This window comes from Nostoc sp. DedQUE05, assembly GCF_034530955.1.
Classification (GTDB): domain Bacteria; phylum Cyanobacteriota; class Cyanobacteriia; order Cyanobacteriales; family Nostocaceae; genus Nostoc.
Genome location: NZ_JAVRCB010000007.1, coordinates 57,672 through 115,342, shown reverse-complemented (window position 1 = coordinate 115,342; position 57,671 = coordinate 57,672). Strand labels below are relative to the sequence as shown.

The 57,671-nt window shown below is 41.4% G+C and carries 53 protein-coding genes (2 of these 53 cut by a window edge); 27 read left to right on the top strand and 26 right to left on the bottom strand.

Annotated elements, in window-relative coordinates; all coding sequences use genetic code 11:
- Positions 1-194: the 3' portion of a Uma2 family endonuclease gene (locus tag RMZ42_RS07270; RefSeq protein ID WP_322670778.1), read on the top strand. It extends 391 nt beyond the left edge of the window; the window shows 194 of its 585 coding nt (coding positions 392-585); the start codon falls outside the window, past its left edge; it ends in the stop codon at positions 192-194.
- 29 nt (positions 195-223) lie between these two features.
- On the opposite strand, the gene RMZ42_RS07265 is transcribed toward RMZ42_RS07270, so the two are convergent.
- Positions 224-922 carry a DUF305 domain-containing protein gene (locus tag RMZ42_RS07265; RefSeq protein ID WP_322670777.1) on the bottom strand — a complete coding sequence of 233 codons (699 nt, stop codon included), beginning with the start codon at positions 920-922 and terminating at the stop codon, positions 224-226.
- Positions 923-1,373: 451 nt separating this feature from the next.
- Here RMZ42_RS07265 and RMZ42_RS07260 point away from each other — a divergent pair, with 451 nt between their 5' ends.
- Positions 1,374-2,063 (top strand): hypothetical protein, encoded by a 690-nt coding sequence (locus tag RMZ42_RS07260; protein WP_322670776.1) that lies wholly within the window; start codon positions 1,374-1,376, stop codon positions 2,061-2,063.
- A 67-nt stretch (positions 2,064-2,130) separates the two neighbouring features.
- The gene (locus RMZ42_RS07255; RefSeq protein WP_322670775.1) at positions 2,131-2,553 is read left to right on the top strand and encodes a hypothetical protein; all 423 of its coding nucleotides are present in this window, start codon (positions 2,131-2,133) and stop codon (positions 2,551-2,553) included.
- A 451-nt stretch (positions 2,554-3,004) separates the two neighbouring features.
- Here RMZ42_RS07255 and RMZ42_RS07250 read toward each other — a convergent pair whose 3' ends face one another.
- On the bottom strand, positions 3,005-3,256 hold the full coding sequence (locus tag RMZ42_RS07250; protein WP_322670774.1) for a hypothetical protein: 252 nt from the start codon (positions 3,254-3,256) through the stop codon (positions 3,005-3,007).
- 44 nt (positions 3,257-3,300) lie between these two features.
- Here RMZ42_RS07250 and RMZ42_RS07245 point away from each other — a divergent pair, with 44 nt between their 5' ends.
- The 5 genes from RMZ42_RS07245 (at position 3,301) to RMZ42_RS07225 (ending at position 7,405) form a co-directional block, all read left to right on the top strand.
- Complete coding sequence (locus RMZ42_RS07245) at positions 3,301-4,224, top strand: CHAT domain-containing protein (protein ID WP_322670773.1); 924 nt, start codon at positions 3,301-3,303, stop codon at positions 4,222-4,224.
- A gap of 4 nt (positions 4,225-4,228) precedes the next feature.
- Positions 4,229-5,032, top strand: a complete 804-nt coding sequence (locus RMZ42_RS07240) for a hypothetical protein (RefSeq protein WP_322670772.1) — start codon at positions 4,229-4,231, stop codon at positions 5,030-5,032.
- Positions 5,033-5,064: 32 nt separating this feature from the next.
- Positions 5,065-5,427: a zinc-ribbon domain-containing protein gene (locus RMZ42_RS07235; protein ID WP_322670771.1), complete on the top strand. Its 363-nt coding sequence runs from the start codon at positions 5,065-5,067 to the stop codon at positions 5,425-5,427.
- Positions 5,418-6,386 (top strand): M48 family metallopeptidase, encoded by a 969-nt coding sequence (locus RMZ42_RS07230; RefSeq protein ID WP_322670770.1) that lies wholly within the window; start codon positions 5,418-5,420, stop codon positions 6,384-6,386. Before RMZ42_RS07235 ends, RMZ42_RS07230 begins: the two co-directional genes overlap by 10 nt.
- A gap of 296 nt (positions 6,387-6,682) precedes the next feature.
- Positions 6,683-7,405 carry a TerC family protein gene (locus RMZ42_RS07225; protein WP_322670769.1) on the top strand — a complete coding sequence of 241 codons (723 nt, stop codon included), beginning with the start codon at positions 6,683-6,685 and terminating at the stop codon, positions 7,403-7,405.
- Between the two features lie 161 nt (positions 7,406-7,566).
- Here RMZ42_RS07225 and ndk read toward each other — a convergent pair whose 3' ends face one another.
- Positions 7,567-8,016: a nucleoside-diphosphate kinase gene (gene ndk / locus RMZ42_RS07220; protein ID WP_322670768.1), complete on the bottom strand. Its 450-nt coding sequence runs from the start codon at positions 8,014-8,016 to the stop codon at positions 7,567-7,569.
- A 269-nt stretch (positions 8,017-8,285) separates the two neighbouring features.
- Here ndk and speA point away from each other — a divergent pair, with 269 nt between their 5' ends.
- Complete coding sequence (speA, locus tag RMZ42_RS07215) at positions 8,286-10,307, top strand: biosynthetic arginine decarboxylase (RefSeq protein WP_322670767.1); 2,022 nt, start codon at positions 8,286-8,288, stop codon at positions 10,305-10,307.
- 194 nt (positions 10,308-10,501) lie between these two features.
- On the opposite strand, the gene RMZ42_RS07210 is transcribed toward speA, so the two are convergent.
- The 3 genes from RMZ42_RS07210 to RMZ42_RS07200 all read right to left on the bottom strand — a co-directional run bounded on the left by RMZ42_RS07210 (position 10,502) and on the right by RMZ42_RS07200 (position 14,468).
- Positions 10,502-11,671: an NDP-sugar synthase gene (locus RMZ42_RS07210; RefSeq protein ID WP_322670766.1), complete on the bottom strand. Its 1,170-nt coding sequence runs from the start codon at positions 11,669-11,671 to the stop codon at positions 10,502-10,504.
- 536 nt (positions 11,672-12,207) lie between these two features.
- Positions 12,208-13,038 carry a ScpA family protein gene (locus tag RMZ42_RS07205; RefSeq protein WP_322670765.1) on the bottom strand — a complete coding sequence of 277 codons (831 nt, stop codon included), beginning with the start codon at positions 13,036-13,038 and terminating at the stop codon, positions 12,208-12,210.
- A gap of 344 nt (positions 13,039-13,382) precedes the next feature.
- The gene (locus RMZ42_RS07200) at positions 13,383-14,468 is read right to left on the bottom strand and encodes an AI-2E family transporter (protein WP_322670764.1); all 1,086 of its coding nucleotides are present in this window, start codon (positions 14,466-14,468) and stop codon (positions 13,383-13,385) included.
- Positions 14,469-14,595: 127 nt separating this feature from the next.
- Between RMZ42_RS07200 and pdxH the strand changes: the two genes are divergently transcribed.
- Positions 14,596-15,240: a pyridoxamine 5'-phosphate oxidase gene (pdxH, locus tag RMZ42_RS07195; RefSeq protein WP_322670763.1), complete on the top strand. Its 645-nt coding sequence runs from the start codon at positions 14,596-14,598 to the stop codon at positions 15,238-15,240.
- 220 nt (positions 15,241-15,460) lie between these two features.
- On the opposite strand, the gene RMZ42_RS07190 is transcribed toward pdxH, so the two are convergent.
- Positions 15,461-16,078: an FMN-dependent NADH-azoreductase gene (locus tag RMZ42_RS07190; RefSeq protein ID WP_322670762.1), complete on the bottom strand. Its 618-nt coding sequence runs from the start codon at positions 16,076-16,078 to the stop codon at positions 15,461-15,463.
- 148 nt (positions 16,079-16,226) lie between these two features.
- On the opposite strand from RMZ42_RS07190, the gene RMZ42_RS07185 reads away from it, so the two are divergent.
- Positions 16,227-16,580 carry a helix-turn-helix domain-containing protein gene (locus RMZ42_RS07185; protein ID WP_322670761.1) on the top strand — a complete coding sequence of 118 codons (354 nt, stop codon included), beginning with the start codon at positions 16,227-16,229 and terminating at the stop codon, positions 16,578-16,580.
- Between the two features lie 75 nt (positions 16,581-16,655).
- Here RMZ42_RS07185 and pyrE read toward each other — a convergent pair whose 3' ends face one another.
- The 3 genes from pyrE to RMZ42_RS07170 all read right to left on the bottom strand — a co-directional run bounded on the left by pyrE (position 16,656) and on the right by RMZ42_RS07170 (position 18,928).
- Positions 16,656-17,189, bottom strand: coding sequence for an orotate phosphoribosyltransferase (pyrE, locus tag RMZ42_RS07180; RefSeq protein WP_322670760.1), 534 nt, complete (start codon positions 17,187-17,189; stop codon positions 16,656-16,658).
- A gap of 82 nt (positions 17,190-17,271) precedes the next feature.
- Positions 17,272-18,174: a DUF3153 domain-containing protein gene (locus RMZ42_RS07175; protein WP_322670759.1), complete on the bottom strand. Its 903-nt coding sequence runs from the start codon at positions 18,172-18,174 to the stop codon at positions 17,272-17,274.
- Between the two features lie 211 nt (positions 18,175-18,385).
- Positions 18,386-18,928, bottom strand: coding sequence for a tetratricopeptide repeat protein (locus RMZ42_RS07170; protein WP_322670758.1), 543 nt, complete (start codon positions 18,926-18,928; stop codon positions 18,386-18,388).
- A 169-nt stretch (positions 18,929-19,097) separates the two neighbouring features.
- Between RMZ42_RS07170 and RMZ42_RS07165 the strand changes: the two genes are divergently transcribed.
- Positions 19,098-19,550, top strand: coding sequence for a hypothetical protein (locus RMZ42_RS07165; RefSeq protein ID WP_322670757.1), 453 nt, complete (start codon positions 19,098-19,100; stop codon positions 19,548-19,550).
- A gap of 64 nt (positions 19,551-19,614) precedes the next feature.
- On the opposite strand, the gene argB is transcribed toward RMZ42_RS07165, so the two are convergent.
- The gene (gene argB / locus RMZ42_RS07160; RefSeq protein WP_322670756.1) at positions 19,615-20,511 is read right to left on the bottom strand and encodes an acetylglutamate kinase; all 897 of its coding nucleotides are present in this window, start codon (positions 20,509-20,511) and stop codon (positions 19,615-19,617) included.
- Between the two features lie 495 nt (positions 20,512-21,006).
- Between argB and RMZ42_RS07155 the strand changes: the two genes are divergently transcribed.
- Complete coding sequence (locus RMZ42_RS07155) at positions 21,007-21,630, top strand: Uma2 family endonuclease (protein ID WP_322670755.1); 624 nt, start codon at positions 21,007-21,009, stop codon at positions 21,628-21,630.
- 11 nt (positions 21,631-21,641) lie between these two features.
- Here the strand turns inward: RMZ42_RS07155 and RMZ42_RS07150 are convergent, their stop codons facing one another.
- Positions 21,642-22,187 (bottom strand): shikimate kinase, encoded by a 546-nt coding sequence (locus RMZ42_RS07150; protein ID WP_322670754.1) that lies wholly within the window; start codon positions 22,185-22,187, stop codon positions 21,642-21,644.
- A gap of 797 nt (positions 22,188-22,984) precedes the next feature.
- Between RMZ42_RS07150 and RMZ42_RS07145 the strand changes: the two genes are divergently transcribed.
- Positions 22,985-23,179, top strand: coding sequence for a hypothetical protein (locus RMZ42_RS07145; RefSeq protein ID WP_322670753.1), 195 nt, complete (start codon positions 22,985-22,987; stop codon positions 23,177-23,179).
- Positions 23,180-23,198: 19 nt separating this feature from the next.
- On the opposite strand, the gene RMZ42_RS07140 is transcribed toward RMZ42_RS07145, so the two are convergent.
- The 4 genes from RMZ42_RS07140 to RMZ42_RS07125 form a co-directional block, all read right to left on the bottom strand.
- On the bottom strand, positions 23,199-23,900 hold the full coding sequence (locus tag RMZ42_RS07140; RefSeq protein ID WP_322670752.1) for a LapA family protein: 702 nt from the start codon (positions 23,898-23,900) through the stop codon (positions 23,199-23,201).
- A gap of 315 nt (positions 23,901-24,215) precedes the next feature.
- Entirely contained in the window at positions 24,216-25,796 is a 1,581-nt protein-coding gene (locus tag RMZ42_RS07135; RefSeq protein ID WP_322670751.1) for a group II intron reverse transcriptase/maturase, read from the bottom strand.
- A gap of 624 nt (positions 25,797-26,420) precedes the next feature.
- Positions 26,421-27,041 (bottom strand): flavin prenyltransferase UbiX, encoded by a 621-nt coding sequence (locus RMZ42_RS07130; protein ID WP_179065018.1) that lies wholly within the window; start codon positions 27,039-27,041, stop codon positions 26,421-26,423.
- A gap of 17 nt (positions 27,042-27,058) precedes the next feature.
- A complete protein-coding gene (locus tag RMZ42_RS07125) occupies positions 27,059-29,413 on the bottom strand; it encodes a ribonuclease R family protein (protein WP_322670750.1) in 2,355 nt (784 codons plus the stop codon).
- A gap of 1,028 nt (positions 29,414-30,441) precedes the next feature.
- On the opposite strand from RMZ42_RS07125, the gene RMZ42_RS07120 reads away from it, so the two are divergent.
- Together RMZ42_RS07120 and RMZ42_RS07115 are read left to right on the top strand one after the other, a co-directional pair.
- A complete protein-coding gene (locus tag RMZ42_RS07120; RefSeq protein ID WP_322670749.1) occupies positions 30,442-31,326 on the top strand; it encodes a hypothetical protein in 885 nt (294 codons plus the stop codon).
- 101 nt (positions 31,327-31,427) lie between these two features.
- A complete protein-coding gene (locus RMZ42_RS07115; protein ID WP_322670748.1) occupies positions 31,428-32,282 on the top strand; it encodes a hypothetical protein in 855 nt (284 codons plus the stop codon).
- Between the two features lie 402 nt (positions 32,283-32,684).
- Here RMZ42_RS07115 and RMZ42_RS07110 read toward each other — a convergent pair whose 3' ends face one another.
- A complete protein-coding gene (locus tag RMZ42_RS07110; RefSeq protein ID WP_322670747.1) occupies positions 32,685-33,158 on the bottom strand; it encodes a hypothetical protein in 474 nt (157 codons plus the stop codon).
- A 646-nt stretch (positions 33,159-33,804) separates the two neighbouring features.
- The gene (gene clpP / locus RMZ42_RS07105; RefSeq protein ID WP_322670746.1) at positions 33,805-34,416 is read right to left on the bottom strand and encodes an ATP-dependent Clp endopeptidase proteolytic subunit ClpP; all 612 of its coding nucleotides are present in this window, start codon (positions 34,414-34,416) and stop codon (positions 33,805-33,807) included.
- A gap of 477 nt (positions 34,417-34,893) precedes the next feature.
- On the opposite strand from clpP, the gene RMZ42_RS07100 reads away from it, so the two are divergent.
- From RMZ42_RS07100 to RMZ42_RS07085, 4 genes are all read left to right on the top strand, one after another.
- Positions 34,894-35,049 carry a hypothetical protein gene (locus tag RMZ42_RS07100; protein WP_322670745.1) on the top strand — a complete coding sequence of 52 codons (156 nt, stop codon included), beginning with the start codon at positions 34,894-34,896 and terminating at the stop codon, positions 35,047-35,049.
- A 345-nt stretch (positions 35,050-35,394) separates the two neighbouring features.
- Entirely contained in the window at positions 35,395-37,452 is a 2,058-nt protein-coding gene (locus tag RMZ42_RS07095) for a thioredoxin domain-containing protein (protein WP_322670744.1), read from the top strand.
- A gap of 100 nt (positions 37,453-37,552) precedes the next feature.
- Positions 37,553-38,149 carry a molybdenum cofactor guanylyltransferase gene (locus tag RMZ42_RS07090; protein ID WP_322670743.1) on the top strand — a complete coding sequence of 199 codons (597 nt, stop codon included), beginning with the start codon at positions 37,553-37,555 and terminating at the stop codon, positions 38,147-38,149.
- Positions 38,150-38,467: 318 nt separating this feature from the next.
- Positions 38,468-39,094, top strand: coding sequence for a chloramphenicol phosphotransferase CPT family protein (locus tag RMZ42_RS07085; RefSeq protein ID WP_322670742.1), 627 nt, complete (start codon positions 38,468-38,470; stop codon positions 39,092-39,094).
- A 111-nt stretch (positions 39,095-39,205) separates the two neighbouring features.
- Here RMZ42_RS07085 and RMZ42_RS07080 read toward each other — a convergent pair whose 3' ends face one another.
- Together RMZ42_RS07080 and RMZ42_RS07075 are read right to left on the bottom strand one after the other, a co-directional pair.
- Positions 39,206-40,702 carry a family 10 glycosylhydrolase gene (locus RMZ42_RS07080; RefSeq protein ID WP_322670741.1) on the bottom strand — a complete coding sequence of 499 codons (1,497 nt, stop codon included), beginning with the start codon at positions 40,700-40,702 and terminating at the stop codon, positions 39,206-39,208.
- A gap of 414 nt (positions 40,703-41,116) precedes the next feature.
- Positions 41,117-41,338 carry a hypothetical protein gene (locus RMZ42_RS07075; RefSeq protein WP_322670740.1) on the bottom strand — a complete coding sequence of 74 codons (222 nt, stop codon included), beginning with the start codon at positions 41,336-41,338 and terminating at the stop codon, positions 41,117-41,119.
- A gap of 676 nt (positions 41,339-42,014) precedes the next feature.
- On the opposite strand from RMZ42_RS07075, the gene RMZ42_RS07070 reads away from it, so the two are divergent.
- On the top strand, positions 42,015-43,673 hold the full coding sequence (locus RMZ42_RS07070) for a tyrosinase family protein (RefSeq protein WP_322670739.1): 1,659 nt from the start codon (positions 42,015-42,017) through the stop codon (positions 43,671-43,673).
- Between the two features lie 218 nt (positions 43,674-43,891).
- On the top strand, positions 43,892-44,506 hold the full coding sequence (locus RMZ42_RS07065) for a hypothetical protein (RefSeq protein ID WP_322670738.1): 615 nt from the start codon (positions 43,892-43,894) through the stop codon (positions 44,504-44,506).
- Between the two features lie 176 nt (positions 44,507-44,682).
- Here RMZ42_RS07065 and psb27 read toward each other — a convergent pair whose 3' ends face one another.
- From psb27 to RMZ42_RS07045, 4 genes are all read right to left on the bottom strand, one after another.
- Positions 44,683-45,087, bottom strand: a complete 405-nt coding sequence (gene psb27 / locus RMZ42_RS07060) for a photosystem II protein Psb27 (RefSeq protein ID WP_190240755.1) — start codon at positions 45,085-45,087, stop codon at positions 44,683-44,685.
- A 267-nt stretch (positions 45,088-45,354) separates the two neighbouring features.
- Positions 45,355-46,500, bottom strand: a complete 1,146-nt coding sequence (gene cofH, locus RMZ42_RS07055; protein ID WP_322670737.1) for a 7,8-didemethyl-8-hydroxy-5-deazariboflavin synthase subunit CofH — start codon at positions 46,498-46,500, stop codon at positions 45,355-45,357.
- Between the two features lie 273 nt (positions 46,501-46,773).
- Entirely contained in the window at positions 46,774-47,943 is a 1,170-nt protein-coding gene (locus tag RMZ42_RS07050; RefSeq protein WP_322670736.1) for a hypothetical protein, read from the bottom strand.
- Positions 47,944-48,248: 305 nt separating this feature from the next.
- Entirely contained in the window at positions 48,249-48,440 is a 192-nt protein-coding gene (locus tag RMZ42_RS07045) for a CbtB domain-containing protein (protein WP_322670735.1), read from the bottom strand.
- A 702-nt stretch (positions 48,441-49,142) separates the two neighbouring features.
- On the opposite strand from RMZ42_RS07045, the gene RMZ42_RS07040 reads away from it, so the two are divergent.
- From RMZ42_RS07040 to RMZ42_RS07020, 5 genes are all read left to right on the top strand, one after another.
- Positions 49,143-50,168 carry a multicopper oxidase domain-containing protein gene (locus tag RMZ42_RS07040; protein ID WP_322670734.1) on the top strand — a complete coding sequence of 342 codons (1,026 nt, stop codon included), beginning with the start codon at positions 49,143-49,145 and terminating at the stop codon, positions 50,166-50,168.
- Between the two features lie 172 nt (positions 50,169-50,340).
- Positions 50,341-51,378: a helix-hairpin-helix domain-containing protein gene (locus RMZ42_RS07035; protein ID WP_322670733.1), complete on the top strand. Its 1,038-nt coding sequence runs from the start codon at positions 50,341-50,343 to the stop codon at positions 51,376-51,378.
- 179 nt (positions 51,379-51,557) lie between these two features.
- Complete coding sequence (locus RMZ42_RS07030) at positions 51,558-51,995, top strand: ferritin-like domain-containing protein (RefSeq protein ID WP_322670732.1); 438 nt, start codon at positions 51,558-51,560, stop codon at positions 51,993-51,995.
- Positions 51,996-52,167: 172 nt separating this feature from the next.
- Positions 52,168-53,136: an FTR1 family protein gene (locus RMZ42_RS07025; RefSeq protein ID WP_322670731.1), complete on the top strand. Its 969-nt coding sequence runs from the start codon at positions 52,168-52,170 to the stop codon at positions 53,134-53,136.
- A gap of 261 nt (positions 53,137-53,397) precedes the next feature.
- Positions 53,398-53,835: a hypothetical protein gene (locus tag RMZ42_RS07020; protein WP_322670730.1), complete on the top strand. Its 438-nt coding sequence runs from the start codon at positions 53,398-53,400 to the stop codon at positions 53,833-53,835.
- Positions 53,836-54,164: 329 nt separating this feature from the next.
- Here RMZ42_RS07020 and RMZ42_RS07015 read toward each other — a convergent pair whose 3' ends face one another.
- Entirely contained in the window at positions 54,165-55,097 is a 933-nt protein-coding gene (locus tag RMZ42_RS07015; RefSeq protein WP_322670729.1) for an ABC transporter substrate-binding protein, read from the bottom strand.
- 163 nt (positions 55,098-55,260) lie between these two features.
- Positions 55,261-57,671, bottom strand: the 3' portion of a protein-coding gene (gene polA, locus RMZ42_RS07010) for a DNA polymerase I (protein WP_322670728.1). Its footprint extends 535 nt past the window's final position; the window shows 2,411 of its 2,946 coding nt (coding positions 536-2,946); the start codon falls outside the window, past its right edge; the stop codon is at positions 55,261-55,263.

Genomic DNA, 57,671 nt, shown 5'->3' with positions numbered 1-57,671 from the left:
AGACTTTAAAGGAAAAAATGGAGGAATATATGAATGAGCCAGGAATACAGTTAGGTTGGTTGATTGACCGTAAGCAACGTCAAGTTTATATTTATCGTCCTGGATTGCCAGAAGAATGTTTAGATAATCCTGCTAGTGTAAGCGGCGAGTTGGTATTGCCTGGGTTTATTTTGAATATGAGTAAAATTTGGTGAGAAAATTTTATCGAACAGAATACATAATATTACTTGTTGTACCAAGCTTTTCGCCACTGTTGCATTTGTTTAATTTCTATATCTTGGGCTTTAACAATTTCTTGGGCTAATTTCTTGATTTCAGAACGTTTCGACTTACTTAAGGCATCTTGCGCCATTGTTACAGCCCCTTCGTGGTGAGGAATCATCGCATTGATAAAGCGCAGATCGAATTCCGCATCAGCTGCACCTAAATCTTGACTCATCATCATAGTTTTCATTTGGTCAGATGACATTTCCATCATGTGGCCCATTTGACTGTTGTAAGCCATTGGTTTATCTCCCGCTTTGGGATACCAAGTTTGTCGCCACTGCTTCATCTGAGTGATTTCTTGGTTTTGCGATTTGATGATATTGTCTGCTAGCTTTTTGATTTCAGGACGTTTTGATTTCTGTTGCGCAACATTCGCCATTTCCACAGCCCCTTGATGGTGCGGTATCATAGCGTCGATAAATCGTAAATCAAAATTAGCATCGGCTGGGCCTAAATCCATTCCCATACTGTGATTCATCATGCCACCACCGTGATTCATCATCTGCTTGTCATTAGCATTGCTGGTGGTTTCCTTTGGCGCTTGGCTTTGGTTCTGGGAAGCAGTATTGTTACAGCCTGTAATTAACCCACCAGTTGAAGCGATCGCAGCAAAAGTTAACGCTAAAAAGCCATTCCTTAAAAATAGCAGTTGCATAAATCTTACTTAACATATTTCTAATTTTAACGATCTAATAATCCAATGAAATTAAGATAAAATCTAAAGATTCCCGACAACTTATTTTTATAAAACCAGGGATTTTGTTTCTCATTGCACTGGTTGCTCATGCCTATACTCGGTACATAGGAGATTTATCGGGTTTACGAGCGATCGCTAATGTCTGAACCTGCTACTGTAAAATCGATTACTGACGGTATTTCAGAAAACTAAGTTATTTTGAACAAGAACGTTTACGTGCCGAAGAGGCAGAAGAACGCGCTAAACGAGCAGAGCAAGAAATTGCTCGACTGCGGGAGGCTTTACGTATACAGGGCATCGACCTAGAGAATATTATGATGACACGAGGAAATTAATTAAATACATTTTCAAGTTAAAATCTAGTTATCAATGTGTAAAAAAGTGTAATCTTCTGAAAGTAGGGCATCGTTTGCAAGCAACAGAAATTAAGGATCGGTTAAAGTCCCTTATCGAGCAAGCCTCCTCGATAGATCATAATCTAGCGAGAAGATTAGAAGAAATCAATCGTTGGGTAAAAGACATCAAGCCAGGTTCTCTGACTGCAAAACCCTTTGTAATTGCCTTTCTGCTAGAGGTGATTACAGATTCTACAATTTGGCTGATGATTAAATCCTTACCTTCAGAAGAAGAACAAAAAGCAAAGTTCGAGCTGATGACGCCGATTGAGAGATATTGGTATGGTTATCTCTTTCCCAGATGGTTCAATGCAAGTGACTCCAAGTTTTATATTTGGAAACAAAAATTGATGGCAGGCGAGTTTAATCAAGTCGATAATGATATCATTAGATCGATAGCTCAAGATATTGTTCAGCGAGAAGGTAGTTTTTGGCAGCGTTATATAGCCGACCTTTCTATGGCAACAGATTTAATTGTTAGTCGTAACAATCAACCACTGTGCATTCAAGTTACCAGTGTTAGTGAAGAACTCAATCATCAAAAGTACGAAGCTTGGCAAAATACACTGCGATCGTGGGAAATCGAGAGGGGGCTGTTCTTAAGTTACAATCCCAAAGATGCTAATTTTGTCAACCAGTTAGTCAACGTGGCCCTGTATAACAGTGATTACCTTTCTGGTGGCAAATATTTAAAATTTTCGTGATTTTTCAGGAATTTCATATTTCAGATTTGTGTCTAGCCTATATACTTACGTGCTAATTACAGCTTTTATGCCTAATAAAAGAGAAACTCACTGCAACAATCAAGTAGATACATTTGCTGAGGCTTTAGCGACGGCGCGACAAATGCAGCAAAACTGGCTAACTTATGGGGTTGATTTTGTGAATATTTACGTTGAAGATGTGGAGGGAGACTGGCTAGAAACGTGGGGACATGATGAAATATTAGGTAATTTTCAATTAGATACTATCAAAGAATTTCTGGTAAGTAATGATAGTGTAGCTGTGAAAGTAAGAGAGAATTTAGGAGAGCGATCGCTATTTGATTTTGCCGTAAACTTAGATGAATCTTGGAGAATTTCTGAAGTAGATGACAGGCTATCTGCTGTGATAAACTTGTTAGCTGGTGAAGAAAATAGTATTGATACAGATTTAGCAAATAGTCTGCTGGTAAAGTTGGCAGAGATTTTGTGAAATTTGGAATTAAATTGTAGTAAATTGCTTCCAGATGCTATTTACATCTGTCCTATTTAAATCCTCAATATAGATTTGGGATAAAAATCTTACGTAGAGGCGAGGTAGGATAAGCAAAGGCTGGGGCGGCTCATAATTATAAATATCGAAGCATTTGTGATAAATATTCAAATGTTTCTTATCAATGTTCACGCAATTGTGACTAACATTCAAACATTGATAAAAAACGTTTAAGCATTTGTGGTAAACATTCAAATATTGCTTATCAATGTTGAAACAATTGTGACTAACATTTAAGCATTTATTACGAACATTCAAATGTTGCTTATCAATGTTGAAACAATTGTAACTAATGTTGAAAGTTTTCCCTGACAGCATACCTTCAACTTTCACCAGAGAAACTGGATTAGCCTCTATCTATCTGGAATCTAAACATCTGTTATTGTATCCATCAGTGAAGATGTCGCCAGATAAGGTAGGATAATTTGGAACCAATTACAGCTAGTGCGATCGCAACTCTCGCTTTTACCAAAGCATGTGAGAAAACTATCGAGAAATTCACTGAAGCAGCCCTTGTTAAAATGGACGATCTGCGAATTTCCCCTTCTGCAACACTTATACTACCTACTATATGGTTTAAGTTAGTGCTATTCAGGTAAGAGGCTAGTACCAAATCGGATGTTCTTACTACTGGTAAAACCATTTGAGTGAGAATCTGCTTAACTTAATATAACTGGGGTTTAGTGAATGGTGCAAACAATCTTAATTTTGGCAGCAAATCCTCAAGGCACAAAACCGTTGCGTTTGGATGAGGAAGCGCGTGAAATTGATGCTGGATTGCAGCGAGCCAAACAGCGCAATCAGTTTGTTTTAGAACAGAAGTGGGCAGTCCGACCGAGGGATATCCAGCGAGCAATGCTGGATATCAATCCACAAATTGTTCATTTTTCTGGGCATGGAACAGGAGATGAAGGTCTGGTATTTGAAAACGAAACAGGGGGAGCAAAGCTAGTTGATGGAGAAGCTCTAGCGGGATTGTTTGAGCTATTTGCAGAGCAGATTGAATGTGTTGTTCTTAATGGCTGTTACTCAGAGGTACAGGCAAACGCGATCGCTCAACACATTAACTATGTGATTGGTATGAGCAAGGCAATCGGAGATAGAGCAGCAATTGAATTTGCTGTGGGCTTTTACGATGCTCTAGGAGTAGGAAAGCCTGTTGAATTTGCCTACAAATTTGGTTGTGCTGCAATTCGGTTGGCAGGTATTTCAGAGCAACTAACCCCAGTTCTTAAGAAGAAGTCTTTTCATGGGTCTAAAGACCAACCTCTAGTCCACAATGAACCAGCGTCTGAGTTAGATCAGGAACTAAACGACTCTGACAGAGAAGTACTTACAGAACTCTTAATACGTAGTGGACGTGCAGAATATTCGGCACGAAAAGCTCTTTGTCTAAAAATTGGAATTGAACCAAATCAACTTGGATTTTTAAGGCAATCCACCGATGCTGACTTTGCCTTAGAGCTAATTAGCTACTTGCATAGTATAGGTAACAAACAAGCACTTTGTAAAATCTGCTCCGAACTTGAAGGTGTGTTAAAAGGAGGGAAGTACTCAGCTGACTTGGACAATATTAAATCAAAAATAAATTGTCATAATTTGAAAGGTTAAAAGTATGTTTGACCAAAACCTTTTAGATGAATCTGATATAGATACATTAATAGACCTTCTGCTTCGTAGCCAACAATCAAGAGCACGAGAAGCACTATGTCTTAGCATTGGAATTGACCCCAAGCGACTTTCGTTTATTAGAGGTTCTTCTGATTCTGACTTTTTTCTACTACTTATTAGGTATTTGAATCAAATAGGCGATCAAAAAGCTCTATGTAAGGTTTGTTGTAAAGAACTAGTTCCTATTTTTCATCAAGGAATATATGGTTTTTTTTTAAATGAAATTGCCGAAAAACTCAACTGTAGTCAGGAATTTAGACAGAATTATCCAAATAATAAACAGCAAACTGTTCCATTATCTAGTTCTGCACCTCAAACAATTTCAAGTCAAACGGCTCAACAACATCTCGAAGCACAATCACTTGGTAGAAAAGATGAAATTATTATTGATCTCATCAACAAACTATTTGATGCTTTATGTAGTCCTAATGTTGAGGTAGGAATTCAGAAGTTTCAGGCTATTGCTCATAAGTCCTTATTTCCAAATGGACAGATCGATCCAGCTTTTCGTAAAAACAATTTTAGTGTGGCATTTAGAAGAGAAAACTTATATAAACGTCCTATTGAAATTATTGACAGTCGGAGTACAGAACGTACAAGACTCGGTTTAAGAGGAGCAGATAAGGAAGATGGCAAAGAAGAAATATATGCAATTGCTCGTAATGACAACTTGAAAGGGCTGTATCATGTTCGTATCTTTTTTCCTGCCGATAGTAGAGCCGCTAAAATATCAAGTTTAAGCTTGTGATATAGTCAACCTTCATTTAATAAAAATTCGTTATGAAATGTCCTCAATGTCAAACTGAAAACCGAGCTAATTCACGATTTTGTATCAATTGTGGCAGTTCTCTAAATGTTAATGTCTCTTTAGATGACGGAAGTCGTGGTCATAGACCTCCATCTACTGCTAAAAGGTATCCACAAGGTAAAGATCCAATCCTTGCTGCTATTTTGTCTTTCATACTTCCAGGAATTGCAATAGGGCAGTTCTACAATGGTGATGTGAAGAAAGGCTTAGTAATGCTAGTCGGAGCTATCATTTTAGGTTCCACAGATTTCAAAATTATGGGTATTGCTATTTGGGTATGGTCGGTTATAGATGCTTATCAAGTTGCAAAAGGTAATCGCAATTTATGGAACTAGTAAGAATAGAGGGACTTAATCCTCGTGAGTATGAGCATCCTTCAGATAGAAACGCACTTGACGTTCTAGAAAAAACACCAGGTTTGGATCTCTTAGTTAGAAAGTTTTTTGACTTGAGTATTGAAAAGTTTCTGAGACTTGAATTTATCGGTAGCAATCTCAAGGTTACTCCTGGCAGTCTCCCTGATATTTACGAAATTTTGGAGGAGGCTTGTGAGATTCTAAATTTGAAGACAACACCAGAGATATATGTAAGACCAGACGATTATTTCCGACAATTGGAAGTTTCAACCAACAATCTTCAAGGTTTAACAGTAGGGGTGGAAAAGCCGCTCGTTGTTATTAGTACTGCGTGCATAGAAAACTTTTCCAGGTCTGAATTATTGTTTGTTTTGGGTTGCGAGGTTGGTAGGCTTAAGAGCCAGCATGTTCTTTACGAAAATATCGCTTGGCTCTTCCCTCTTATAGGCAGTGTCATGGGATCAATACCTGGATTGGGAGCAATAACAAACACCTTTACTGTCACAGTGTATTTGGCACTGATACGGTGGTTGAGAATGGCAGACTATACCGCTGATCGAGCGGGGTTATTAGCATGTCAAAATATAAATTCTGCAATGACCGCACTGGCAAAAATTGCAGGACTACCTAAGAAATATTTTGATTCGTTCAATATTGATGATTTTGTGACACAAGCAAGAGAGTTTGAGGGATTTGCAGACACTAGGTACAACAAAGTTATTCAGCTATTAAGCTTATCACTTAGAGATCAAGCTTTTACAGTTGCACGAACAAATGAACTTCTAAAGTGGATTGACTCTGGGAATTACCAAGCAGTTCTAGAACGCAAAACCAAAATACAGCTAGCTCCATCACCTAGCTTCTGTCGTCATTGTGGGGCTAAACTTGAATTTTCACACACTTTTTGTCCAAGCTGTGGAGAGAAAGTTTCTTCCTAAGTGGAATGGCACTAAGTTAAACCATATAGCAAATAGTATAAATGCTTTGTAAGTATAAAATCATACTATAATATACAAATAAGAAAGGCGATCGCACTAAACTAGATGTTAAAACTTTGGGTGTATTGACTTATACGCAAATTACCCCACTCATAGGGCGATCGCACACATTCAACCCTCTTCAAAATGCACCCCAACCACGTTAAGCTGAATTAGAGTGGCAATTTATTGCGCTTTTAATATGCAAATCTCTGTTCTTGTCAAATTTTAATTTTTTTCTGCTTGAGAAACCCGGAATGCTAGACCGAATTTTTGATTACCTCGACTTTCATTTCACCATTGAAGCCCCTATAGTTCTGCTGATCCTGGTGCTTTTAGAGGCGCTGTTATCTGCTGACAATGCCATCGCTCTGGCTGCGATCGCTAGGGGGCTGGAAGACGAAGAACTTGAGCGTAAAGGACTCAACTTTGGTTTAGTCGTTGCTTATGTGCTGCGAATCACCCTGATTCTCACTGCTACTTGGGTACAACAATTCTGGCAATTTGAATTATTGGGCGCTGCTTATCTGCTGTGGTTGGTATTCCAACACTTTACCTCACAAGAAGCCAACGACGACCGCCATCACGGGCCGCGTTTTAATTCATTGTTGCAAGCCATACCCGTGATTGCATTTACAGATTTGGCATTTTCTTTGGATAGCGTGACAACTGCGATCGCAGTTTCTCAAGAAAAATGGCTAGTGCTAACGGGTGCAACAATTGGTATTATTACGCTGCGATTCATGGCGGGATTGTTTATCCGTTGGCTAGACGAATATGAAAACCTAGAAGACGCAGGCTATGTAACTGTCGCCTTGGTAGGCTTGCGCCTGTTGTTGAAAGTGGTGAACGATAGTTTAGTTCCACCAGAATGGATCATGATTGCTGCTATCTTCCTAATTTTAGGCTGGGGATTTTCCAAGCGTGTTGACACTGAACTGCCCCAAGTAGAACCGGAAAAGAGCGAAGTCTCTAAGTAAAAAGAGGGGACAAGGGGACAAGGGGAGCAGGGGAGCAGGTGAGCAGGTGAGCAGGGGAGCAGGGGAGCAGAGGAGAAGTTACAGTAAGTTTTTCCCCTCTGCCCCCCATCGCCTCTGCCTGTTTTCAATGCCCCATGCCCCATGCCCCATTCCCTACTGTCTTACTCGTGCAACCAAGGCGTTAAGTGTGGTTGCCAGCTGACTAATTCTTCATCCTTAAACCATAGGGCTATTTCCCGTTGCGCGGTTTCTTGAGCATCAGAACCGTGGATTAAGTTGCGACCAATATTCAGACCAAAATCGCCCCGAATCGTTCCCGGCTCTGCTGTTAAAGGGTTCGTCGCACCAATAATCTTTCTAGCAGATGCAACGACACCATCACCTTCCCATACCATTGCTACCACTGGGCTAGAAGTGATAAATTCGACTAGACCAGCAAAAAAGGGACGTTCCCGGTGAACATCATAGTGTTGTTCAGCCAATTCCCGACTGACTTTTAGTAACTTTAAACCAACTAGGGTAAAACCTTTAGTTTCAAAGCGACGGATAATTTCCCCCACTAGTCCCCGCTGGACGCCATCAGGCTTAATTGCTAAAAATGTGCGCTCCATTGCTATCTCCCAAAGCTTAATAAAGTTTTTATCTAGTCAACTGTCCTTTGTCCTTCGTCCTTTGTCCTTCGTCCTTTGTCGTCCTCTGTCTTGAGTACAAGGGTTTTGCACTAATGACCAATGACCAATGACTAATGACTAATGACTAATGACATACGACTCTTGACCAATCAGAGTTTATCTCAGAAATTATCCTTGGGTGCATATACGTTCCTAAATGAATGCGCTAAATTGTTAACTCATGGGTGAAAAACAGAGGTTAGGAAGAAATGGGTGTTGAGTCAACTGCTACATCTGACGAGGTGGTACAAGTACCGTCCAATGGACAAAAATCTGAAGTGAAAAATCATAAACAAAAAAAACTGTTACCACCGAGTCCTACTACCACAGGAGATTTACCTCGCTCCTGGAAAATTGAGGATAGCGAAGCTTTGTACCGCATTGAAGGATGGGGACAACCTTATTTTTCCATTAGCGCTGCTGGTCACGTTACCGTGTCACCCAAGGGCGATCGCGGGGGATCTCTTGACTTGTTTGAATTGGTCAACTCCATGAAACAGCGCAACTTGGGACTTCCCATGTTGATTCGCTTTTCCGATATTTTGGAAGACCGGATTGAGCGGTTGAATGCTTGTTTTGCCAAAGCGATCGCTCGCTACAATTACCCTGGTGTTTATCGTGGTGTATTTCCCGTTAAATGCAATCAAGAACGGCATTTGATTGAGGATTTAGTCAAATTTGGCAAACCCCATCAATTTGGTTTAGAAGCCGGTTCCAAGCCAGAATTAATGATTGCTCTAGCTGTGTTGGATACACCAGGAGCATTGTTAGTTTGCAACGGCTACAAAGACCGAGAATACATCGAAACGGCAATGTTAGCCCAAAGACTAGGGCAAACACCAATCATCGTCTTAGAACAGATTGAAGAAGTTGATTTGGTAATTGATGCCAATCGCCAGTTAGGTATTAAACCGATATTAGGTGTTCGTGCTAAACTCAGTACCCAAGGTATGGGACGTTGGGGAACCTCTAGTGGCGATCGCGCTAAATTTGGTTTGACAATGCCTGAAGTCATCGAGGCTGTTGACAAATTACGCGAAGCTAACCTGCTCGATTCTTTGCAGTTGATGCACTTCCATATCGGCTCACAAATCTCTGCCATTAATGTAATTAAAGATGCTATCCAAGAAGCCAGCCGCATTTATGTGGAATTGGCAATGCTGGGGGCGGATATGAAATACCTTGATGTTGGTGGTGGCTTGGGCGTAGATTATGATGGCTCTCAAACTAACTTCTATGCATCGAAAAATTACAACATGCAGAACTATGCCAATGACATCGTGGCAGAGTTAAAAGATACCTGTGCAGAGCGGCAGATTCCCGTACCAACACTGATTAGTGAAAGTGGACGAGCGATCGCTTCCCATCAGTCGGTGCTGATTTTTGATGTTCTTAGTACTAGTGATGTCCCTCTCGACAACCCAGAACCTCCACAAGAGGGAGAATCCCCGATTATTAATTATCTTTGGGAAACTTACCAATCCATTAACAAAGAGAATTATCAGGAGTTCTACCACGACGCTACACAATTCAAAGAAGAAGCCATCAGCCGCTTCAACTTAGGAATTTTACGCCTCAGAGAACGAGCTAAAGCCGAACGTCTCTACTGGGCTTGTTGTCAAAAAATTCTTACCATCACTAGACAGGAAGAATACGTACCCGATGAACTAGAAGACCTAGAGAAAATCATGGCTTCCATCTACTACGTGAATATGTCAGTGTTCCAATCGGCACCAGATTGCTGGGCGATCGACCAACTATTCCCGATCATGCCAATCCACCGCTTAGATGAAGAACCAACACGGCGGGGAATTTTAGCAGACCTCACCTGCGACAGTGATGGTAAAATCGACCGCTTTATTGACCTGCGCGATGTCAAGTCGGTTTTAGAATTGCACACCTACAAGCCCGGAGAACCCTATTATTTGGGAATGTTCTTGAATGGAGCTTACCAGGAAATCATGGGCAATTTGCACAACTTGTTTGGCGATACCAACGCCGTTCACATCCAATTAACGCCCAAAGGCTACCAAATTGAACACGTTGTCAAAGGTGACACGATGAGCGAAGTAGTAAGCTACGTCCAGTATGACTCCGAAGATATGGTGGAAAACATTCGCCAGCGCTGCGAGAAAGCATTAGAAGAAAAGCGCATCACCCTAGCAGAATCTCAACGACTACTGCAAACCTACGAGCAGAGTCTTAGAAGATATACGTACTTAAATAGTTAGGAGTTAGGAGTGAAGAGTTAGGAATAAAGTTAAAAGTTAGAAGTGAAGAGTTAGGAATAAAGTTAAAAGTTAGAAGTGAAGAGGGAAATATGAAATAATAACTCCAAACTCCAAACTCCTAACTCTTAACTCCAAACTCCAAACTCCAAACTCCAAACTCCTAACTCCAAACTCCTAACTCCAAACTCCTAACTTTAATTTGTATTTGTCCCCAACAATTCCTCTATCGCTTGTCGCTCAACAGGGGTATGTGATGGCGGTGTCTGACGGGCATCGGTAATCAGCCAGTCTAAAGCAGCAGCTTGAACATCGATCGCAGCGCCAGTTTTATCTACGCAATAACGTCCAAATACCAGCTTATCGACTAACCGGACTCCAGGGCCCAAGCGCGACCATTCAAAAATGACGCTGTTTTCCACTGTTGCGCCACTACATATCCAACAATTGGGGCCAATCATGGCTGGGCCGACAATTTTAGCTCCGTCTTCGATTCTTGTCATCCCACCAATGTAAACTGGGCCTGTGATATCCACTTTGTCCCAATTTACGGCGACATTTAAGCCAGTGTAAATACCAGGGGCGACTTCATGACCAGGAATTTGTACATTTTTGATTTCACCCAGCAGCACACCACGAATCGCCCGCCAATAGTCTGGAACTTTACCAATATCTACCCATTCAAAGTCCATAGGAATGGCGTAAAAGGGGGCTTTGATTTCTACCAATTTGGGAAACAATTGGCTACCAATGTCATATTCAACATCAGAGGGAATATAGTTAAAAACCTCTGGCTCAAAAATGTAAATACCTGTGTTGATGTTGGTGCTGAGGGCTTCTTCAGTTGAAGGTTTTTCTTGGAAAGCTTTGACACGACCTTCTTCGTCAGTCACAACCACACCATAGCTAGAAACTTCTTCTTTGGGGACAGATTTAGTGATAATGGTAGCGATCGACCCTTTAGCTCTATGCCATTTAACCGCCGCAGTTAAATCCAAGTCAATTAAAGCATCACCACATAAAACTACAAAGGTATCATCAAAAAAGGGTGAGAAATCTTGGATGCGTCGCATCCCTCCAGCTGAACCTATCGCTTCGCCCACCAATTTACCGTCGTCATCAATTTTTCCTTCAAAGGAATAGGCAATTTGCACTCCAAACCGCTGACCATCACGGAAATAGTTTTCTATTTCCTCAGCCAAATGACTAACATTAACTAGAATCTGGTCAAATCCATGATGGCGTAACAGTTCTAGTAAAAACTCCATCACTGGCTTTTGCAGGATGGGCATCATCGGCTTGGGCATAGTGTACGTAATCGGACGCACGCGAGTACCCTTGCCAGCCGCGAGAATCATCGCTTTCATAAAAATTTATTCCTCAACCACAAGCCAGTTTACTTTCATCGAGTGATACTTTATCATCAGTTTTTATTTCTGCTCTAAGTCATCCCCCAGAATAGGGATAACAGGAATTTAGTGGTTATTACAACCATTGATATACTTAGATGACAAGCGATCGCTTATCTTTTCAATTTACTCGGATTTTGCGGCTGAATCAAAAATCTATGACAAAGGAAGCAGCTATGCTGGAGGCAGGAGGAAAACCCATAAATAAATTCCTATTTTTCTAACCAGGAAGTCTTAAATCTTGATGCCCGCACTTTTGATTTAAATTGTTTTGTCTCTTCATGCATAAATATAGGGCGCTGTTATCCGTGACAAAGCGAAAAGTCGGATCGTCGGTTCCGGCGCTCTGTAGCAACACAAGAGCGTCACTTTTCACCAAAAAGCAACAATACAGCAGTTTACAAGTAGATGAGGTCTAAAATGCAGGACTTACGCATCACATATAAACAGTTTCTATCTCTGCCTCCTGCCTCCTGCCTCCACTTTTGACTTTCTTAGTTCATCGGGTTCTCAAAAGGTTTGCCGATATTAGCTGAATCTCTAATTAAGCGAATTTTAATTTCATGATAAAAATCCTCTTGAAATAGCTCTACCTTCGATTGAGCCGAGAGTAATAGTAGTGCCCAGAAAACGCTAACTAGGTTACTGTGTTTAGACTCGTGTCCAGACCCATTTTGGTTAAGAAGCTTTGTCTTAGTCCACAACTCTACAAGTTGTTCTAAATTCAACCAAGTTTGTTCTAAACTTAGCTCTTTTGCAGACAAATTCAACACCTGCTCCAGTTCCTTAGCGACTTCTGTCAGATTTTCTTGGTGAGCTAACTCCAGCGCCTCTCGCATACTTTGAACGCTAGGTTGACGCCTGGGACGGATAGGTTTGCTGACTTTTTCTACCAGTTTTAGTTGGTTAGCCATAATCTGCAATTGCTCGATTAACTCTTGCAGAGTTACCCGACGCTTTGGTGGTGGCATTGCCGCTGGACGACGACGCAATTGCCGTTCTAAGGGTAGACGATGACCCTGATGTAATACACCGTCCTCACCTTCCAGTAAGGCATCATCTTCTACACCATCTTGCGCATCTCCTACTGTTGACAATTGCATCAAGGTATTTGCCTTGAATAATACCAGCATTGATGCTGATAAAAATGCCTGTCCAGATTGAGACAAGTCCGCTTCATAGCCTCTTGTTATTGCCCCCGGTGCCATCAGTTCTAAATAGCGGTCAATCACCTCGATCACTTGGACATCCCAAGGATCAATTTCCCCCTGCTCGGCTTGGTAAATCAAAAATGTGATTGTTTCTAACAGCTCGGAAGCTTCCATCAACAGGTTCTAAGTTAATTAATGAGAATCAAAAGAATGTAAATTCAAGAAATTAATTGACTATTGGCAAAGCGTATACTCTATACATTCGCTTGCGCTTCTTTTTTCAGAAATTGCCTGCTGGCAATATCCTCTAAAATTTGTAATCGATCACCATTGTGAATTGTGAGATTAGATTGTGCAACTTTTGACCTTGGGCATTCGGCATTGGGCATGGGGCATTGGGCATGGGGCATTGAGAAGAGACAAGGTAGACAAGGAAGAGGGGGGAGATAAGAAAAAGACTTGTTCAATAATTCCCCCTTGTCCCCTTGTCCCCTTGTCCCCCCTGCCCCCCTGCCCCCTTAATCAGGAGGCGAATCATGGGCAATAGTGACAGTTGAGACAAAATCACTCGGCTTGCCGCTTTTAATAGCATCGAAAGTGCCCTTAATAGTACCAGCAATTGGAACAGCAACAATTGTCCCTAACAAGCCAGCAATCTCAAATCCCATCAAAATAGCTACAAAAATCCAAATGGGATTGAGTCCGATAAAATTACCGAGTATCCTGGGAGCTAACAAGTTATCTTTAAGCTGCTGCATGAGAATTGCCGCGATCGCAACTTGAACTGCTAACCACCAATTTTGCAGTAGTACTAAAATTATCACCAGACCAATACCGAGAGACGCCCCAATAAAGGGAATGAGTTCTGAAATACCGATTAAAATGGCAAACAACAGGGCAAAAGGCACCTTTATGACTAAGAAAATTGGTGTCAAGGTTAGCACCATGAACAATCCTAGTAACAGCTGGCCGAGGAAGAAGTTCTGAAAGTTTAAGCGCAAGGATGTGGTGAGGGGATCTCCAATGTTAGAGGGTAAAAGATTGATCAGACCATACCAGACGCGATCGCCATATAAAAGCATATAAAATGCAAGCACAATGACTAACACTAAGTCAACTAATCCAGAAAGTAGTGTTCCAGCAAATCCTACTGCACCAGAAGCTAGCTGTTGCACTACATTTTGAATGTTGGCATTGATTTGACTACTCACAACCCTCAGATCGATTGGCAAACGTCGTTGCTTTGCCAACATCTCAAACTGCTCTAGGTTTGCTTGACTGGCGGTTAACCAATCAGGGATCTTATTTAACAGTTGGATTGTTTGATCGACGATCAACGGTACTAGGGTAACGCCCAAAATCCCAAGCAGGGTTAATGTTGCCAGTAAAACTACGATCACCGCCTGAGTGCGGGTGATCTGAGCACGTTCAAAGAACTTAACCGGGTAATTGAGCAGAAAAGCCAGAATCGCCGCAATGCTCAAGACAGTAATGGGATGCTGGAAATAGCGAAAAAGTACAGACAGCAACCAGATATTGAGAGCGATAATCGGACCGCTCAGACCATAAATTAACAAGCGTTGAAGGGAGGCTGAACGGCGCATCTGACGCAACCTATTTTAAATATTCCTTGAGAGAATTTGTAAAATTCTTGATGGCACTGATTATCATCATAGATATTTTTAACAAAGATATATATAAGCGTATCTGATAGCAAGGAAACAAATCACAATGGACAAAACTGTAGCTGGCCTTCGCAAAGACTACACCTTGGAAGGCTTGAGCGAACTCGAAGTAGAACTCAATCCTTTTATCCAATTTAAAAAATGGTTCGATCAGGCTCTAGCAGCACAACTCCCTGAACCTAATGCCATGACCATTGCCACAGCCACACCAGACGGTAAGCCTTCAGCCAGAATGGTGCTGCTTAAGGATTTTGATGAACGGGGCTTTACCTTCTTTACTAACTACAACAGTCACAAAGGACAAGAATTAGCAGAAAACCCCCAGGCGGCTTTAGTCTTTTGGTGGGCAGAACTGGAACGTCAAGTCCGAATTTCGGGGTATGTGGAGAAAGTTTCCGAAACTGAGTCTGACCAATATTTTCACAGTCGCCCAGCTAACAGTCGCTTGGGTGCATGGGTATCTAATCAAAGCGAGGTCATAGAAAGTCGAGAAGTCTTAGAGCGACGCTTGCAGGAATTCCAAAGCAAATATGAAAATCAAGAGATTTTTCGACCGTCTCATTGGGGAGGCTTACGAGTTATCCCTACAGAAATTGAGTTTTGGCAAGGACGCCCTAGCCGTCTGCACGATCGCTTGCTCTATAGCCGTTTAGATAATGGCACTTGGAAGATTGAGCGATTGTCACCGTGAAGGGGAGGCAGGGGGCAGAGGGGACAAAGGGACAAGGGGGACAAGGGGACAAGGGGGACAAGGGGGAATTATTGAACAAGTCTTTTTCTTATCTCCCCCCTCTTCCTTGTCTACCTTGTCTCTTCTCAATGCCCAATGCCCAATGCCCCATGCCCAATGCCCAATGCCTAATGCCCAATGCCTAATGCCCAATGCCCAATGCCCAATGCCCCGTATCACATTACCACTGAGGAATCAAATCTTTAATTGCTGCCCGTGCTTGTGATAGAGATTGGGTACGGGCATCACCTTCATTCAGGCTATTAGCGTTAATAAATTGAATGTCTGTAAGCCCAATAAAGCCGAAAATCGTCCGCAGGTAGGGTTCTTGGAAGTCGTAGGCAACGGCTGGGGAGGTGGCGCTAAAGTCACCGCCACGAGCTGTAATGATAACTGCCTTTTTACCTTCGACTAACCCTCTAAAACCTTGAGCATCTAAGGCAACAGTCCGGTTAATGCGAACGATTTGGTCGATGTAAGCCTTAAAGGTGGAAGGTATATTGAAGTTATACATTGGCACTCCAAAGACGTAGCGATCGGCTGCCAAAAACTCATCAACCAGTTCGTCAGAAATCCTAATTGCCTCAGTTAATTCTGGAGTATGGGTTTCTGGTGGTGAAAATGCCGCCGCAATCCAAGCTTCATCAACGTGAGGAACTGGGTGATGCCCTAAATCTCGATAGGCGATCGCATCTTCAGGATGCGCTGCTTTCCAAGCACTGACGAATTCCTTAGATAATTCTCTGGAGTGCGATCGTTCACCACGGGGGCTGGAATCAATATGTAGAATGTTTACCACCAAATATCTCCTGATTAACTAGGATTTCTGCTTTTACTTTTTTTAAATCTTTATTTCAAAGCATTACATCAGATACTAAAAGTAACTAGTTACTAAAGTAAAGTAGTTACTATAAAGTAACTATTGGATAATTTTGGCTAACTTATCGATGTCTGCTTCTACAAATCCTGATGCTTGCCCAATCAGTATTTTGATGTCCTTATTATCGGGCCCCTGGACAATGTACATACTATGGGTGTTGTGTAATCGCGGGCCTACTCGTTTTGGTGCATTGAAGCGCCAAGTAGAAGGCATATCAACCAAAATGCTGACAGAAAGACTGAGGATGCTTGAGGCAGCAGAAATTATTTATCGCCAGTATGAACCAACTATCCCACCTCAAGTCACTTACGGTCTTACAGAACGCGGACAGGAACTCATTGAAATCCTTCATCAACTCAATGGACTTGCTGAACGTTGGTATGGCAGCGAACAACGAGAACATAGCAATAGTAATGTTTAAGCTTAAATTACACAAGTTTTATCTTAAACCTAAGTATTTTTAGGACTATTGTCTAAGATATTTTAATTGTGGGCTTTAAGACAGTTCCATCCACACCGAAAGATCCTCCATACCAAATAGAGGAAGTTTTTGAATACCAGCTTTTTCAAGACTATTGTCTTGTGTACTTCCGCGCCAGATTACGCAGAGTACAAAGTCCACGATCGCTCCCTCATGACGCAGCGCTTCGGTACTTTTTACAACTTGACCACCTGTTGTAATCACGTCTTCAATGATACACAATTTTTTTCCTTGGATATCAATTCCTTCTGCTAGCTTCTCAGTACCATATTCTTTTTTTGTCTTCCGAACAAAGACAACTGGTAATTCAACTTCTAATGAAATTGCTGTTGCTAAAGGAACTCCCCCTAATTCTAGTCCTGCTAAAATTTCTGTTCCTGGTGGAATCTTTTTTACCATTTCTTTAGCTAACTGCTTCAGTAACAAAGGATTAGATTCAAACTGATATTTATCAAAGTAATGGTCAGATATCTGACCAGAACGTAACCGAAACTCGCCTTTCAAATAGGAACCACGGACAATTTCTTTGGCTAATTCGCTATAACTCATTTTTACAAAAAGCTGGGGAAAAGGTAAAAAAGCCGATGGAAAATGCATCGGCTTCGCTAACAATATTTAACAGATAAATAGTCTACTGTTCCTGGATTGCTGCTACTTTGGGAGGAAACTGAATTCTCGGATCTGGCATGAAATTATATCTCAAGTACAATCCTCCTGAGACAAACAGGATAATTAACAACCCACCTATACCAAGGGGGCTAGGAAGCCAGAAAACAGCTTCTATGTGGTTTAGCTCACCAGGCTGGAGTTTCCACACTAATTGATTGCCATTTTTTTCTGGCTCAATTGCAGTTTCAGTTAGTCGAATATTTTTGGCTCCCCAAGGAGTCTTTAAACTAAATTCCAAATCGAGAATTGAACCAGCATTTGCTAGAACGTTACCTTTGCTAGCGATTAGAGAGAGCGATCGCAAATCCAAATCATAAATCAACCGATTTCGGACTAAAAGTAAAAAATTATTCTCCTCCAAGAGGACGTTTGATTCAATTTTCGGCAGTCCTGAGTCAGATTCGCTCTGTACAGACTCAGAGGGTTGATTCGCATGGGAGTTAAAGAATTCGTTGAACTTCTCTTGCAATTCCCTACCACTGCTAAAAGGAATTGTGACGATGATTTCTTCTGGGGAAACTCGCTGTGCTTTACCCTCAAGTTGACGGGCGCGGCGTTCTATGCTCTTTAACCACTCATACACCGAATCGCCGCTAAAACTGGTTAGCCGTTCTCCCAACTTAATATGCTGTACTAGTTCGCCACTATTTGAGTTGTCAAAGTTAAGCCCCACATCGTACTTTACACAGCCAGTCAGTAGGAGAGATGTTAACAGCACTAGCCAAAGAATAGGATTTCGGATGGGAAAGACGCGGTTTATTCGATTTCGGCCATTCACTCGTGAGGGCAATTTCATATTTGCCAACACAAAATTAAACGATCTGACTAACCACAAGAAAATCTTTCCGAAAATTGAAGAATTCATAACTATAAATCTCCCCCAAAGTCAACAGATTTTGGATTTTAAATTTTGGATTTTGGATTGACCCCACCGATAAGCGGATAAAGCTCAAAAATTTTAAATTTTGGATTTTGCTTCATGCCTCAACCCTTCTGGGTGAAGCATAAACCATAAGAATCTAAAATCCAAAATCGTTCGACTGAGTGAAGCCGAAGTCCAAAATCCAAAATTATTATCAGCCAGGAGTTCCGGAAAAATTCAACCAAACCAAGTACGAGATGGTTAAACCAATGGCAATTAGCGCCACCCAGATAAAGCGATTATCTCTGGTATTGACCTGACTGAGGTCAACGAATTCTGGCTCGGCAGGTTTTGGCTTTTGCTCCCCAGAAGATTTTGGAGACTTAGCAGGTACAGAAATTTTGAGTTCATTATCGCCTAGTGTGCCCAAATCGGGGATTTCGGTCATCCATTCGCTGGGTCTTTTCAGCTTTGGTGCTTTTAATATATAAAGCATCCGCCGCGCTTGTTTGCCAATTTCAAAATGAGCATGGCGTTTGAGTCTTTCGCAAAGAGCGATCGCATCATCCGTGCGTCCAGCCGCTTCATAAGCTGTCACTAGATGAATTTCTACTTCGCCCCCAAGACGAGAATTACGAGCTAATAAAGCGCTGGCCTTTTCTAAATTTTCTACGGCTTCACGGTATTGCCCATTCTCAAAGGCAACTTTCCCAGCCTGGTAGCGGGTTTTAGCAATTTCTAGACTTTCTGTACTCACGTCTTATACAAAAATTAGCACTATTTTCATTTTGCCAATGCCAGCAATCTTTTTGGAATCTTTTCAAAAGCTGGCAATCTGAAGCAGATAAACTTCTAAAATTTTAAGTAAGTAGCTGCAACTATTTTCTGATTAAAAATTCTGGTATCAAATGCAGGTGAGCAAAATTATGTTGAAAATCAAGCATTCGCAACTGAATTGGCTCTTAGCAGGTATGACTTTAGCAGTGATGGGTGTAAGCATTGCTCCAGCATCCGCCCAGCGCGCGTTCGGGATTGATGGTGGTTATGGAGTCAGGCGATCGCATTCTACCCAGCGCGTGTTCGTAAATGATGGTGGTTATGGAGTCAGGCAATCGTCGCCTTCTGTGGGTTCCTTTATTTATGGTAGTCCGATTCCCATGCCTATGCCTGTAGACCCAACAACAGGACTAATGCCACAACGTAATCATTACCGCGATTATTCCTATCCCCAGTTCAGGCAAAATATTAGAAATTTCACGCCGATCAATCCAACAATTCGAGACTCAACTCTAGTTAATCCAGTAATTATCAATAATTCATGGCCTCGTACACCATTTAGCGGTGGGCGATCGCGGGTTATTATTACCTATCCCCGGTAGAGTAGGGAGATGAGGGGATAATAAGAACTCTTTACTCCTCACTCCTCACTTCTCACTCAGCACTCTAATAGGTAAACTGCGAACCGAGAATCATTGTCCCAATCCCAACGTCAGTAAAGATTTCTAGTAACAGGGCGTGGGGAATGCGACCATCGATGATGTGTGCGGCACGGACTCCTTGAGCAAGCGATCGCACACAGCAATTCACTTTGGGAATCATCCCACCGCTAACTATACCATCAGCAATCAACTCGCGGGCTTCACGAATATCTACTTTCGGAATCAAAGTAGATTGGTCTTTGTAATCTTTTAAAATTCCACTGGTGTCGGTCAGTAAAATTAACTTTTCTGCACCTAATGCAGCAGCGATTTCCCCGGCTACGGTATCGGCGTTAATGTTATAAGCTTGTCCCGTTTCATCTGCGGCGACGCTAGACACTACTGGAATATAGCCATTGCTAGCGAGGGTTTCCAAAATCTTGATATTTACATTGCTGACTTCCCCCACAAAGCCGATGCCTTCTTCACCTTGAGAACGGGCTGTAAATAGATTACCGTCTTTACCGCAAAGTCCTACAGCCAATCCACCAGCTTGGTTAATCAGGGAGACAATTTCTTTATTAACTCGACCAACTAAAACCATTTCCACCACATCCATTGTGGCGGCATCAGTGACTCGCAGACCATTCTTAAATTGTGGTTCGATGCCCAGCTTATCTAACCAACTGTTAATTTCTGGGCCACCGCCGTGGACTACAATCGGACGCAAGCCCACGCAGGACAAGAATACAATGTCGCGGATAACTTTGTCTTTGAGTGTGCTATCTTTCATCGCTGCGCCACCATATTTGACAACAACAGTGCGACCGGCAAATTGTTGAATATAAGGTAGTGCTTCGCTGAGTACACGTACACGAGTGGCTTCAGCTTGCCTGATGTATTCAGAATCGTTGACCGTCATGAGGAGCCTAACAGAGAGAGTTAAAACCTATGCAGTCAGTGTAGAAGACTTTGTACCTTGTAACAATATCTCATAGCTGCCAAGAGCAAAATAAGCTTTTTGGGTTCTATCGATCCCTTTATGGAGATTTAACACTAAAATGCCAGGATAGTAGGCAGCGTCACCCACAACTTAAGCGCAGGTTTTTGGGGTTGCGTAGACGCTTTGCGGCTTGCTATCAGACATCGCGCATCGTAAGCGCAAACCGAATTATTGGAAACAAACAAATAATTTTATTTAGGGCTAATCTCAGATGCTAAATCAGCACAATAAAAACATACATTTAATTCTAAGAAAAAATTCATCTGTCCTAAAACAAGGGGAGCATTTCTGTCTCTTGTCCAAGCAAAAGCTAATTCCACATTTGGAAATTGTTCGACTTGTTGCTATCACAACCAATGCTCTTGCTTCAAACCTCTAGAATTGAAACCATTCGGCTGAAGCTAGGGAATGAAAATGACTACGCTGCTAATTCAAACTGAAAGCACACCCCTAACGGTAAATTTCCCCTCCCTTGTGCAGATGACAAATGAGCAGTTCTATGAATTCTGCCAAGCCAATGGAGATTTGCGAATTGAGCGTACTGCCAATGGGGAAGTCATCATCATGCCCCCAGCTTTTTCAGATACGGGCAACCGTAACTTTAACATTGCTGCACAGCTTGGGTATTGGACTGAACAAGATGGCACTGGCATAGGCTTTGACTCCAGTACAGGTTTTACACTACCCAATGGAGCGATGCGTTCCCCTGATGCTTCTTGGATTGAACTGGAGCGCTGGAACGCCTTAACAGATGCACAAAAAGCCTCATTTGCACCAATTTGTCCCAGCTTTGTGATTGAGTTACGCTCATCTAGCGTAGGCGTAGCCCGTCGTAGACATCGCCCGATCAAATTACAAGAGAAAATGCAGGAGTACATCGATAACGGTGCATCACTAGGCTGGTTAATCGATCGGCAAAATCGAAAAGTCTACATTTATCGTCCGAATCGAGAAGTTGAAATTTTGGATAATCCCGAAGCAGTTAATGGTAATCCAGAATTACCAGGATTTATCCTACGGATGGGCAAAATTTGGTAATTTGAGTCTTCTTAATGAGAAACTTGTGTTTTGAGAACGCTAGGAATTGCCTCAAGTATTCGCTTGGCAACGTCTTCAGGTGTATCTCCCTCTCGCTCGGTGATGTGCAAATCAGCTTGAGAATAAAGTGGTGTTCGTTGTTCGAGGAGCGATCGCAACTTAGCTTTAGGATCGATATCTTGCAGCAGTGGTCTTGTGGTATCCTCAGCTAAACGACTGTAAATTATCTCCACTGGCGTATCTAGCCACACTATCAAACCGTGGTGCAAGTAACCCCAATTTTCTCGCCGCAATACAATGCCCCCACCGGTTGCGATAGTCAACTTTGTAAAAGCACAAATTTGTGAAAGTACGTCACTTTCTAACTGGCGAAACCTGGCTTCACCAACTTCTGCAAATAATTGATTGATAGATTTACCTGTTGCTTGGACAATGACACCATCGGTATCTACAAACCTATAACCCAGTTCTTTTGCTAGTAAGCGCCCTACTGTCGTCTTACCAACGCCCATAATACCAATTAAGTACAGGTTGACTCCTTGTAATAAGCTGCTCACCAGTTGCTTCGCTCCAATTATAAGTTTTGAGTGCTGAGTCACAGCTTTAAATTATAAACTCAACGATTCAATCTAGGACTTAAAAATACGGAGTTTGATACATAATCGCGCAAACTCTAATAGTTTACTACTACAACTTGATGCCGATATTAGTAATTTCCGCAGGCATACAAAAACAAAATAAACCTCAATAAATTTATTTTCAACAGATATCAAAGTTTTTCACTTTGTTTCTCTCAAATTTACTTATAACTTTTCTAACTTCCAATTATTTTTAAAATCTGCAAATTCATCTTCTATTTTAAGAGGAACGAAATGACATAATTACCGTTATTAATCTATTTAAAGTAACTTAGGCAATAAATTAACGATTCTTCTGTGAAATTACCATCAGTAATAACTAATCAATTTCTTAGGAATGTAGTAATTTACCTGAAGTAACTAGGTAATTGCTGTATAGTAATGCCTATGCTTAACCAAAAAATTAACCTAGCTTGTTTGAAACTTTATTTAAACAATATCTGTCTATCTGAATAATCAGGGTTTTTACTCTGATGGTTAATTTTAAGTATACATAATACTGTGTTTCTAACAGCACAGGGTCGTTATTCTAAAAGTTCAGTTATAACAAGACCCGCTCAATTAAATGTTTCTAATAAAGGTGTAAATAATGACTGATTTACCGCGATCGCCCAAAAAAAACTTGCAAAAAAATTGAAATTTCGACACAAAGACTACTGCATATTCCACCCCGATAAGCCTGAATGAATAAATATTGTATGAATGAGGTGTCAACCATGACTCGAATTCGTGACGTTGTAGAAAGAGCTTTAGCAACTGGTTATTTGACAGTTGAAGCTGAAGATCAACTACGACAACTGTTGACTACCCGATATGACTTGGAAGATTTTAATGCTTTCATGATTTTGCAAGAAGCTGCCATGACTGGTAGGGTCAAGCAGGAATCTAGAGAACGGTGTGGCATTAAATAGAGATGTAGCCTGCTACATCTCACCGACGGGGGCGTTTACCATCATCTTCAAAATCATCATCATCCTCAAAAAATTCCCAATCATCATCATCGGCTTGATTGGTAGTTGGCGGCTGGTAAGGGGGGATAATTACTCGGTAATCAGCATCGTAAATTGATTCAGTTTTTCCCGCAGCCGTATTTTTTGGCTCGCGGTAGCTGTAGGAGTAAACTGAACCAGACCGAGAAGTGCTTTTGGCTTCTGATTGACGTTCGTAAGTTGTTGAGTCTTTAGGTTGTTGAGCTTGAGAATTAGGAATAGGCACTTCTTCTGACTTTTCATCAAAGTTCCAATCATCATCTCTACTGCTATTTGTCTCCCAATCATCAAATCCCTCACTGCTAGACTCTTCTCTTTTACTAGCTGGTGGTGGAGGACTGGCAGGGCGAGATGTCGGTTCTTCTCTTTGGGTTGCCTTCGCACGACTTGAAGGGGTGGTTCTTCTGTTAGGAGTTTGGCGTTGTCCTGCTACAAAATAATTGGATAAATTAAATAAGGTAGCAATCAATATCGATGTGAAAGCACCAGTGGCAGTACTGAACAAAATCCATATCGCTAGTGGTAATGGTTGAGTTCGCACGCCCAAAAATACTAGCGATAGGGCAGGTGAGAAATTTTGGACTAATAACAGCGTTAGTCCTCCCAGTACTGCCACCAATAGAATTAAGCGAATTACAGCCATAGCAATTTTGTCAGTTGTCAATTATCAGCGGTCAGTTGTCAATAGTCAGCGAACAGTCTGGTTATTCTTCACTAATTAACGTTGTCCCCCAACCCCTCTTGGACACCCAGAGGGGAGCCAAAACCCTAATGTTATCGTTGCTCCTCTTTTTCCCCGTGGGAGAGGGAGGTTGTCCGGGAGAGGTTCATCGAACTTACGTTAATTACTATTCGCTGACTACTGATACTATGGTTGAGTCGATGAGGGATATTATTCCCTGCACCTCTCAGTTAGATCCGTGCGTACCCGTTTCCGTGTACACGGCTCCCGATGTTCTTAGCTTGCGCTTTTGCTCATGTGTTTGTAATCGTGGCAACTCTCATGAATTGCTTCCAGATTATTTTTCTTCCAGTTGGCGTGATTTCCGTCGATGTGATGCAGGTGAACCCGTTCTTCATCGATGAATTTTAAACCGCAGGAAGCACATTTATGGTTTTGCTTCTTAAGAGCTTTAGAGGTTTCGCCGTTGTAGAGCTTACTATTACGTTCGCTCCAATAGGCTGTATCTCCGTCGTAAGGTGATTTAGTTCCTTTGACAGAAACGTGTTTGTTTTCGGAGTAAGAAACCTTTGGGAATGCTTTGTCTAGTAATTCTTTGCTAGAATAGCGGTTCTGCTTGGTTTCCTTATTGAATACCGTGTAAGCTCTTTTTTGGATGTGGTATAACGAGTCTCTAGACCCGTCCATCTTGCAGAACTTATGGTAATTTCTCCAACCTCTTACTACCGGAGCTAATTTCTCAGCCTTTGAGGTAGCACCATAATTCGAGTTGTTGACGATGTGTTTTACTTTCTTACGGAATGCTTTGAAGTTGTCCACTGAGGGAGTGCTTCTGAACTTTCCGTTTTTCTGGACTTTAAAGTGCCAGCCGAGGAAATCAAACCCATCTGTCGCGGCGGTAACTTTGGTTTTCTTTTGGCTTACTTGCATTCCGCGTTTGCGGAGAAACTCGCTGATTCTTTCAAGTATCTCTGTTGCATCATCTTCAGGTCGGAGTATAATAACCATGTCGTCCGCGTATCGGATTGATGGCTCGGCAATTTTATCTGCCGATGTTTTAGGTGTAATCCTTCTACCCTCTCTATATTGAGAGTGATATCTGTGTATACTCTCAATCCCGTTGAGTGCAATATTTGCTAGTAATGGGCTGACCACTCCCCCTTGTGGGGTTCCTTGTTCAGGGAATTCTGGGTTAACTCCACTCTTGAGGCATCGGAATATTCCGAGTTTTAAGCCTTTGGGGGCAATGAGTTCATCCATTATTGCTGAGTGGTTAATCCTGTCGAAGCACTTTTCAATATCGAGTTCAATTACTCGTTTTTCTATTCCATTGCAAAATGATCTAAGGTTTTCAAAGATGTATTTCTGTGCATCGTGGGCAGAGCGCCCCGTTCTAAACCCGTAACTTCTGGCGTGGAAAGTGGCTTCGTGTGCTGGTTCGAGTGCATATTTTGCAAGGCATTGCCAAGCTCTATCTGCAATGGTTGGTATCTTAAGCATTCTAGTTGTCCCATCCTTTTTAGGTATAGGGATTTCCCGTAATCCTTGATGCTTCCAATTTCCACTATTCATTTTCAGTAGTTCTTCAAGGTTGAAGCGTTCTTCAGATGAGAGGAATTTCTTACCATCAATACCCGCCGTCTTTTTGCCAGCGTTTAGCTGAGATACTTGTCTTATTGCAAGAAATCGAGCCGAGGTGGATTTTAGAATAAGCTTTTGGAGTGACCTAGCTTTCCGCTTGTCACCAACTTGAACAGCTTTGAATACGCGCTTTTGAAGGCGGAAAAGATTTCGGCGGAACTTCTTCCACAGTAAGGCTTTCCAAGATTCACTAGTTTTGTAACTGTGTCTAATCATTTTCTCTTCTAGAGTTTGTATTTTCTGAACACCTCAGACCAATTACGGTCTGTCCTACCCGAATTGTGGGGATTCCTCCGCTCGTCTGGGCTACTTGGGGAACGAAAAGCCCCTAGACCCACAACTCGTTTTTATTCGTTCCCTCGGAGAGATTGATTGTTCCGTTAGATGTAGCCAATTCGACTACTGGATTCCCTAGACTCTTGCCGTTACTCGACGTTAGTACGGCGGGGATGTACTCCAGTGAGGTCAGGGATTTTGCGTTGCGCCCTGCCGACAAATAAGTCGCTTTTTTAGGCTCGGTTTCATCATAGGAACTCCCTATTAGCGCCAGTGTCAACCCGCAACGGTCGTCTGATTGCGCCCTGTTCCCAGCTTCACTCTACAAGAACCGAGCTTGTTCGGTGTGGGCAGGTAAGGAGTCAATTCTGAGTCTGAATGACAGGACTTGCACCTGCATCAATCCGAGAGTTCAGCCTTTTGAGGACAGTAATCTGCTGTCGGGCTGGATTAGTTATTTACGGACTGAGTACCGTGATTCACTAATCAACGAATCGCACCAGCCATCTCTATCATTACCTTTTTAGGACTATTGTGAAATTTACAATAAATCCACTTAGGGCGTTAGCGACGACCTTGCCACCGCTGAATTGGAATACAGTCAATATCTAGTTGATCTAAAGCACGGGCAACTACAAAATCAACTAAATCCTCGATGGTTTGGGGATTGTGATACCAGGCGGGAATAGCGGGGACAACTCTAACTCCAACTTCTGCTAAAGAAGTTAAGTTACGCAGGTGGATGAGGCTAAAAGGCGTTTCACGCGGGACAATAACCAGCTTTCGCCCTTCTTTGAGTTGGACATCCGCTGCCCGTTCTAGTAAATCGGAACTCAAGCCAACCGCTAGCTTTGCTACTGTACTCATGCTGCATGGAATAATCATCATCCCCAGAGTGGCAAAGGAACCGCTGGCAATTCCGGCTCCGACATCGCTCCAAGGATGACACCGGAGTTTACCGGCAAGTGCAACACCAGCTTGCTCTCGCCAGAATTGTTCTTGCCCGGTTGGTTCTGGTGGCATCCGAATTTCCTGTTCTGACTGCCAAACCATGTAAGTTGATTTAGAGGCAACCAATTCAATGCTATACTCCGCTTCTAGCAAAAATTTGATTGCGCGAACAGCGTAAATCAGACCAGATGCGCCCGATACGCCTAAAATTAAAGGTTTGGTGTTATTTGACACGTAAGTTGTAGTTTATTTTACTCGTCCTCAGAGTAAGGATCTAGGTCATCAGGCTCCATATCATTTGGTAAGTAGAGGTCTGAAAGGTCATCACGAGAATCATTGCCAGTTAAACCTTTGGCGACACCATCGCTGCCTACTGTCACCAAATCAATTTGCTGACGGTAGTAATCGACACTCTTAACTTGCACGGCGACGCGATCGCCTAGTCGATAAGAAGCGCGATTTTTGCGCCCAAATAGTGCCTGTTGTCTGGCGCGATATTCATACCAATCATCTTTGAGAGAACTGACGTGTACCAATCCCTCTACCCGCAAAGGCACACCATGATTAGTGCTGGACTCCACCTCAGCTGCGGGTACTTCAATTTCCACAAAGAAACCGTAGGATTGAACCCCGGTAATCACGCCTTGAAATACCTGACCGATGCGTTGCTTCATCAGTTGGGCTTTTTGCAGTCCGGCTAAATCGGCTTCGGCTTCTTGGACTTCTTTTTCGCGGTCGTTGATTTGGACAATTACCCTAGTCAAATCGCTTTGCAGTTCTTGTTGCAATTCTGGGGGTAAAACGTTCCAGTTAATTTCCTCGTGGCTGGAGGAGTGGCGGAGATTAACCCGCTCTCTGACACGGGTATTGCGGCGATCGCGTCCGTTTTCCAGTAGCGTATAATACACTCTCTGCATCAGTAAATCTGGGAACCGCCGCAAGGGAGCGCTAAAGTGGACATATTGCGGTAATGCCAGACCAAAGTGAGATCCTTTGGTGGTACTGTATGCAGACGGCTTCAGTGTATCTTGTAACAAGTAAGTAAGAACTTGCTCAGAGGGAGATTCAGCAAAAGCTGTGGTCAAATGTTGGTAATCTAAGGGTTGGATATCGACTTCTGGATCTAATGTGAGGTCAACGCCTAAATTGACTGCCAATTTCAACATTTCCTGGACATCTTCAACATCAGGAGTACCTTGGACTCGCCAGATAGCCGGAACACCAAGGGCATTTAAGTGAGTTGCAAACAGTTGATTAACTAACAGCACCAACTCCGTGAGTAGCGATCGCACTGGTAAATCATTCACCACCACAGCGCCGAGAATCCCCTCATCATAATAGGCGTTTTGGCTAGGCGGCAGATTCAACTGGAGGCTACCACGAGTCAAGCGTACCTGTTTCACGGCAGTTTGCAAGGCTTGGAGGTCTTGCAGGATTTGGAAAACCTGTGATGATTTATCTTCAACTTCACCTGTGAGAATTGCTTGAGCTTGTTCTGTAGTCAGTGCAGTTTCGACATTAATTACACTGGGTTGAATTTCCCATTCCAGCACTTCTCCCGATTGGGGATCGATGGTAATTAAAAAAGAGATGGTTAAGCGATCGCTCCCAGGTACTAAAGAACAGCGTTCTGCTACTGCTGGGGGCAATATTGGTAACACCAATTCTCCTAGATATACTGATTTGCCGCGTTTGAGTGCTTCTCTATCTAAGGCTTCATCAGGTTGGACATAGTGAGAAACATCGGTGATATGAACGCCCAAAAGCCAATTTCCAGCTAAGTTTTTTTCTAAACTAAAAGCGTTTTCTATAACTTTGGTATCGCTATTTACTCCTTCAATCGTGAGAGTAAACAAATTACGTAAATCTAGCCGATTTTTCAGGTCTGCTTTCAGGAGCTTTTTGGGCAACCTCGCAGCTGCTTCTAGAACATTATCTGGAAAAGTCCGGGAAAGGTCGTGTTTGCACGTAACTAAATCTATATCAGCAGCGGCTTCGGCATCGCTACCGAGGATTTGCACCACTCGACCAAGGGGAGGATATTGTGCCAACGGGTAACGCAAAACTTCCACATGAACCAGATGATCGATCGCTTCTTCTAACTTCGCCCCGTTAGGTTGAATCTTGAGTTCAAACAGTAAGCGATCGTCTAAAGGCACAGCCCGAAAACCAGTTTCTACCTGCTTGATTCGTGCCAGTAAAGTGTGGTTAGAGCGTTCGAGAATCAGCTTCACCTCACCTTCGGGAGAGCGACGGCGACTGCCTTCTTTGAGAACTCTTACCAAAACGCGATCGCCATTCCAAGCATTGCTCAGATGACTTTCGCGGATGTAAATATCCTCGGCTCCTTCCACATCTTGAATAGCAAAGCAAAAACCTTTACTAGAACAACGGAGTTTTGCCTCGATTATTCCCTCTTCTGAGACACGGCGGTACTTGCCCCGTTCCTTCACTAAAATACCGATTTTTTCCAGAACATCTAAGGCAATGTGAAGTTTTTGTAAACTTTTTTCATCTTCACAGCCAAGTTTCTTTTCTAAAACCTTCCGAGCTACCAATTTATCATCGGTGAAATTGGCAAGGAGTGTAGCGATTGAAAATTCCATGCAGTGAACCGACCTTTGGTCAAAACATCATTTGTTGTTTAATCTGGTTCATTTCTGTATACCCTCACGGCTTACAGAAACAAGCTGGAAACTAATTGCTCTGAAGCAAGCTTCCTAAGTTCTAAGGAAAGGAAGCCCGACCCAGTAAGAGGGGGAAACTACTCCCGCAGTTCCTTTGCAAAGAAGCCGACCCACGGACAACTCTGGGCGTTTACAAACTTCTCACTGCACGATGCTCTCAGAATTCGCCTGCGTTCAAGTCCCTTCACCTAACCAAACTTAAGATTGCACACCTGATTAAAATTTAGCCCCGCTAGTTAATTACGCGACGGGTTTTTAAGAAGCTGGGTTTAGAGAATCCATACTGCCCAAAAGCGCTATGCAAGGGAGCCACTGCGGTCTTTTCCAAGGGGAGACGCTAAAAGCCTTAGCGAGTCTGCGAGCGTCTGGGGTCTCCCCAAGACCGCACTGCCGTCAAGTGGCGTGGAAACTACAGGTGTTTGATTGTCTAGAGAGAAGGTAATTTTACGCCATTAAACTCTGATTTTTAACTAGGAGGAACTGCTGGTGAACCCAATTTTCCCACATGTAGAATCGGTAACAATTAGGTAAGCAGCTTAATAAGCAGCGAGGGCGAACCTTATCTCCATTATTGTAGATTTAGAGCGCACTTCCAGAAAATAGTTCTAGATATAGACTTGGGTAATCAGTATAGCATTGCAAGCAAGACTACCCAGATAAGTTAGCACTGACCAAAAATTTCGTCAAAAAAGAGCTACTGCTACAATTGGGACACCAGGCAAAGTAAGAATATCACCTTGACGGCTTAGAGGAGAGAATTATACCTACTCATCGCCTGCCAAGAAGCTGATAATACATAGTAGGCAATTAAAAATGAATAAATGCAATATTGGCAGGCATCCTGGGTATCGAGTGGATGTAAATTAAAGTAAGGGCAGCTGATAGAGCTTAAACATACAAGCAGTATCAACGCCGTTATTAAAAATATTTAGATTGGTAGCAGTATTATGTTGGCTCAATTCCAGAGCTTGTATCCCAAAGGCAGTTTGATTTCTGAATTAGTGCAAATTTTTCAAGGAAAATATATTGTTCGGGCAAGCGTGCAAATTGAAGGCGTAACCCGTGCTACGGGTATGGCAGCAGCAGAAACAGTCGAAGCAGCAGAAGACCAAGCTAGAACCAGGGCACTGATAGTTTTGGGTATTACAAACGCGCCACTAGAATCAGTGGCGTTGACCTCAAGTCCAGTTTCCCCAGCACAGCTAAATCCTGACTTGAATACTAAAGGTGGATTGAGTGAGCCTGCTGCTTATTCCTCGGCCAAAGATAAGGATTTTGTTAGTAGTCAGTGGCCAGCAGTCAGCGACAAAGAAATCTCTATACCGCCTTCCAAAGAACGGAACATCAAACCAGAAGTAGTAACAAATAGTAAGGAACAATACGGGTACAGCAATGCTGCGCCTCTAAACGATACCTATAGTCAGGATTTAGGTCAAAACTTTCCGATGACTGCCAAGCAGGAGCTAGAATTCGATCCGTCAGTTGAGAACTTGGAAATAAATTTTGATAACCAGCCAGAAAATCAAACCTTTCCGGCAATTTCTGCCAACAATGTCACACCATTTACACCCCGGAGTTACAGCCCTCAAGAAAATGTCGCTACCCCGTCAGTGACAGGAAAGAGAAAGAAAAAAGCTGAACCAGTGGATTTATCAGATGTAATTGCTAAAACAGATGTCGAACTTCAGCGTTTAGGCTGGACACCAGAACAGGGACGGGAGCATCTGATTGAAACCTACGGTAAGCGCGGGCGGACTTTGCTGACTGAAGAAGAATTACACGGATTCCTCAAATACTTACAATCTCAGCCAGACCCAATAGCGGGATTTTGATTAGTCATTTGTCATTTGTCATTTGTCATTGGTCATTAGTCATTTGTAAGGGCTAATGACTAATAACATAGGCTCTTGAAACAGTAAGGAAGCTATGACCTGTGAATTTTTCTGAAGTAATTGCTCAAACAGACGTTGAAATGCAGCGACTAGGGTGGACAATAGACCAGGGACGGGAACATCTCATAAAAAATTATGGGAAGCGATCGCGAACTTTACTAACACAAGTAGAATTACTAGACTTCCTTCAATACCTTGAATCTCAACCATTAAATCGAGTTGTGAGTGCCAAAATTAATGTTGACATCGAACAGTTATGTTGGATGGAACAGCAGGGACAAATTAATTCTGAAATCGAACGGTTATGTTGGATGAAAGAGGAGGAACAGAAGTATGTTACAACAACTTCTAGCAAGCAAAGTCAGAATTCGCCTACTCAAGAAGAACTATTAGAATTACTCAAATATTTTGAAGCTCAACCTATAGTAGAATACCCCAGCAATCTTGATGCAGAATATGAAGAGTTCCAAAATTTCTCTACATACTCAGAAGAATCAGACAATGTAATTACTAGAATATCTTCTGAGAATTTATCTCAGATATTGGCTAACACCGATGTCCAAATGCAGCGTTTAGGCTGGACAACAGAACGGGGACGGGAGCATCTGATTAAAACTTATGGTAAGCGATCGCGTACTTTGCTGACAGAAGCAGAATTACTAGACTTCCGGCAATACCTTGCATCCCTTGCATCTCAACCAACACCAGCAGATTTGTCGGATGTAATTGCTAAAACAGATGTCGAAATCCAGCGCTTAGGCTGGACACCAGAACAGGGACGAGAACATCTGATTAAAGTCTACGGTAAGCGCGGGCGGACTTTGCTGACTGAAGAAGAATTACATGGATTTCTCAAATACTTACAATCTCAGCCAGACCCAATAGCGGGATTTTGATTAGTCATTTGTGATTCTTCATTTGTAATTAGGAGTTACGCACACTCTACGAATTCTCGGCGCTCTTCTTTTCGATACGCTGCGCCTTGGCGTCAGCCTCTCACAGAGAAGGTGGTTCGATAAATTAAGCTTTTTAGCAATTTTTGCATAACTCCTAGTAATAACTAATACGAATTTGCCAAAGATAGTATTATTTAGGCGGAAATAAAACTGTGATTAACTATGCCTCGTGTGCGAATTGAAATTGTACCGCACCTGGGCTATCCAGAATTGATTCGTCTAGAACTTATGCATTGACAAAGTAGACAATTAGTGGGTTAGGGTTAACGAAGGAAAAATACCCTCTTGAGTTGAGAATCAAAAGCGCGATCGCGCTTTTGATCGGCGAGTTTACAGAACTGACTACACCCGTGCATCTACACTGACTTGATACTGAACTTTGTTTGAGCTAAACTGTCTGCTTCGGATAATGACGAAGTAATTTCCTGCGGCTAGATTCTGGCGTGTAATTTGGTGGGAAAATGAGTCGCGACTTTGGCCAATCACTTCGCCTTGATTGCGATCGATTTGACCATTGTTGTTTGAATCCCTAACTAATAACAAATCTGTCCGTCCTCCGTTCGGGGCAACGCCTTCCAGTCTTAAACGTAAATTAGAGCGCCCCGTGAGTAGCACTTTTCTAAAGTCTTCTAAGTCATCGGTGGTGGTGACATCGCCTTTAATCTGAAGAAATCCTTGACCACTATTCAAATTCCCTTCAAAATCGGCTGCAAAAATACTATTGTCGTTATCGGGTGTCGCAAAAGCTGGGGAAACCAATCCACAAGTTAATAAAGTTAGCAACGTTAGCTTAAGACTTGATTTGAAGCAATTCATGATGTTTCTTCCTAAAGATAAATGTATTGATTTTTGGTATTACACACTGTACAAAATGACTTAGTGTCTTTGTAATCTAAATCTAAATTAAGCTTTTAATAAAAAGAATACAGTCTGAAAAAGACCTTAATAGTATGAAGTTGAAAATAAAATTCAAATTGCTTGGTATTATTTAGTCACAAAAAGTTTGTTTTGATAACATCGCTGTACTCCAGCAAACTAGTTTTGAGGCTAGTGTAAAGCGACAAATTATGGTTCAACTTTTGACGATCCTATGTCAGGATCGAAATGTGTATCTTCAGACAATCAAAAGTTGGAATTTATTCAATATCTGCTACCGGATCGAGACTACCTTCATCTCGACAAATAGGATCTTGACCCTTTAAAATCGAGTTTTTACAGCTATTTTCAGGTAAATGAACCACAAATAGACCTCACTTCCATTCCTCTCTCCTACGAGGAGAGAAGCTTTGATTTTCTCCCCAACGCTAGTAGGGAAGGGGCTGGGGGTTAGGTCTCATAATTGTGGTCTAAATACATAAAAACTGCTGTAACTCAAATAACCCCTCTTCAGTTATGAAAAGGGGTTATTTTTAGGGTTTAAGGAAATTAAAAGTGGTAAATCATCATTTACCAATCGTGACTATTAATTAAGAACAGCAACTGCTGGGCGGCTACCAGCGGCGTGACGGTCAATCACTTGGTCAATCAAACCGTAGTCTCTGGCTTCCTCTGGCGACATGAAAAAGTCACGTTCAGTATCTTCAGCAATCCGCTCAATTGGTTGACCTGTATGTTCAGCTAAATAGTCGTTTAGCCGCCGCTTATGGTACAGAATTTCCCGCGCCTGAATTTCAATATCAGTCGCCTGTCCTTGAGCGCCGCCTAAAGGTTGATGAATCATAATCCGAGAATGGGGTAGACTCATCCGCTTACCTTTAGTACCCGCGCTGAGGAGAAAAGCACCCATACTCGCTGCTAATCCGGTACAAATTGTACAGACATCAGGGCGAATATGCTTCATAGTGTCAAAAATGCCCATACCAGCCGTCACCGAACCACCGGGAGAATTGATGTACATATAAATGTCTTTCTCCGGGTCTTCAGCATCCAAATACAGCAGTTGGGCAACAATCAAGTTGGCAATATTGTTATCAACTTGTTGTCCCAAAAAGATGATGCGCTCACGTAACAGCCGTGAGTAGATGTCAAAGGCGCGTTCACCTCGACCCGATTGTTCAATAACGATAGGAATCATGGAAGCGTGTTTGTGGCTACTTTAAATACATTTTATCGGTGACAGCACGAAACTGGGGCTGATCTCTACTATTGCCAAGTAGATATAAGTAAATCTTGGCTATTCTGTCTGATTCACCAAAGGAGCAAAATCTGCTTTTGCAATAGATTCAACCTCCAAGGGCACTTTTTAGCGACAAAAGCTATCTAAGAAAATATCCCGGTTTAGGAAAGAATAAATCAAAAAACTTCAATTGTCGCCAATCTTATATCTCGGACTTTGCTGTACAACCTTGGCGATGTATTGATTAAACCGATAACCGAAATCCGATTTGCTTAGGAAATTATGTTAACTACCAGTAACATTTTAAACATTTTTTTAGGATTTCCTTCGGCATTTATCAAGTTATTTTTGTTAGATTCGGTAAATCGGGAGTACGAGGTGTATTTAGAATAACCAGTCACAGTTGAAATGGTATCCATTCACAAGAGACGTGCCATGCTGGAAAAACTTATGCAAGCCGCCATCATCACCTTCTTGCTCCATCTGATAGCAGGACTTAGCCCAAATACTTTAATACAAACAAAGACAGCATCACCTGTGCGAGAAACACCACCAAATATTGTTAGCTTGCTATTGCGATCTTTTCAATAAAAATGTTTCATAAGTTGTAGTGGTGTAAGTAAGTAGGCGTAGATAAACCCAATTATTAGGGACTGAGAAAAAATAAATTATCCAAAATTATTTGTAGATTTGTAGGGGCACAAAGCCTTGCACCCCTACGTTTGCTGAAAGTCCCTTATATAAGGATAATTAATTGCCTTGTAGTTAGTGCTGACTACAAAACTGCATTTTTTTACACCAACTTACTTAGGCGAGATTAAAAATAAAGGGATAATTCGCTCGTTGAATTTCTTACTTAATGTATATAGCTGTCTAGGCTCACACTCCTAAGAACAGGATAGACTGAGCAAAGAAGGCAACTAATTGCATTTAATCATGACTAATCGCCTTGCTGAAGCTAAGAGCCTCTATCTCCGCAAACACGCCGAAAACCCAATTGATTGGTGGCCTTGGTGTGATGAAGCGCTTGCAACTGCAAGGGCGCAAAATAAACCGATTTTTCTTTCCATTGGCTATTCTAGTTGCCACTGGTGTACTGTCATGGAAGGCGAGGCTTTTTCTGATATTGCGATCGCTGAGTACATGAATACCAATTATCTTCCCATCAAAGTAGACCGGGAAGAAAGACCTGACCTCGATAGCATCTATATGCAAGCTTTGCAGATGATGAGCGGTCAAGGGGGTTGGCCTTTAAATATTTTTCTTTCCCCAGAAGATTTAGTGCCCTTTTACGCTGGTACTTATTTTCCTGTAGACCCGCGCTATGGTCGTCCGGGATTTTTGCAGGTGTTGCAAGCCCTTCGCCGTTATTACGACACCGAAAAAGCAGAATTACAGCAACGCAAAGCCTTAATTATTGAGTCTCTGCTCACGTCTGCGGTATTGCAAGACGGTACAACAGATGAGCTTGAAGACCGGGAATTACTCCGCCAAGGTTGTGAAACCAGCACAGGTGTAATTACTCCTAATCAATCTGGCAATAGCTTTCCGATGATTCCCTACACAGAATTAGCGCTGCGGGGAACTCGATTTAATTTTGAATCTCGCTATGATGGCAAGCAAGTTTCTACCCAGCGAGGACTAGACTTAGCGCTAGGGGGCATTTATGACCATGTAGCCGGTGGTTTTCATCGCTATACTGTTGACCCGACTTGGACAGTACCCCACTTTGAAAAGATGCTTTACGACAATGGACAAATTGTCGAGTATATGGCTTCTTTATGGAGTGCAGGAGTACAAGAGCCAGCCTTTGAGAGGGCGGTTGCTGGAACTGTACAATGGCTGAAGCGGGAAATGACTGCGCCTGAAGGTTACTTCTATGCTGCTCAAGATGCCGATAGCTTCACCCAATCCACGGCAGTAGAACCAGAAGAAGGAGCCTTTTACGTCTGGAGTTACAGCGAATTACAACAACTGTTAACGCCTGAAGAATTAACCCAATTACAACAGCAGTTTACGGTGACGCCTAACGGCAACTTTGAAGGACGTAATGTTTTACAAAGAAGGAATTCAGGTCAACTGAGTGTAACGCTGGAAATGGCACTGAGTAAGCTGTTTACCGTCCGTTATGGCGTTAATTCTGAGTCACTAGAAACTTTTCCCCCAGCTCGTAACAACCAGGAAGCAAAAACTACTAACTGGCCAGGTCGCATTCCCTCGGTGACAGATACAAAGATGATTGTCGCCTGGAATAGCTTGATGATTTCTGGGCTGGCTAAGGCTGCTGGGGTTTTTCAAGAACCGTTATATCTGGAATTAGCAGCACGAGCGGCGAATTTTATTTTGGAAAATCAGTTTGTCAATGAACGTTTCCAGAGACTCAACTATCAAGGAGAAGCAACCGTTTTAGCGCAGTCTGAAGATTATGCTTTGTTTGTTAAAGCTCTCTTGGATTTACAAGCTTGCAACCCTGAGCATAAGCAATGGTTAGAAAATGCGATCGCTATCCAAGATGAATTCAACGAATTTCTCTGGAGTGTAGAATTAGATGGTTACTATAACACATCAAGCGATTCTAGTCAAGATTTAATTGTCAGAGAGCGGAGTTATGCAGATAATGCTACACCATCAGCTAATGGAATTGCGATCGCTAACCTTGTCCGTCTTGCCCTACTCACCGATAATCTAGATTATTTGGATTTAGCGGAACTTGGTTTGAAAGCTTTTAGGAGTATAATGCATCGCGCTCCCCAAGCTTGTCCCAGCTTGTTTACAGCTTTGGATTGGTATCGTAATTCTACCTTGATTCGCAGCACCACTGAGCAAATCAACGCTTTGATTCCCAAGTATTTACCCGCAGCTGTGTTTGCGATAACATCTGATTTACCAGAGGGAAGCGTTGGGTTAGTTTGCCAAGGCTTGAAGTGTCTTGCACCAGCAGAAAGTGTAGAGCATTTATTGCAGCAAGTGGAGAAAAGTCAAAATAGGGCATAGGGCATTGGGCATTGGGCATTGAATATGTATTATTCTCCTCTCTATCTCTAGTGCCTAATCCCCAGTTACTAGTACCCAGACCCCAATTCGATGTATAACTATGACGACCAGAAGCGAATTAACAGCGATTGTGTTAGCTGGGGGTAAGAGTTCTCGGATGGGTCAAGATAAAGCCTTGATTCCCATTCAAGGGATACCATTGTTGCAGCGAGTTTGTGGGATTGCTCAAAGCTGTGCTGATACAGTTTATGTAGTAACTCCCTGGCCAGAACGCTATCAAGACTTGCTTTTGCCTGGTTGTCAGTTTATCCGAGAAGTGCCTTTGTCTGGAGAATCTTTAGCCCACGGGCCTCTAGTTGGATTTGCTCAAGGGCTAGCCGAAGTCGAGACAGAATGGGTGCTGCTGCTAGCTTGCGATTTACCGAGGTTGCGGGTTGAGGTGTTGCAAGATTGGATAACTCAACTCGATCGCGTAGGGGATAATGCGATCGCAGCTTTAGCTTATCATCCCAAAGGTTGGGAGCCTCTGTGTGGTTTCTATCGCCGTCGCTGTCTGCCACAACTCCTAGAGTTTATCAACCAAGGCGGGCGATCGTTTCAGCAGTGGCTTCGGCAATATCCGGTAAAAGTTTTGCCCTTAGCAGAACCCGAAATGCTATTTAACTGTAATACACCAGAGGACTTGGCTTTAAATTGAGTTGAAAAGTAGGGACTTAATCGTGAACTGAACCTGCCGAAACTTTGGTAATAAAGTCATTTTTCGGACAATCGAACAGAATTCAAGAGTCCTAAATTCATTCTGAATTCTGTAGAACTGGCGGATAGCGCAGCGTAAAGCCTTCTCTTTTCCCAAAAGGAAATGCACTCGCGTTCGAGAGGCTTCTCTTTCAGAGACGCTACGCACAGCGTCTTGATTCTGAATTCTAAATTCTGACTCCTGAATTCTTGCCTATTCAACGTTTTAGCCCTAACGTGGAACTGCTAACTATATGTATTAAGGATGCTAGGAGGAATCATGGGGCAGACACAGGAGTTAGGACAGATTATCATCCTGAATGGTGTCCCGCGATCGGGGAAGTCGAGCATTGTCGCAGTGATTCAGGAGACATTTGATGGTCTGTGGATGAATTTGGGTGTTGATAGATTTATGCAAATGACTCCCGCACGATACCTCCCTGGGATCGGTTTGCGGCCAGGGGGAGAACGCCAGGACATCGAACCCTTTGTTCCCATTCTTTACAGTGCTATGTATGAGTCTATCGCTGCCCACAGCCGTTTGGGTCTGAATGTCGTGGTTGATGTCGGACACCATGACGCCTACGCAATAAAGCGGGGTATTCTGGCTGATAGTGCCCGACGTTTGAAGGGATTGCCGGTTTTGTTCGTAGGCGTTCACTGCCCCATCGAGATCGTTATGGAACGACGACAAAACACCGGGTGGAATGTGGGAAGTACAGCTGACTCCCCAATACCACATCCGGTTCAGTTATGGCAACGTGAAGTCCACATCCCTGGCATCTATGACCTTGAAGTTGATACCTCTTTGTTAAGCCCAGGTGCGTGTGCTGAGATAATACGCCAGTACCTCGCAGATAGTCCAGCACCCTCGGCATTCCAACGACTCGCTACACACTATACTTAAGCTGTAGTTATGATGTTAACTATATTTAGTATGAATTTGTAAAGTGTGTGATTCTATCAGTTAAAAGTTAAAAGGGAAATTCAATCCCTTTTTACTAATTCTGCAAAAAGTCTACTTAACTCGACAGAATTTGCGATCGCTATCATTCTGAGGATATTGCCAAGAATAGGCAAAGTGGCTAACTCCCTTCAGTTGGGGGGCAAATTGCCGGAGTGCCTGCATTTGCACCTCTAGGGATGGACGATTACTAACAGATTTTCCCCACTGACCGGCTAAAGCTGGGATTATCTGTGTACCTGGTTTTGCCATACTCAAAACCCTTTGCACTTGCGACACGATACAACTGGCATTACCGCAATTCCCATAAGCCATAGGATGCCATTCTAATGTATTGGGGAAACGATCCCAAGGTTGTAAACGGGAATCATACCCTTGTCCAACAGTTTGGTTGCCATCAGGAAAAAACACCACTCCTGTAGAAACACCTTGCTGCTTTGCAGGGTAACTAGCGATGGTGACAAAATCTAGAATTCCTTGCATAGCGTGGGCAACGGCAAGCTGCCATAACTCCCATTGTAAAACTGGTTGTCTATCGGTTGCAGGCAGGATTGACTTTTGCGCTAGTGGGATGCGTCCTTGCCAAAGGGGTTCTCCTTCCTGGGGATAAAGCTTATCAACTTCAGCTACATCTCCACGAGTGACGAATCCCTTACTCAAAAAGCGGCGAATCAAGTCCAGCCCTTTGTAATTCTGTGCCCGTTTAAATAAAGCTTCTTGGGTTGCGGGACTAAATAGCCATAAATCTGAAACTTTAGTGGCGATAGAATCACTTCCAGCTTGGCGAGGATAACGCACGTAATCCAATAGCAAGCCATCTGGACGACGGCGCAAAACTTCTTGTACCAATTTGTAGTAGTCTCGTTTTGCTTGCAGGTTGTAGGGGTCGATAAATAGTTGAGAGCCATTATCTACCACGTATAAACTTGTTTGACCTTTGCCATTACGAGCGATCGCACTTTCTCGATCTGGGCGCTGGGCGTAAGTATAGCCGAAATTTGTGGTAAACATCCAGGCATAGACCTTCAAACCACGTTGCCGACCTTTTTTAATTGCCGTAGCGAGTATATCAATATTTTCTGCCCCTGGAGTGCGAATCACAGCAGGCCAAACTGTCGGGTTAGCTCTTGCTGGTAATAGTACCTGTCCATCGTAAAATACTTCTATATAAACTTGGTTATAGCCACCATTAACAATCCGATCCATAACCTGATCGATTATTCCTGGCTGAATATCGCACGGATACAAGCGTAACCAAAGGGCTTGAGTTTGCGGCCAAGTTCGAGAGCGACATTGCTTTAATTTCTGCGCCTGTTCTTGTATTATGCTTTGGTAGCGCGTTTGAGCATCTTGTTTGCCTTTAAGCGCTGACAAACGTAAGCTTTCTTTTTCTTGCGCCGCAGCTGATGATAACTGACAATACTCAGTTACTTGCGCCCTTGCTGGTTCGCTTCCCAAGTTGGGGAGCAAAAAACTACTAGTAAAAACAACAGCAAATAAGCGCCGCCAAAATAATATCGATCTTGCAAAGTTCAAGGGACGGTTAGACATATCTAGCAGTAGATGGACACAATAATCATCGGCCCCAACTTAGATAATTGTGGGCAATGTGTATCAAAATTTATAGTTCAGTAACAAAGATTTTGAAACCTACTTTTTCAAGACTCCTAAACACGTATTTCTGTTGCCATATTTTTTATAAGCTGTTCCACATTGAAATTACATTAAGGAACTGACAAAAAATAAATTATCCAAAATTATTTTTACATTTGTATAAGTTGTAAACATTGTACCCCTACGTTCGCAAAGCGTCCCGCAGGGATGGGATGTTTTTTAAACTGGAAGTCGCTAACTGAGCTGGCTTTCCAGCCCACTACAAAAGTTTGAGAAAATTTAGATATGTAAAATAATAAACTCTCTGACTCAGTAACTAACTTGGATGCACCTTCAGCTTCAGCTATAACTTTAATCGACTAGCCATTGACTAGGCAGAACAGTTGGCTCTGTGGCGATTGGTATAGCACCAATGCATTCACTACTAAGCTCACTGTTGATTAACCCTACCACAAACAGCGGTCTGTTATCGGGATGAATGGCTCTAGGAGCGTGGGTTTCGCCACTTGGGGAACTCCAAATTGTGCAATCAACGCTACTTCTTCCTTCCTTGTCTTTCGGAGGCTTACGCAAAATAGCTCTCAAACTCTATATTCCCCTAGCTCCACCAAAGTTCTGAGTGAAGGAAGCTGCCACTCAGAGTTCTCTGTACCTTGGAGCAGTTATTTCTCAAAAATAAGATACAGCCGAAAATTAACCATTCAATCTCTACTCACATCAATCAATACAGTTCAGAATGAGCAAGAAAACCCAGATGTAGAGACGCAATAAATCGCGTCTTGAAAGACCAATTATCTACACCAATAACCTTTAAGCCAAGCATATTGTACTATCAATACTGCTTAAGATAAAGCATTTTAACTTGGAATTGAGTTTAGGTTAAAGCTTTTTTATTTTTCCTTTCACTTTTTCTCAAAACCTACGCAGTTTTGAACCGCTATATTTAGAAGTCTTAAGTATTTTGTTAAATAGAATAAACTCTGGACACAATAAATACATAATTATTTTTTTCTGATTTAATGAAATATGACATACTGTCATACTTAATATCAATGTATATTCCCCATTTAAAAACTCTGATAAATTAGTAGTTTTTTGTTGTGAGACAAATATTAGCATTCTGCCTAAGTAGCAGCTGGAATAAAATACTTGTTTTTTCTTGCTGAATCAACCAAAAAATATTTAAAAATGCGGAATATCTTAGATTATATCCGTATATTTCTATGCTACTCAAACGCTCAATAAAATTATGAATAAATTACCGATCGCTTTGATTTTAGCAATATTTACTACTGTCAGCATCCTGCTAGGGCCAAGTAAAGCCTATGCCCAATCTTTCCAGCCAAATATCCAAAGTGTGCAAATGAAGCAGATAAAATATACTCGCAGTAGTGTTTTCTCTGAAAAAGGTAAAAAGGATTTAAACTCATTGGCAAATGCCTTGGCACAAATGCGAGCTTTGGCCTGTCAAGATTCTAAAAGTTGGTATTACCAAGGTGCAATCCATTGGACTCCAGGTTTGAGTAATTTTCCCCAGAGTAACTCACTCTGTAACAAATATACTGAAGCTGCATTCAACGATCCACAGCAGCAACAACAGGTACAAAAACTGTTAGAGGCTTGGCAACATTGCACTCATGGAAGACAAGATCAAAATTTAAACTTACCCATAGCTCAAATTGCTGGCAAGAACTTTTTACCTTGGCATCGACTTTACTTAGTTTACTTTGAAAAAATTGTTCGTAAACTCTCTAAAGATCCTCAATTTGCAATTCCATACTGGGACTACACTAGGGCAGACAAAAGAACCATGCCACCGGAATTTATCACATCTAGCTCTCTATATACAAACTTGAGAAATAGTGTCCTCAATTTTGTTGGTGGAGCGGTTGAACAAATCGAACAACAACAGATTAAGAAGGATAAAAACAAAGCATACAAGACTAATATTTTTAATCAATCGCCTCTCAATTTTAGTAATCAAATTGAGAATTCACCTCATGGTGAAATGCATGGTTACATAGGTGGTGATGTTGGTGATGCAGCCAATCCTATCTGGAATAATCAGCCTGCTCCCGCTCAAATCGGGCTAATGGGAGATGTTGGTACTGCTGGATTCGATACTATCTTTTGGATACATCATTCTAGCATCGATCGCTATTGGGAGTCTTGGCAAAAAGCACCAACAAACCCAGAACAAAAAGAAGCTAGACAAGCGAAACCGGAGGATTTGCCCCTACCATCGAATTTAGCCCCAATCTATACCTTTGCTGATGAAGATGGTAATCTAGTGAGTCACAACACTCCCCAATCAGTCATTGATGCAGTTTATAGTGTGGACTATAAATACGATCGGCTAGATCCAGATGCAAAAGTAGCACTTGTTAAAAGCGTTGTCATAAAACCAACAGAATTGAGGGCTAGACTAGCCTCACCCGTTTCTGTTCTGGCTGATGGGCAACAACTTCATCAGAGCTTAAATAAATTGACAGATGTGACTGTGCCATTATCTACTCCTCTGCAAAAAATTCCAGTATTATTAGATGCTCGGACTGCAAACGAATCCGTGGGACAGGAACTATATTTGCTGGAAGTTAAATTGTCTTTCACAGAAAAACCAATCGGCAACTATAACGTTTATGTCAATTTGCCCCGTACCAAGTCGATCTCTAGCATAATCAGCGATATAGATCGCTACTATGTTGGTTCTGTTAACTTCTTTGATGTGCATGGCGAAGATGCAAACAGTAAAACCTTTGTTTTTGATGTCACTAAAGAAGTGAATGCACAGTTATCTGAATTGAAAGAGCCTCAGACAGAAAATATAGAAATAAAGTTTGTCTCAGACAGTACTGCTCGTTCGCAGGAAATTTACATTGAGAATATTACGCTACGCAAATTAGCGTAACTAAAATCTGACTTATATAAGCAGTTTGAAAGACTTTGAGTGAATTCAAGGCGATCGCGTTTATCTCGCTTCAATTATATGAGGTATGCGATCGCTTTCATCTATTTGTCACTAAGCTATTGAATTTGCCAACAACACCATTCTGTTATCTTTGCAGTAAAATTTAATAAACAGTAAGTAACTATTGACAAAGAACTTACATTATGAATAGTTAAATTATGACCAAGCTGATTTTTACTCTGTTTTTAATCATATTTACTATTTTGAATATACTTAATTTAAATAATACACACGTACAGGTATCTCAAAATAATATTCGCCAAATTAATTGGAAAGATGAGGTTTTAGTGAATACCCAATCATCCTTTAATCTTGCAACTCAAGAGCAGCGGCAAGCAAAGTTTATTTCCTCTCAACAGGTTAAAACAAAGTTGACAGATAATCCATTGACACCAACGCAAGTAACTTTTCCTTTATCTACCCCTCTGGAAATTGATACAGCTAGGTCTGAGGAAGTTTATCTGCTGGAAATTCAAGTCGCTTATCAGGGTGAGCCAATAGGAAACTACAGCGTTTATCTTAATTTACCAAGCCTCAAAGCGATCGCTGATATCGATACTTACTATATCGGTTCAGCTAATTTCTTTGATGTACCAAGTCCAAACCAAGGTATAAAAAAGTTTAATTTTGATATTACACCTGAGTTAATTAAGCAGGTGCAAAAGCGCGTAAAACCGTCAAAAATTCCAAATTTAACATTGACTTTCATTCGCGACCAAGGTCATTCAAGCACAGAGCTTGTTATCGATCGGGTTGCACTATCAAAATTATGAGTCGCTTGAGCCTGTGTGCAGCTCTGGCTACATAAACAATATTGAAAATTTTCAACTTTGACTCAGATCAACTCAACAAAGTGGTAAAACTAATTCGTAATTCATATTTATAATCAGTGTTAGCTCTGTAGCCATTTTAATTACGAATTACGAATTACGAACTAGTAATTAAATAGTTAACCGCCACGCTTTAACGCTGTCTCTACCTGCTGCAACTCTTTTTCTAGACGATTTTTGAGTTTTTCGGGTACAGGACGATTTGGGTAAGAACTGTAATGTCCAGCCAGAGAATTGAGGGCTGTTCGTATAGTTGTAAACGAGCCAAGACCAGAAACAGAGTTAACTCGCTGGTAGCGAGCTGAAAAGTCATTAATTTTTTGACGCGCTTCTGCTTGAATTGCTGCTTTGTCTGGTGAATCTTGTGAAAGATCCAGAGCTTGTCTCATAATATTGACCACAGCTAAGGTGTCTTGACGATAATCCCCAGTCAAACTATCTGGACTGCCAGAACAACCCATTAAGCCGATAGCTACAACCAAAACCAGCGCAAGCAAACGCGACCAATAGCGCTTCATATGCATTAAGTAAAAGAATACGTAAATCAACGTCCATCCTATCTTGGATTGGTAACTTGGGGATCAATTGAGTAAAGAGTGTGGAGTGCAGGGGAGGGGAGGCAGAGGGGTAGGGGAGGCAGGGGAGGCAGGGGAGGCAGGGGAGGCAGGGGAGCAGGGGAGCAGAGGAGAAGTTGTAGTAAATCTTTCCTCTCTGCCTCTTTCCCATGCCCAATGCCCAATGCCCAATGCCCAATGCCCAATGCCCAATGCCCAATGCCCAATTCCCAATTTCTAACGACTAATAACTTTTTGATAAAGAGTATCTCGTTGTTGGTAAGGTCTTCCTAAAGAAGCGATCGCAGTTTGTAAGGTTTCCACTTCCATACACGTACCACCCAAAGCACCTGCCATTGTGGTAATATGCTCCTCCATCAATGTGCCGCCGATATCGTTGCAACCCCAAGCTAAGGATTCTGCTGCACCTGCAAGCCCCAGTTTTACCCAACTCTGCTGATGGTTGGGAATCCAATTACCTAAGTAAATCCGCGCGACGGCTCCTAGTAGCAGTGCATCACTTAAAACTGGTTGATCGCGTCCGACACGGCGACGTAAGGATTTGGGCGCTTCTTGACCAACGAAAGGCAATAAAATAAACTCTGTGATCCTAGCTGGATATCCCCGATTGATGGCGGTTTTTTGGAGCGATCGCAATTTTTCTAAATGTCCGATTTGCTGTTCGTGGGTTTCAATATGCCCAGATAACATGGTGCTAGTGGTATGCAAGCCTAATTTGTGAGCGGTGCTGACAATTTCTAGCCAAGTGGCTGTGTCAATCTTCTCTGGACACAATATCCGCCTTACTTCATCGTCTAATACTTCCGCTGCTGTTCCCGGCATTGAGCCAACACCAGCATCGCGCAAAGCAGCAATCACATGAGCATATTCCAGTCCATCAAGTCTGGCGATAAATTGCACTTCTTGGGGAGAGAAAGCGTGTAAATGTATGTGGGGAAATTCCTGTTTAATGGTTTCTACGACTTTGAGATAATAGGGCAAAGATTTACCATTTATCAGTGCTTGTGGATTTAATCCCCCCTGCATACAGATTTCTGTTGCACCCCGTTTTACTGCATCTGTCGCCTTTTCCAAAATTTGCGCCGAATTTAACCAGTATGCATCGGCATCACCATCATCTCGACGGAAAGCACAAAAACTACAGTGCTGCTCACAAATATTAGTAAAGTTAATATTACGGTTAATTATGTAGGTGACAGTATCGCCTGCTTGTGTGTGGCGGAGTGTATCGGATGTAGTACGTATTGCTGCGATCGCCTCTGGCTCTGTTTGTTGTAACAATACGACTCCCTCTTCCGGGGATAAGTCGTATCCCATCAAAGCACGTTCCAGAATTGTTTCAAACGCAATTTTTGTCAGCATTACTTTCTTAATTTCTCGGTAAATCTTAATTTTATGAGCTTGTAAATAATAAAATTCTACTTAATAAATATACTAATTTATTGAAAATCCCAAATTTGAACAGAAGTTTTACCTTGAAAGCTGTTAAAAGAGCTTATTTTATCCCATAACACTACTTTTTATAGTTGATAAAACCCATTAATAAAAAAATAGTTGTGGTTCAACCACAACTATTTTAATAGATTAATCTACATCTTTGGATTAGCAGGAATCTTTAGTACAATTTTGATATTACTAATTTGTCCTTGTTTGTGGTTTTCGTCGATGTTGTATTAACAATCCAATCGCCATACCAATGCCGACAAAGGTTGTAAAGTAAAATAAACCAATTAATCGGATGTAAATTGGTGGTGCGATCGCTTCAACTTCAACTTCCTGCGCTACCTTCACTGGTGTAAATTGACGGCTAGATCCTGTTATAGGAGTGGCTTCCACCTCGATTTTGTGGGGTGAACCATCAAAAAATTGTTCTAGCCATGTTAACTTCCCTTGTTCGTCGGGAATACCTTTATAGTCAAAGACTGTCAAATTGTGTTCTGTGGCGATCGCTTTTATCTGCAAAGCTACATCTGTTATGGGTTGTCCGGTTGTAACATCTTTCACTTGTAACGCTAAATTCGCAAGTTTTCCGACAGTTGCGTTTTTATCTCCCTCTAGATTGATTTCTAATCCCTGAGATTTTTGAGATGATGGTGCGATCGTTTCAGTACTAGTTGAGTGATGTCCGCTGCCATGAGCTTCTGCAACTTCTGCACTAATATTGATAACTAATAGGGTTACTATAGCCACTACAGTTAATGCACTTAATAAAAGGCGGACTGACTGTGGTGCAATTTCTCCTTGTTGTAGTTCTTCTTGACCGCCAATAATCCAACCACCCAACAATCCAAGTGACAGTAAAATAGCTGCAATTACAGCAAAATATTTATATTTGATGGGATTTTCGTGGACATTAATATTTAAACTTTGTTCATAAGCAGCAAAAGTGTTTGCTACTAAAGGTGACACTTTAACTAACAGTTGGTAATTACCACGGATGGGTAACATCTGCTGAATTTCTAACTTTCCATCAGGTGCATTAGCATTTATTTCCAACAATTTTGTCCCCTCAACAATGGGAAAATCTGTTGTTAACCAAGGATTACGCGGCGGTGTCAGAATTTGTAAATTAATTTTGGCATTTGTTAAAGATTTACCCGCAGCATCAACAGCTTGTAAAGTCAAATTAACAGGAGATTGTGGTTTTTCTGCTTCTGCTTCAAAGGGGAGAATACGTTCTAAAGGTGGGTTGGTAGAAAGTAGGACTCTGGACGTAGGAACTTGGGAGTTTCCCACAAAGGAATAAAGAACTGACAAAACAATGCAAACAGCGCTGATAACTCCAAAAAGTCGATATTTTTTCATACAAACTTACGGTAAATGTGAAACTTATGTAATTTCTGCAAGTTAAGCTTTCATAGCAGTGGATGAAAGTTACTCCAGATTATTACTAGGTAAAAAAATCCCAGTCAAAGAATTAGTCAGAAATCAGACATCATCTGAAATCAAGTTAAGGTGATGTAGAGATGATAAACAAAGCATCTCTACAAAACCTAAAAGTTATTTCCCAGCAAACAACTGGCGCGAAATTTGCACTATTTTAGCGTCGTAACTTTGTTATGTGATGTAGCAAAGCTTCATGCACCTAAAAATCTTGTGATTATGATAATTTAGTGACATGCAACGCCTAATGTGTGGTGACGCGCTGAGTGTGCTGTGTTATGAACCGCAGGATAGGTGGAGAATAAAACAGTCCAGATAACTAAAGAAGATAAGAGCATATAAAGCGTTACCTGAACAGGTTTGGATAAGGTAATACCTGCGGTCTTCTGCAATAGTGAAATATGAGAAAAACTAGTCATTTTTGACCTCCTAATAATAAATTTGGGTAATTCATCAATCAAAAGGCATAACGCCGCTTGATTGCAAAAAGATATACCATCAACTTTGTATTTGACAAGTGTGTATCAAATGTATTGTGTAATTCGACTTTAGTGAATACTATACTATCCTTTGACATTGATAGATCGGGATGCAGAAATCTACACATAAAGTCCATACAAATAACAAAAGAATGACACATGATTTTGAGTGACGGCATTTTCAGCGTTGCTAACACGAAGGTAACAGATAAAAATTAAAAATTAAAAGTTCTTACATTGCCAAGCATTCAAAAATCCTTGAATAAAGGTAACTTATGTTATCTCTAAACCAATTCAATACACTAAAGACTAGCAATAGTTTCTTGCTTGTGTCTATATTCAAGCTGCTATTATACTCATTGTTTATACTGTAAGTATTGCTGAAGCAATAAGCATATCAGGAATATGTATGAAATAGCTAGGTTTGTGTAAATGTTATTTATACATAACTAAGCGTATAAATACAGTTAAAACCACAAAAATATTGCGATAGTTTTTAGAGTTTGATCTAGATTTAACAACTTAACTGGCAATTTAGAAGCACTGAAAAATTATTGACAATAATTATTAATTCCTCTAATATCTAAAAGCAATTGCAAATCTTTTGCAATTCTTTTTTGGCGCTAACCGTAACGAAATGTCATGCCCAACAACTTCGCTCTAAGTAACGGAAAACCTTGGAGCCGCCGTCAATTATTGCAGCTGGGCCTAGCAGGTGCTGGAATAACTGGTGCAGCTGGACTTTGGCAAATGCTAAATCTACCAAGTAAGTCAATCGTTAAAGTGCCACCATTCGATAGGTCAGCACCAGACGATGTTACTAACCCAATGAAGATGTTGAGAGATTTTGATTATGGGACAGTGAAGCAAGAAAATGGGCGGACTATCCGAGAATTTCAGTTAACTGCTGGTTCTTCCATCATAAAACTCAATAGTGCTGTCTCTTACAACATCTGGGATTTAAACGGTCGCATACCAGGGCCAACGCTACGGGCAAAACAGGGCGATCGCATCCGGGTACTATTTCTCAACAACGCGGGACATTCTCACTCTTTACATTTTCATGGCGTTCATCCAGCAGAAATGGATGGTGTTCGCCCAATCAGCAATGGTAATGCCACAATCTACGAATTTGATGCTGAACCTTATGGCGTTCATTTATACCACTGCCATATTGAACCAGTGACCCGTCACATTGCCAAGGGACTGTACGGAATGTTTATCATCGATCCACCAACTCCTCGTCCCCCAGCTGATGAAATCGTACTAGTGATGGGTGGATATGACGTGAATGATGATAGCCATAACGATTATTACGCCTTCAACGGTCTGCCCCACTATTACATGCATAACCCGATTCGCATTTACAAAGATCAGTTGATTCGGCTGTATGTCCTCAACATCATTGAATACGATCCGGCAGTGACGTTTCATCTCCACGCCAACTTTTTTGATGTCTATCGCTACGGCATGACTATGACTGCTAGTGAGAAAGCAGATGTGATTACGATGGGTATCGCAGAAAGGCACATCTTAGAATTTGCTTTTCGTTATCCAGGTAAGTATATGTTTCATCCCCATCAGGATGCGATCGCAGAAAACGGTTGCATGGGTCAATTTGAAGTACTTGCTGATAGTAACTCTCAAAATAATGTTAAACATTCTTGACAATATTCTTAGTAATTTGTAATTAATTTATTAAAATTTTAGCAAACTAGTTGATAAAAAATCTCATTATATGCAACAGTAAAATCTATGACAATCTGTCAAACAAACTACTTTCTAGTAATAGTTTGAAATGTTTCAATTAATACCTCTTTTAGTTGTGCGAGGAGCAAAGATGATAAAACTTCGTTATATATGTTTAGCAGCAGCAACAGCGGTAATAGTTACCTTGAGTTCCTGTAGTAGTACGCCAACCGCAGAAAATCCATCAGCGCCAGTTGCTAGCACTCCCGCTACAGAGGCAGTAAGTAATAACAGTCATAGCGGTCACGGTAGCAAAGAAAAAATTAACATTAACAGCGCTATATTGTCAGAATTGGATAAGTTTGAAGCCAAACTAGGTATCCCGGCTTTATCAAACAAAATCCAGGCAGGTCGTCCTTATGGAAAACCAGAAGATTTAGTTACTAAAAAAATAATTACTCAAGAGCAGTTCGACCAAATTAAAGACCAGGTTGGCGTTCAAGAAGTCGTACTTACAGGTGAGGCAAAAGATGTTGATTATATGTCTAAATTAGGCTTAATGAAAGGACATCTGTTGGTAGCCAAAGAACTGCTCGATCAGAATCAGCCAAAACAGGCAGAACCTCATATTGGACATCCAGTTGAGGAGATTTACGTTGATGTAGAAGATCAACTTAATGAACGCAAAGTCAAAGAATTTAAGACAACTTTAGTAAGTTTGCAAGATTTAGTCAAATCTAGTCCGAAAGATAGCAAAGTTAAAACTAATTTTACTTCTTCAATGCAAGCAGTTGATGGAGCGATCGCAGCTTTGCCAGCAGATCAACGCTCAAAACCAGGATTTGCGCTCCAAGTAATTAACGAACTACTAGATTCGGCTAACTCCGAATATGGTGCGGCGATCGCAAATGGTAAAGTAACTGCGCCAATTGAGTATCAAGACTCCCGTGGTTTTGTCTTTTACGCCAATGAATTATACAAAGGAATTTCTAGTCAAGTAGCTCAAGCAGATCCCGAAGCACACAAAGCGATCGACACTAGTTTTGCTGAACTAATAAAAGTTTGGCCCGCCGCCATCCCACCAGCAAAAGCAGTAAAAATTCCTAATGATGTTACCAAACTGGTGAAAACCATTGAGGAAAACTCTCAAAAAGTGGTTGACAAATCCAATACCCAAGCACAGCGATAACACTTTAATTTAATGGGAAGTATAGGTTAAGGAGTTTAAAATAGTTAGGAGTTAGGAGTTAAGAGTTATGAATTATGAATTATGAGTTATGAATCCCAAATTACTAACTCCTAACTTCCAACTCCTCACTTCTAACTCCTAACTAATTACACTCCCTTCGTTACTTTAACTAACAACTGATGCAAGAACTTGACCAGAAAAAGACTATTGACCTGCTGAACGCCATCATGGAATTTGAACTAGCAGGAGTAGTGCGCTACACACATTATTCTTTGATGGTAACTGGCCCTAACCGGATTCCAATTGTGGCTTTTTTCAAAGCACAAGCAAGTGAATCTTTACTTCATGCCGAACAAGTGGGAGAAATTCTTACCGGTTTAGATGGGCATCCCTCCCTGAAAATCGCCCCAATGGAAGAAACCTACCAGCATAAAGTCAAGGATATCTTGGAAGAAAGTTTATCCCATGAAAAAAAGGCATTGGATCTGTATAAAAAATTGCTCGAAACTGTCACCAATGCCAGCATTTACCTTGAAGAATTCGCTCGCGGTATGATTGGACAAGAAGAGATGCATAATCTCGAACTGAAAAAGATGCTACGCGATTTTGGTTCATAGTCATTAGTCATTAGTCCTTAGTCATTAGTCACTTGTACTGAGCGACTTGCCCTGAGCGTAGTCGAAGTGAGTCGAAGTATTGGTCATTAGTCAAAAAGAAATTCAAAGGACAAAGGACTAATGACAAAGGACAAAGGACTAATGACAAAAGACAAAAGACAAAGGACAAAAGATGAATTTTAGTACTGCTCTACCTACTTTTGTAATAACACTTCGAGAAGGAGTGGAAGCTGCCCTTGTTGTTGGTATTGTGCTAGCTTTGCTAAAAAAAGCTAAACAATCCCGACTCAATTCATGGGTATATGCTGGTGTCGGCGTTGGCATTGTCGTCAGTGCCTTAATAGGCGTGTTATTCAGTTGGATAATTCAAGTACTGGGAGCCGCGAATCCTCAATACACCACCGTTGTTGAACCAGCGCTAGAAGGTGTCTTTAGTGTATTGGCGATCGCAATGCTCAGTTGGATGCTAATCTGGATGACTAAACAAGCCAGATTCATGAAAGCTACAGTTGAGGGAGCAGTAACAGAAGCGCTAACACAAAACTCAAATGCTGGCTGGGGTGTTTTTACTTTAATTTTAATTGCCGTTGTCCGCGAAGGCTTTGAAACTGTTCTCTTCGTTGCAGCTAATTTTCAACAGGGATTAATGCCAGCCTTGGGCGCTATTGCTGGTTTGGTAGCCGCATCTGCCATTGGGGTGCTGCTATTTAAATGGGGTGTCAAAATTAACATCCGCCAGTTTTTCCAGATAATGGGCATTTTATTAGTGTTGATTGTCGCTGGGTTAGTAGTTTCAGCGTTGAAACATTTTGACGAAGCTGTGGCTAATCTTGCCCTTAGCAGTCGTGCCACAGAAAGCCTTTGTTTCTATTACGAACGTTTTACAAAAGTCCACTCCTGTATTTTGGGGCCTATGGTTTCCAATACTTCCACAATCTTGCCTGACGAACAGTTTCCTGGGATTATTCTCAAATCTTTATTTGGCTATAGAGATAATCTCTATCTTGTGCAAGCAGTGGGATATGTGGTATTTTTACTCACCATTGGAGGACTGTATTTCCGCAGCCTTGGGGGTGCTTCTCCTGAAGGTAAAAAGAGTGTCCCTTTTGGTCAAAAACCAATTAGTTCTGCAAAAGATTAAAAGCACAGTTAGTTACCTCGTTTGCAGTCTTCCTTATTCCCAGTCATAGACTGGGAATCGGCTTTGCGATCGCTACGCTAATGTCGATTCAGAAATAGCTGCCTTAGTTAAAGTCACTGTAATTGAATACAAATGTTTTCAAGTAATACCGATTTGAAAAAATAATGCAACAAATCAACTATTTGTAGAGACGCGATGAATCGCGTCTTTAGCCAAGGATGTGTTGCAATCATTAATTGAATTGGTATATCAAAAAAGTAAATGAGCAAAATTTTTATATTAAATTTCTTACTGTTACTTTCTCAAATACCCAATCAAGAAACAAAATTTTTAGATTTAAAAAATCAACTAGAAAAGAAAGGGTTTCAGGTAATCATTGCACTACCACCAAAGCGAGGAGCTTATGGTTTACTAAGAGAAGCTGACAAAAAAATCTGGATTAATCCTGTAGTGTTTGAGTTACATATTGGTATTCAAACACTAATCCATGAAACTGTTCATGCAGCCCAGGTATGTGCCGGAAAAGGAAAAATAAAAACTTTAGGTTTAGACATTCAACCAAGCAATTATGCTCGACCATTTTTTAGACGCTATACCGATGTCAAACGACAAGATTTAGAAAAAGAAGCCTATGCAGTGCAAACTCAACCTAACAGTTTTGAATTAGCTATATCTCTTCTTCAACAACACTGTAAATAGTTAGTTTGACAGATGCAAAAGCTGAAGTGCCCTGATTTAACTGTTTTGTAATACAAAGTCTTGTTGAGTAATAATATTGAGTGCAAAGAATGCTTGAAAACACGAATTTATTAATAATTTTTTAGTTCCAAAATAACAATAAAGATGCTTTGTAGCAGTTTCAAAGTAATTTGAATGTTGAATTAATCATAGTAATTGTCAAATTCATCTTATTTTACTATCGGGTACACGTATTTGTAAGACGGTTTTGAAAACTAGGTTCTCTAGTATTAACTTGACACTCCTTTAAATGTATTCTTTATTGACTGCGATGTTTTGCCATTATTGAGTTAACTCTGTGGTGCAAACAACGCTTGCTTAAGCTGCTGACAAGCCTTTTCTATTGCATCTATACTACCCGGATTCACTAGACCAAAATAATCAAACACATAGACTCGGTTATTTTTAGTTGCTTGTAGTTGCTGCCAAAAAGCTTCCTTTTTCAACGAATCTAAAAGCGTCGCTTCCGAATTTCCTTGTGGAGGATTAACTAAAATTATCACCTCTGGATTTGCTTCTAAAACTTTCTCAGCCGAAAGTGTCACATAGCCACCAATTAGACTTTTACCTTGTAAATCTGCTGCGATATTTTTCGCCTGGAATTTTGCCAGCAAATCTCCTGCCCAACTGTTTTTATTCGGCGCTAAAATTGGTTGACGACTAACCAGCGCTAAAGTAGACGGACTCTGAGTTGGCTTATCTGGTAAGAAAGTTTTATAACGATTTAACAAAGGCTGAGGATCGGCATTAATTAACTCAGCGAGCTTTTTAGTAAGTCCTTCTAGAGATTCCCAGCTATTCACCTTAGTGAGCAAAGTTTGAATACCAAGCTGCTGAATTTTTTGAATTGGAATGTTAGAAAAACCTTCAGCACCAATAACTAAATCTGGTTTGAGTGCTACTACTTTCTCTAAATTTGGTGGACTTTGACCTTCACTAACACGCGGAACATCTTTAAATTTTGAGTCATTCTTAAATAGTTTACTCCCAGTAATTCCGACAACTTTTGTTTGATCGAGTCGGGAGAGAATGTCAGCAGAAAGTGAAGAAAGAGCAACAACTCTTTTTGCTGAACCTTTTAGTAATTGCTGAGAGTTTGTGTTAGTCGCCTCAGTGGTATTTTCCACTTTGGTTTCTGGTTGCTGAGTAGTTACAGTGGTGCAAGCAACTAAAACTATACTCAACAAAATTGCAAAAGCAGATAGCTGCCAACGACGATGCATATTAAAATTCCTTATATGACTTAACGGGTGACAACATAGCTATATCGCCTGCTGAATAAGGTATAAAGCATGAAAACCACGCTGAAGATAGAGTCGTTTTTGAGGGTTGACCGTCATCTCGCCATCTATTTATTAATGTAATTTTTTCAATCCCCAGTTGAACTTACTTCGTCTCCATCCAATTTTCACCAACACGCGCCTCCACAAGCAAAGGAACACTCAACTGCACTGCATTTTCCATCACTGACTTAATTTGTAGTTGTAATTCTTCCCACTCATTAGGGGGAATTTCAAACACTAATTCATCGTGAACTTGCAACAACAAACGCGCCTGATAGTTCTTCAAAACCTCATGCAATCTCACCATTGCGATTTTGATAATATCAGCGTTAGAACCTTGAATTGGTGCATTAGCCGCAGAGCGTAATAAACCTGCATCAAAAGCACCCAAATTCTTTAATTTACTCAGCTCGATATCTTCTGGGTTGCTGCCTTTTAATTTGCGTAAACTGTTATTAGTAAAGTCAAAATAGCGACGGCGACCGAAAATAGTTTCTACATAACCAAGAGCGATCGCTTCTTTTTTCACTCGCTCCAAATATGCAAATACTTTCGGATATCGTTCATTAAACCGCTTAATGAACTCGTTGGCAATGGTCTTATCTATCCCAGTTGAGCGCGAAAACCTGAGAGAACCCATTCCATAAATCACGCCAAAATTGATAGTTTTTGCCATCCCTCGTTCTTCTGAGGTTATATTTTCTTTTTCAAACACTAACCGCGCCGTCACAGTGTGAACATCTTCATTTTGCTGATATGCTTGCACTAATATCGGCTCTTGACTTAAATGAGCCAAAATCCGCAATTCAATTTGTGAGTAATCAGCAGCCACCATTAACCAGCCAGATTCAGGCAAAAATGCCTTCCGAATTTGGCGACTAAAAGCTGTACGAATGGGGATATTTTGTAAATTCGGATTAGAAGAAGATAACCTACCAGTTGATGTTGCTGCTTGGTTAAAATCAGTATGCACTCGCTGGGTATCTGGACGCACTAATGCAGGTAATGCATCAACATAAGTAGACTTTAATTTAGATAGGGTGCGATACTCAACGATCGCTTTAACAAATCCAGTGTTATCATCTTCTTGAAGTCTTTCTAGTGTTGCTGCATCTGTAGAGTAGCCCGTTTGAATTTTACGAGAATGTCTGGTGCTTAACCCCAATTTTTCAAATATAATTTGGCTCAATTGCTTAGGAGAACCCAAGTTAAAATTTTCTCCAGCTATTTCAGTTGCTTCCTCTTTTAATCTGGCTAACTCAGTTTCTAAATGCTGCGAAAGTTCTTGTAAATAAGCTGAATTAATGCGAACGCCTGTATATTCCATTTGGGCTAAAACAGCTTCTAGTGGCTGTTCCACCTCCAAAAATAGCTTAGATAAAGCTGGAATTTTATCCAGATCCTCGCGCAGTTTCGACACTAAACCAAAGGTAGAATAAGCATCCATCCCACAGTAATCTGCGACGGCGGGAATATCTATATCAGCGATATTTTTGCCTTTAGGAACTAAATCTAAGTAACTTTTAGCTATCAATCCCAAATATCGCTGCGATAAATCCATCAAATTATGACTTGAATCTGGATTTAGAATATAACTCGCTAGCATGGGATCAAACACTACTCCCGCCAAGTTAATTCCTTGACACTTGAGAACTAAGCGGTCAAATTTAGCATTTTGTAAAGCTTTGGGATAATCGGTACTTTCGAGAATTGGGCGTAATGCTTCTAATACCAAATCTTTATTTAAATTTTCCCCAGTTTTGTGCCCCAAAGGAATATAGGCTACTTCATCTGCTTGTATTCCCCAACAGCAACCAATTCCTACTAATTCAGCATCTCTTGGTTCTAAATCGGTAGTTTCAGTATCCCAAGCAACGGGTGTTTCTGGATTAGTGAATTTTTGCAAAATTTTCACTAACTCAGTTAATTTAGCTTCGGTGTTAATGATGCGTGGTGTAATTGGAGAGGTAGATTGTTGTGGAACTGCGGCTGTATCACTAGCACTGAAAAACCACAAATCATTATCTTCATCAGCGTTGAATTCTAAGTTAGTAGAGTTAGAATTACTTGCGTCTATTTTGGCTTCTTGCTTTTCTTCAACTTGTCCACCAAAACGTTGCTGAAGGTCATTTATCCTGCCTAAAAAAGACTTAAATTCTAACTTTTCTAAAATTGGTGATAAGACGCTTGTATCAAACCCTTTTAATTTGCAATCTTCTAAATCAAATTCTATAGGAACATCTAAAACTATGGTTGCTAAATAGCGAGACTTCTCGGCATCTTCTTTACCTGCTGCCAGTTTTTTCTGAGTTGCGCCTTTAATTTCATCTAACGCAGCATAAACATTCTCAAGTGAACCATAGGTATTCAGCAGTTGCACTGCTGTTTTTTCGCCAATTCCCTTGACACCAGGAATATTATCTGATTTATCACCACAAAGAGCTTTAAAATCAACAATTTGTGAAGGTAAAACGCCCATCTTCTCTTTGACTTGTTCTGCTTTAAATTCCGTGA

Excerpts from the sequence above, each read along its gene's own strand:
- RMZ42_RS07265 (WP_322670777.1), bottom strand. The coding sequence starts at position 922 with ATGCAACTGCTATTTTTAAGGAATGGCTTTTTAGCGTTAACTTTTGCT.
- RMZ42_RS07255 (WP_322670775.1), top strand. The coding sequence starts at position 2,131 with ATGCCTAATAAAAGAGAAACTCACTGCAACAATCAAGTAGATACATTT.
- RMZ42_RS07250 (WP_322670774.1), bottom strand. The coding sequence starts at position 3,256 with ATGGTTTTACCAGTAGTAAGAACATCCGATTTGGTACTAGCCTCTTAC.
- RMZ42_RS07245 (WP_322670773.1), top strand. The coding sequence starts at position 3,301 with ATGGTGCAAACAATCTTAATTTTGGCAGCAAATCCTCAAGGCACAAAA.
- RMZ42_RS07240 (WP_322670772.1), top strand. The coding sequence starts at position 4,229 with ATGTTTGACCAAAACCTTTTAGATGAATCTGATATAGATACATTAATA.
- RMZ42_RS07235 (WP_322670771.1), top strand. The coding sequence starts at position 5,065 with ATGAAATGTCCTCAATGTCAAACTGAAAACCGAGCTAATTCACGATTT.
- RMZ42_RS07230 (WP_322670770.1), top strand. The coding sequence starts at position 5,418 with ATGGAACTAGTAAGAATAGAGGGACTTAATCCTCGTGAGTATGAGCAT.
- RMZ42_RS07225 (WP_322670769.1), top strand. The coding sequence starts at position 6,683 with ATGCTAGACCGAATTTTTGATTACCTCGACTTTCATTTCACCATTGAA.
- ndk (WP_322670768.1), bottom strand. The coding sequence starts at position 8,016 with ATGGAGCGCACATTTTTAGCAATTAAGCCTGATGGCGTCCAGCGGGGA.
- speA (WP_322670767.1), top strand. The coding sequence starts at position 8,286 with ATGGGTGTTGAGTCAACTGCTACATCTGACGAGGTGGTACAAGTACCG.
- RMZ42_RS07210 (WP_322670766.1), bottom strand. The coding sequence starts at position 11,671 with ATGAAAGCGATGATTCTCGCGGCTGGCAAGGGTACTCGCGTGCGTCCG.
- RMZ42_RS07205 (WP_322670765.1), bottom strand. The coding sequence starts at position 13,038 with ATGGAAGCTTCCGAGCTGTTAGAAACAATCACATTTTTGATTTACCAA.
- RMZ42_RS07200 (WP_322670764.1), bottom strand. The coding sequence starts at position 14,468 with ATGCGCCGTTCAGCCTCCCTTCAACGCTTGTTAATTTATGGTCTGAGC.
- pdxH (WP_322670763.1), top strand. The coding sequence starts at position 14,596 with ATGGACAAAACTGTAGCTGGCCTTCGCAAAGACTACACCTTGGAAGGC.
- RMZ42_RS07185 (WP_322670761.1), top strand. The coding sequence starts at position 16,227 with ATGTCTGCTTCTACAAATCCTGATGCTTGCCCAATCAGTATTTTGATG.
- pyrE (WP_322670760.1), bottom strand. The coding sequence starts at position 17,189 with ATGAGTTATAGCGAATTAGCCAAAGAAATTGTCCGTGGTTCCTATTTG.
- RMZ42_RS07175 (WP_322670759.1), bottom strand. The coding sequence starts at position 18,174 with ATGAATTCTTCAATTTTCGGAAAGATTTTCTTGTGGTTAGTCAGATCG.
- RMZ42_RS07165 (WP_322670757.1), top strand. The coding sequence starts at position 19,098 with ATGTTGAAAATCAAGCATTCGCAACTGAATTGGCTCTTAGCAGGTATG.
- argB (WP_322670756.1), bottom strand. The coding sequence starts at position 20,511 with ATGACGGTCAACGATTCTGAATACATCAGGCAAGCTGAAGCCACTCGT.
- RMZ42_RS07155 (WP_322670755.1), top strand. The coding sequence starts at position 21,007 with ATGACTACGCTGCTAATTCAAACTGAAAGCACACCCCTAACGGTAAAT.
- RMZ42_RS07145 (WP_322670753.1), top strand. The coding sequence starts at position 22,985 with ATGACTCGAATTCGTGACGTTGTAGAAAGAGCTTTAGCAACTGGTTAT.
- RMZ42_RS07140 (WP_322670752.1), bottom strand. The coding sequence starts at position 23,900 with ATGGCTGTAATTCGCTTAATTCTATTGGTGGCAGTACTGGGAGGACTA.
- RMZ42_RS07135 (WP_322670751.1), bottom strand. The coding sequence starts at position 25,796 with ATGATTAGACACAGTTACAAAACTAGTGAATCTTGGAAAGCCTTACTG.
- RMZ42_RS07125 (WP_322670750.1), bottom strand. The coding sequence starts at position 29,413 with ATGGAATTTTCAATCGCTACACTCCTTGCCAATTTCACCGATGATAAA.
- RMZ42_RS07120 (WP_322670749.1), top strand. The coding sequence starts at position 30,442 with ATGTTGGCTCAATTCCAGAGCTTGTATCCCAAAGGCAGTTTGATTTCT.
- RMZ42_RS07110 (WP_322670747.1), bottom strand. The coding sequence starts at position 33,158 with ATGAATTGCTTCAAATCAAGTCTTAAGCTAACGTTGCTAACTTTATTA.
- clpP (WP_322670746.1), bottom strand. The coding sequence starts at position 34,416 with ATGATTCCTATCGTTATTGAACAATCGGGTCGAGGTGAACGCGCCTTT.
- RMZ42_RS07100 (WP_322670745.1), top strand. The coding sequence starts at position 34,894 with ATGCTGGAAAAACTTATGCAAGCCGCCATCATCACCTTCTTGCTCCAT.
- RMZ42_RS07095 (WP_322670744.1), top strand. The coding sequence starts at position 35,395 with ATGACTAATCGCCTTGCTGAAGCTAAGAGCCTCTATCTCCGCAAACAC.
- RMZ42_RS07090 (WP_322670743.1), top strand. The coding sequence starts at position 37,553 with ATGACGACCAGAAGCGAATTAACAGCGATTGTGTTAGCTGGGGGTAAG.
- RMZ42_RS07085 (WP_322670742.1), top strand. The coding sequence starts at position 38,468 with ATGGGGCAGACACAGGAGTTAGGACAGATTATCATCCTGAATGGTGTC.
- RMZ42_RS07080 (WP_322670741.1), bottom strand. The coding sequence starts at position 40,702 with ATGTCTAACCGTCCCTTGAACTTTGCAAGATCGATATTATTTTGGCGG.
- RMZ42_RS07070 (WP_322670739.1), top strand. The coding sequence starts at position 42,015 with ATGAATAAATTACCGATCGCTTTGATTTTAGCAATATTTACTACTGTC.
- RMZ42_RS07065 (WP_322670738.1), top strand. The coding sequence starts at position 43,892 with ATGACCAAGCTGATTTTTACTCTGTTTTTAATCATATTTACTATTTTG.
- psb27 (WP_190240755.1), bottom strand. The coding sequence starts at position 45,087 with ATGCATATGAAGCGCTATTGGTCGCGTTTGCTTGCGCTGGTTTTGGTT.
- cofH (WP_322670737.1), bottom strand. The coding sequence starts at position 46,500 with ATGCTGACAAAAATTGCGTTTGAAACAATTCTGGAACGTGCTTTGATG.
- RMZ42_RS07050 (WP_322670736.1), bottom strand. The coding sequence starts at position 47,943 with ATGAAAAAATATCGACTTTTTGGAGTTATCAGCGCTGTTTGCATTGTT.
- RMZ42_RS07045 (WP_322670735.1), bottom strand. The coding sequence starts at position 48,440 with ATGACTAGTTTTTCTCATATTTCACTATTGCAGAAGACCGCAGGTATT.
- RMZ42_RS07040 (WP_322670734.1), top strand. The coding sequence starts at position 49,143 with ATGCCCAACAACTTCGCTCTAAGTAACGGAAAACCTTGGAGCCGCCGT.
- RMZ42_RS07035 (WP_322670733.1), top strand. The coding sequence starts at position 50,341 with ATGATAAAACTTCGTTATATATGTTTAGCAGCAGCAACAGCGGTAATA.
- RMZ42_RS07030 (WP_322670732.1), top strand. The coding sequence starts at position 51,558 with ATGCAAGAACTTGACCAGAAAAAGACTATTGACCTGCTGAACGCCATC.
- RMZ42_RS07025 (WP_322670731.1), top strand. The coding sequence starts at position 52,168 with ATGAATTTTAGTACTGCTCTACCTACTTTTGTAATAACACTTCGAGAA.
- RMZ42_RS07020 (WP_322670730.1), top strand. The coding sequence starts at position 53,398 with ATGAGCAAAATTTTTATATTAAATTTCTTACTGTTACTTTCTCAAATA.
- RMZ42_RS07015 (WP_322670729.1), bottom strand. The coding sequence starts at position 55,097 with ATGCATCGTCGTTGGCAGCTATCTGCTTTTGCAATTTTGTTGAGTATA.